Origin of the sequence: Pseudoalteromonas sp. MMG024, assembly GCF_021654175.1 — a bacterium.
Classification (GTDB): Bacteria; Pseudomonadota; Gammaproteobacteria; order Enterobacterales; family Alteromonadaceae; genus Pseudoalteromonas.
Genome location: NZ_JAKFZO010000022.1, coordinates 1 through 57,671 on the forward strand (window position 1 = coordinate 1; position 57,671 = coordinate 57,671).

At 42.3% G+C, this 57,671-nt stretch carries 53 protein-coding genes and 5 tRNA genes (1 of these 58 running past the window's edge); 7 read left to right on the plus strand and 51 right to left on the minus strand.

What is annotated here, in order from left to right; all coding sequences use genetic code 11:
• Nucleotides 1-36: 36 nt before the first annotated feature.
• Nucleotides 37-525: a GNAT family N-acetyltransferase gene (locus L1068_RS17695; RefSeq protein ID WP_237131299.1), complete on the minus strand. Its 489-nt coding sequence runs from the start codon at nucleotides 523-525 to the stop codon at nucleotides 37-39.
• A 219-nt stretch (nucleotides 526-744) separates the two neighbouring features.
• Here L1068_RS17695 and L1068_RS17700 point away from each other — a divergent pair, with 219 nt between their 5' ends.
• Nucleotides 745-1,155: a VOC family protein gene (locus L1068_RS17700; protein WP_237131300.1), complete on the plus strand. Its 411-nt coding sequence runs from the start codon at nucleotides 745-747 to the stop codon at nucleotides 1,153-1,155.
• 23 nt (nucleotides 1,156-1,178) lie between these two features.
• Here the strand turns inward: L1068_RS17700 and L1068_RS17705 are convergent, their stop codons facing one another.
• The 23 genes from L1068_RS17705 to murB all read right to left on the minus strand — a co-directional run bounded on the left by L1068_RS17705 (nucleotide 1,179) and on the right by murB (nucleotide 28,215).
• Entirely contained in the window at nucleotides 1,179-3,890 is a 2,712-nt protein-coding gene (locus L1068_RS17705; protein WP_237131301.1) for an ATP-binding protein, read from the minus strand.
• Nucleotides 3,891-4,362: 472 nt separating this feature from the next.
• On the minus strand, nucleotides 4,363-5,547 hold the full coding sequence (gene tuf / locus L1068_RS17710) for an elongation factor Tu (protein WP_138634216.1): 1,185 nt from the start codon (nucleotides 5,545-5,547) through the stop codon (nucleotides 4,363-4,365).
• 61 nt (nucleotides 5,548-5,608) lie between these two features.
• Nucleotides 5,609-7,726: an elongation factor G gene (gene fusA / locus L1068_RS17715; RefSeq protein WP_237131302.1), complete on the minus strand. Its 2,118-nt coding sequence runs from the start codon at nucleotides 7,724-7,726 to the stop codon at nucleotides 5,609-5,611.
• Between the two features lie 27 nt (nucleotides 7,727-7,753).
• On the minus strand, nucleotides 7,754-8,224 hold the full coding sequence (gene rpsG / locus L1068_RS17720) for a 30S ribosomal protein S7 (protein ID WP_010562301.1): 471 nt from the start codon (nucleotides 8,222-8,224) through the stop codon (nucleotides 7,754-7,756).
• A 100-nt stretch (nucleotides 8,225-8,324) separates the two neighbouring features.
• Nucleotides 8,325-8,699: a 30S ribosomal protein S12 gene (rpsL, locus tag L1068_RS17725; RefSeq protein WP_010562300.1), complete on the minus strand. Its 375-nt coding sequence runs from the start codon at nucleotides 8,697-8,699 to the stop codon at nucleotides 8,325-8,327.
• A 163-nt stretch (nucleotides 8,700-8,862) separates the two neighbouring features.
• A complete protein-coding gene (rpoC, locus tag L1068_RS17730) occupies nucleotides 8,863-13,038 on the minus strand; it encodes a DNA-directed RNA polymerase subunit beta' (RefSeq protein ID WP_237131303.1) in 4,176 nt (1,391 codons plus the stop codon).
• A gap of 111 nt (nucleotides 13,039-13,149) precedes the next feature.
• A complete protein-coding gene (gene rpoB, locus L1068_RS17735; protein ID WP_054981436.1) occupies nucleotides 13,150-17,175 on the minus strand; it encodes a DNA-directed RNA polymerase subunit beta in 4,026 nt (1,341 codons plus the stop codon).
• 267 nt (nucleotides 17,176-17,442) lie between these two features.
• Complete coding sequence (gene rplL, locus L1068_RS17740; protein ID WP_010562297.1) at nucleotides 17,443-17,805, minus strand: 50S ribosomal protein L7/L12; 363 nt, start codon at nucleotides 17,803-17,805, stop codon at nucleotides 17,443-17,445.
• Nucleotides 17,806-17,885: 80 nt separating this feature from the next.
• On the minus strand, nucleotides 17,886-18,380 hold the full coding sequence (rplJ, locus tag L1068_RS17745) for a 50S ribosomal protein L10 (RefSeq protein WP_054981437.1): 495 nt from the start codon (nucleotides 18,378-18,380) through the stop codon (nucleotides 17,886-17,888).
• A 337-nt stretch (nucleotides 18,381-18,717) separates the two neighbouring features.
• Nucleotides 18,718-19,422 carry a 50S ribosomal protein L1 gene (gene rplA, locus L1068_RS17750; protein ID WP_010562295.1) on the minus strand — a complete coding sequence of 235 codons (705 nt, stop codon included), beginning with the start codon at nucleotides 19,420-19,422 and terminating at the stop codon, nucleotides 18,718-18,720.
• A gap of 6 nt (nucleotides 19,423-19,428) precedes the next feature.
• The gene (gene rplK / locus L1068_RS17755) at nucleotides 19,429-19,857 is read right to left on the minus strand and encodes a 50S ribosomal protein L11 (protein WP_010387320.1); all 429 of its coding nucleotides are present in this window, start codon (nucleotides 19,855-19,857) and stop codon (nucleotides 19,429-19,431) included.
• Nucleotides 19,858-20,020: 163 nt separating this feature from the next.
• Complete coding sequence (nusG, locus tag L1068_RS17760) at nucleotides 20,021-20,578, minus strand: transcription termination/antitermination protein NusG (protein ID WP_010562294.1); 558 nt, start codon at nucleotides 20,576-20,578, stop codon at nucleotides 20,021-20,023.
• Between the two features lie 4 nt (nucleotides 20,579-20,582).
• Complete coding sequence (secE, locus tag L1068_RS17765) at nucleotides 20,583-20,960, minus strand: preprotein translocase subunit SecE (RefSeq protein ID WP_237131304.1); 378 nt, start codon at nucleotides 20,958-20,960, stop codon at nucleotides 20,583-20,585.
• A gap of 128 nt (nucleotides 20,961-21,088) precedes the next feature.
• A tRNA-Trp gene (locus tag L1068_RS17770) sits at nucleotides 21,089-21,165 on the minus strand.
• A 165-nt stretch (nucleotides 21,166-21,330) separates the two neighbouring features.
• Nucleotides 21,331-23,412: an elongation factor G gene (fusA, locus tag L1068_RS17775; protein WP_237131305.1), complete on the minus strand. Its 2,082-nt coding sequence runs from the start codon at nucleotides 23,410-23,412 to the stop codon at nucleotides 21,331-21,333.
• Between the two features lie 261 nt (nucleotides 23,413-23,673).
• Nucleotides 23,674-24,858: an elongation factor Tu gene (gene tuf / locus L1068_RS17780; RefSeq protein ID WP_138634216.1), complete on the minus strand. Its 1,185-nt coding sequence runs from the start codon at nucleotides 24,856-24,858 to the stop codon at nucleotides 23,674-23,676.
• Between the two features lie 138 nt (nucleotides 24,859-24,996).
• A tRNA-Thr gene (locus L1068_RS17785) sits at nucleotides 24,997-25,072 on the minus strand.
• 11 nt (nucleotides 25,073-25,083) lie between these two features.
• Nucleotides 25,084-25,158, minus strand: a tRNA-Gly gene (locus tag L1068_RS17790).
• Nucleotides 25,159-25,201: 43 nt separating this feature from the next.
• Nucleotides 25,202-25,286: transfer RNA gene (locus L1068_RS17795), tRNA-Tyr, on the minus strand.
• Between the two features lie 43 nt (nucleotides 25,287-25,329).
• Nucleotides 25,330-25,405: transfer RNA gene (locus L1068_RS17800), tRNA-Thr, on the minus strand.
• A gap of 139 nt (nucleotides 25,406-25,544) precedes the next feature.
• Nucleotides 25,545-26,225: a type III pantothenate kinase gene (locus L1068_RS17805; RefSeq protein WP_237131306.1), complete on the minus strand. Its 681-nt coding sequence runs from the start codon at nucleotides 26,223-26,225 to the stop codon at nucleotides 25,545-25,547.
• Between the two features lie 2 nt (nucleotides 26,226-26,227).
• On the minus strand, nucleotides 26,228-27,217 hold the full coding sequence (gene birA, locus L1068_RS17810; protein WP_237131307.1) for a bifunctional biotin--[acetyl-CoA-carboxylase] ligase/biotin operon repressor BirA: 990 nt from the start codon (nucleotides 27,215-27,217) through the stop codon (nucleotides 26,228-26,230).
• Nucleotides 27,205-28,215 (minus strand): UDP-N-acetylmuramate dehydrogenase, encoded by a 1,011-nt coding sequence (murB, locus tag L1068_RS17815; protein WP_237131308.1) that lies wholly within the window; start codon nucleotides 28,213-28,215, stop codon nucleotides 27,205-27,207. The genes birA and murB overlap by 13 nt, the downstream gene beginning before the upstream one ends.
• A 119-nt stretch (nucleotides 28,216-28,334) precedes the next feature.
• Between murB and L1068_RS17820 the strand changes: the two genes are divergently transcribed.
• Nucleotides 28,335-30,167 (plus strand): M1 family metallopeptidase, encoded by a 1,833-nt coding sequence (locus tag L1068_RS17820; protein ID WP_237131309.1) that lies wholly within the window; start codon nucleotides 28,335-28,337, stop codon nucleotides 30,165-30,167.
• A 25-nt stretch (nucleotides 30,168-30,192) separates the two neighbouring features.
• On the opposite strand, the gene L1068_RS17825 is transcribed toward L1068_RS17820, so the two are convergent.
• A complete protein-coding gene (locus tag L1068_RS17825) occupies nucleotides 30,193-30,828 on the minus strand; it encodes a DUF2057 family protein (protein WP_237131310.1) in 636 nt (211 codons plus the stop codon).
• Nucleotides 30,829-30,911: 83 nt separating this feature from the next.
• Between L1068_RS17825 and L1068_RS17830 the strand changes: the two genes are divergently transcribed.
• Complete coding sequence (locus tag L1068_RS17830; protein ID WP_010562285.1) at nucleotides 30,912-31,277, plus strand: histidine triad nucleotide-binding protein; 366 nt, start codon at nucleotides 30,912-30,914, stop codon at nucleotides 31,275-31,277.
• A gap of 102 nt (nucleotides 31,278-31,379) precedes the next feature.
• Complete coding sequence (locus tag L1068_RS17835; protein WP_010562284.1) at nucleotides 31,380-32,036, plus strand: response regulator transcription factor; 657 nt, start codon at nucleotides 31,380-31,382, stop codon at nucleotides 32,034-32,036.
• 62 nt (nucleotides 32,037-32,098) lie between these two features.
• Here the strand turns inward: L1068_RS17835 and L1068_RS17840 are convergent, their stop codons facing one another.
• The 20 genes from L1068_RS17840 to L1068_RS17935 all read right to left on the minus strand — a co-directional run bounded on the left by L1068_RS17840 (nucleotide 32,099) and on the right by L1068_RS17935 (nucleotide 45,198).
• Entirely contained in the window at nucleotides 32,099-32,704 is a 606-nt protein-coding gene (locus L1068_RS17840; protein WP_237131312.1) for a hypothetical protein, read from the minus strand.
• A gap of 219 nt (nucleotides 32,705-32,923) precedes the next feature.
• Entirely contained in the window at nucleotides 32,924-33,322 is a 399-nt protein-coding gene (rplQ, locus tag L1068_RS17845) for a 50S ribosomal protein L17 (RefSeq protein WP_010562282.1), read from the minus strand.
• A 32-nt stretch (nucleotides 33,323-33,354) separates the two neighbouring features.
• The gene (gene rpoA / locus L1068_RS17850; RefSeq protein WP_010562281.1) at nucleotides 33,355-34,341 is read right to left on the minus strand and encodes a DNA-directed RNA polymerase subunit alpha; all 987 of its coding nucleotides are present in this window, start codon (nucleotides 34,339-34,341) and stop codon (nucleotides 33,355-33,357) included.
• A 25-nt stretch (nucleotides 34,342-34,366) separates the two neighbouring features.
• Entirely contained in the window at nucleotides 34,367-34,987 is a 621-nt protein-coding gene (rpsD, locus tag L1068_RS17855; protein WP_010562280.1) for a 30S ribosomal protein S4, read from the minus strand.
• 21 nt (nucleotides 34,988-35,008) lie between these two features.
• Nucleotides 35,009-35,395: a 30S ribosomal protein S11 gene (gene rpsK, locus L1068_RS17860; RefSeq protein ID WP_010562279.1), complete on the minus strand. Its 387-nt coding sequence runs from the start codon at nucleotides 35,393-35,395 to the stop codon at nucleotides 35,009-35,011.
• Nucleotides 35,396-35,408: 13 nt separating this feature from the next.
• Entirely contained in the window at nucleotides 35,409-35,765 is a 357-nt protein-coding gene (gene rpsM / locus L1068_RS17865) for a 30S ribosomal protein S13 (protein WP_054981001.1), read from the minus strand.
• 124 nt (nucleotides 35,766-35,889) lie between these two features.
• Nucleotides 35,890-36,003: a 50S ribosomal protein L36 gene (rpmJ, locus tag L1068_RS17870; RefSeq protein WP_010562277.1), complete on the minus strand. Its 114-nt coding sequence runs from the start codon at nucleotides 36,001-36,003 to the stop codon at nucleotides 35,890-35,892.
• A 23-nt stretch (nucleotides 36,004-36,026) separates the two neighbouring features.
• The gene (gene secY / locus L1068_RS17875) at nucleotides 36,027-37,355 is read right to left on the minus strand and encodes a preprotein translocase subunit SecY (RefSeq protein WP_010562276.1); all 1,329 of its coding nucleotides are present in this window, start codon (nucleotides 37,353-37,355) and stop codon (nucleotides 36,027-36,029) included.
• Nucleotides 37,356-37,367: 12 nt separating this feature from the next.
• The gene (gene rplO, locus L1068_RS17880) at nucleotides 37,368-37,802 is read right to left on the minus strand and encodes a 50S ribosomal protein L15 (protein ID WP_010562275.1); all 435 of its coding nucleotides are present in this window, start codon (nucleotides 37,800-37,802) and stop codon (nucleotides 37,368-37,370) included.
• Between the two features lie 4 nt (nucleotides 37,803-37,806).
• A complete protein-coding gene (gene rpmD / locus L1068_RS17885; RefSeq protein WP_010562274.1) occupies nucleotides 37,807-37,986 on the minus strand; it encodes a 50S ribosomal protein L30 in 180 nt (59 codons plus the stop codon).
• Nucleotides 37,987-37,992: 6 nt separating this feature from the next.
• Nucleotides 37,993-38,493 carry a 30S ribosomal protein S5 gene (rpsE, locus tag L1068_RS17890; protein ID WP_237131313.1) on the minus strand — a complete coding sequence of 167 codons (501 nt, stop codon included), beginning with the start codon at nucleotides 38,491-38,493 and terminating at the stop codon, nucleotides 37,993-37,995.
• A 9-nt stretch (nucleotides 38,494-38,502) separates the two neighbouring features.
• Complete coding sequence (gene rplR, locus L1068_RS17895; protein WP_010562272.1) at nucleotides 38,503-38,853, minus strand: 50S ribosomal protein L18; 351 nt, start codon at nucleotides 38,851-38,853, stop codon at nucleotides 38,503-38,505.
• Nucleotides 38,854-38,862: 9 nt separating this feature from the next.
• Nucleotides 38,863-39,396 carry a 50S ribosomal protein L6 gene (gene rplF / locus L1068_RS17900; RefSeq protein WP_237131314.1) on the minus strand — a complete coding sequence of 178 codons (534 nt, stop codon included), beginning with the start codon at nucleotides 39,394-39,396 and terminating at the stop codon, nucleotides 38,863-38,865.
• Nucleotides 39,397-39,409: 13 nt separating this feature from the next.
• Nucleotides 39,410-39,802, minus strand: a complete 393-nt coding sequence (gene rpsH / locus L1068_RS17905; RefSeq protein WP_054980991.1) for a 30S ribosomal protein S8 — start codon at nucleotides 39,800-39,802, stop codon at nucleotides 39,410-39,412.
• Between the two features lie 21 nt (nucleotides 39,803-39,823).
• Nucleotides 39,824-40,129, minus strand: coding sequence for a 30S ribosomal protein S14 (gene rpsN / locus L1068_RS17910; protein ID WP_010562269.1), 306 nt, complete (start codon nucleotides 40,127-40,129; stop codon nucleotides 39,824-39,826).
• A 10-nt stretch (nucleotides 40,130-40,139) separates the two neighbouring features.
• Nucleotides 40,140-40,679 carry a 50S ribosomal protein L5 gene (gene rplE / locus L1068_RS17915; RefSeq protein WP_010562268.1) on the minus strand — a complete coding sequence of 180 codons (540 nt, stop codon included), beginning with the start codon at nucleotides 40,677-40,679 and terminating at the stop codon, nucleotides 40,140-40,142.
• Nucleotides 40,680-40,694: 15 nt separating this feature from the next.
• The gene (rplX, locus tag L1068_RS17920; RefSeq protein WP_010562267.1) at nucleotides 40,695-41,009 is read right to left on the minus strand and encodes a 50S ribosomal protein L24; all 315 of its coding nucleotides are present in this window, start codon (nucleotides 41,007-41,009) and stop codon (nucleotides 40,695-40,697) included.
• Nucleotides 41,010-41,019: 10 nt separating this feature from the next.
• Nucleotides 41,020-41,388 carry a 50S ribosomal protein L14 gene (gene rplN, locus L1068_RS17925; protein ID WP_010562266.1) on the minus strand — a complete coding sequence of 123 codons (369 nt, stop codon included), beginning with the start codon at nucleotides 41,386-41,388 and terminating at the stop codon, nucleotides 41,020-41,022.
• A 385-nt stretch (nucleotides 41,389-41,773) separates the two neighbouring features.
• The gene (locus L1068_RS17930) at nucleotides 41,774-43,717 is read right to left on the minus strand and encodes an AsmA family protein (protein ID WP_237131315.1); all 1,944 of its coding nucleotides are present in this window, start codon (nucleotides 43,715-43,717) and stop codon (nucleotides 41,774-41,776) included.
• A 59-nt stretch (nucleotides 43,718-43,776) separates the two neighbouring features.
• Nucleotides 43,777-45,198, minus strand: a complete 1,422-nt coding sequence (locus tag L1068_RS17935; protein ID WP_237131316.1) for a PLP-dependent aminotransferase family protein — start codon at nucleotides 45,196-45,198, stop codon at nucleotides 43,777-43,779.
• A gap of 87 nt (nucleotides 45,199-45,285) precedes the next feature.
• On the opposite strand from L1068_RS17935, the gene L1068_RS17940 reads away from it, so the two are divergent.
• The 3 genes from L1068_RS17940 (at nucleotide 45,286) to L1068_RS17950 (ending at nucleotide 48,461) form a co-directional block, all read left to right on the plus strand.
• The gene (locus tag L1068_RS17940) at nucleotides 45,286-46,323 is read left to right on the plus strand and encodes a GNAT family N-acetyltransferase (RefSeq protein ID WP_237131317.1); all 1,038 of its coding nucleotides are present in this window, start codon (nucleotides 45,286-45,288) and stop codon (nucleotides 46,321-46,323) included.
• Between the two features lie 105 nt (nucleotides 46,324-46,428).
• Complete coding sequence (locus L1068_RS17945) at nucleotides 46,429-47,595, plus strand: hypothetical protein (RefSeq protein ID WP_237131318.1); 1,167 nt, start codon at nucleotides 46,429-46,431, stop codon at nucleotides 47,593-47,595.
• A 191-nt stretch (nucleotides 47,596-47,786) separates the two neighbouring features.
• Nucleotides 47,787-48,461 carry a TorF family putative porin gene (locus tag L1068_RS17950; protein WP_038638906.1) on the plus strand — a complete coding sequence of 225 codons (675 nt, stop codon included), beginning with the start codon at nucleotides 47,787-47,789 and terminating at the stop codon, nucleotides 48,459-48,461.
• Between the two features lie 133 nt (nucleotides 48,462-48,594).
• On the opposite strand, the gene L1068_RS17955 is transcribed toward L1068_RS17950, so the two are convergent.
• The 6 genes from L1068_RS17955 to ahpF all read right to left on the minus strand — a co-directional run.
• Nucleotides 48,595-49,473 carry an aldo/keto reductase gene (locus L1068_RS17955; protein WP_237131319.1) on the minus strand — a complete coding sequence of 293 codons (879 nt, stop codon included), beginning with the start codon at nucleotides 49,471-49,473 and terminating at the stop codon, nucleotides 48,595-48,597.
• A gap of 112 nt (nucleotides 49,474-49,585) precedes the next feature.
• Nucleotides 49,586-50,239, minus strand: coding sequence for a fumarylacetoacetate hydrolase family protein (locus L1068_RS17960; protein ID WP_237131320.1), 654 nt, complete (start codon nucleotides 50,237-50,239; stop codon nucleotides 49,586-49,588).
• A 14-nt stretch (nucleotides 50,240-50,253) separates the two neighbouring features.
• Nucleotides 50,254-51,393 (minus strand): tetratricopeptide repeat protein, encoded by a 1,140-nt coding sequence (locus L1068_RS17965; protein WP_237131321.1) that lies wholly within the window; start codon nucleotides 51,391-51,393, stop codon nucleotides 50,254-50,256.
• 122 nt (nucleotides 51,394-51,515) lie between these two features.
• Nucleotides 51,516-55,100: a M1 family aminopeptidase gene (locus L1068_RS17970; protein WP_237131322.1), complete on the minus strand. Its 3,585-nt coding sequence runs from the start codon at nucleotides 55,098-55,100 to the stop codon at nucleotides 51,516-51,518.
• Nucleotides 55,101-55,109: 9 nt separating this feature from the next.
• The gene (locus L1068_RS17975; protein WP_237131323.1) at nucleotides 55,110-55,985 is read right to left on the minus strand and encodes an ABC transporter ATP-binding protein; all 876 of its coding nucleotides are present in this window, start codon (nucleotides 55,983-55,985) and stop codon (nucleotides 55,110-55,112) included.
• A 307-nt stretch (nucleotides 55,986-56,292) separates the two neighbouring features.
• Nucleotides 56,293-57,671 carry the 3' portion of an alkyl hydroperoxide reductase subunit F gene (ahpF, locus tag L1068_RS17980; RefSeq protein WP_237131330.1) on the minus strand. 187 nt of this gene lie beyond the right edge of the window, so only the last 1,379 of its 1,566 coding nucleotides appear in the window; its start codon lies off the right edge, out of view; the stop codon is at nucleotides 56,293-56,295.

A 57,671-nucleotide genomic window follows, 5' to 3' on the forward strand; every position in this document is an offset into this window, starting at 1 on the left:
TGCTCGTTTTTGTACGTTTTCTTCTAAAAATGCCCTTTAAAGCGAGTTTACTTGTGAATTTTGGGCCTCAGTATTAAATGATTGCTGCGTCACCTCACCCCAATATTCATCATTAATCTTTGTTTCAGAGTAATTTGCATTGAAGCTTGTGATTGCGTTTCGCCAAAATTGCGTTGCCTTGCTTGCACCCGCAATCTGTTTAATCTGCCATGCACCACCATAATGCTGCCAAATCCAACTCGCGAATCTACTTCCTAATCCTTGTTCTCTTAAACTTGGAACTATGTAAAACTCACACACCTCAAATTGTTTACTGGCAACTTGTTTGATTGCTGCAAAGCCAATTGGCTTACCTTCTAAATAACAGAGCAAACCAAAAACATTATCAACCAGCTCTGTGTCGAGATCGAACAGTCCCATATGGTTAGGTAATTTACCTGTGATTTTTGAAAACTCTGCTTCATACCCTTGCAACAAGTTTAAATACACACGCATGTTGGTTTGCTCTACTACAACTACTTCCACTGCTATCACTCATTTGACCAATAATTTTTCAATCATCACACAAAACCGCTGTTAAAAAAATATAAATAGCGCTTTACCTCAATCTAACTTGAGCTTTTATAGTCATCCTGCTTTCTCAATTTAAGGAATGATTTTATGCACTCATTTACACGCTACCTTTGTACTTTAAACAAACATTCAATCTTGGTATCAACTTCAGCATTAAAATAAGGAACGACAATGTTTTTGGAACACGTTAATTTAGTTGTTACTGATCTAAATAAGTCACTGACTTTTTATCAAGCTGCTTTTCCACACTGGCGAATTCGCTCAAAAGGAAGTGGAGAGTGGTACGGTAAGCCGCGGCAATGGCTGCACTTTGGCGACGATTTTAATTATATTGCATTAAGCGACCATGGTGAGGGAGAGATAAGAAAACTCTCTGGTCATCAAACAGGACTAGCGCACTTTGCCTATGTTGTGAAAAATTTAGATGCACTCATAATGCGTATGTGTGACGCAGGCTTTTTTGTCGATAAAGGCAGTGAGCACCCTTTTCGTAAAAATGCCTATTTTATTGACCCTGACGGATTTGAAGTAGAGTTTGTCGAGTATTTAAGTGATCTGCCTTCTGAGCGAAATAGCGATTAGCATATACTTGGCCTTCTAATGTGTTATTCGCTAGTTACAGTTAACTGGATTAAGGTCTCAATTAATTTATTAATATCGATGGGTTTTGCAAGATGAGCGTTAAACCCTTCTCTTAAATACCTTGTTACATCACTTTCAAGTACGTTTGCTGTTAACGCTACTATTGGAATGGTGCTATTTAGTTGCCGAATATATTTGCAAGCTTGTTCACCATCCATCTCTGGCATTTGAATATCCATAAAAATGATGGCTGGGTTTTCTTGTTGAAACAAGTCAATTGCTTGTTTTCCATTTTCAGCGATTAATAGTGTTGCTTTCGCTGGCGCCATAATTGCCTTAAACACAGTTTGATTTACTTTATTATCTTCAGCCAACAAAATGGTTGTGCCATTGAGTGATGGCATCGTTAACTGTGTGTCTTCTCTTGGTTTTAATACTTCACGACTTTCGTATGTCAATGGAATTGTGAGCTTAAATTGAGAACCTTTATTTAGCTCACTCGTCACTTCAATTTTACCTTTCATTAAGTGAACGAGTTGTGCAACGATTGCAAGCCCTAAACCTGTTCCCCCGAATCGACGTGTTGTCGACGTATCAGCTTGTTCAAACCGTTCAAACAAACGTGTTACTTGGGTATCACTCATACCAATACCTGAATCTGCTACTTCGACTTTAATACCTCGCTTATACTTTACAACCTTGACGTCAATTTGACCTGAATCTGTAAACTTAATTGCGTTACTAACTAGGTTAAGTAAGATCTGCTTAATACGCGTCGGGTCACCTTTCCACACACCGGTTACTGAAGACATTGAATCCAGCTTCACTACTAATTGCTTTTCATCTGCAATACTCTTTTGCTCAGTTACCGTGTCTTTAACCAGCTTTTCTAAATCAAACTCGGTAGATTCAATTTCGAGTTTTCCTGCTTCCAACTTAGATATGTCGAGAATATCATTAATTATGGTTAGCAGTGTTTTACCCGAAGAGAGCGCACTGTCAGTGAGCTCTTGTTCTTTTGCCGCTTGTTTGGATTTTCTTAGCAATTGCAATGTGGATAAAACAACATTTAACGGGGTACGAATTTCATGACTCATATTTGCAATAAATTCGTTCTTTACTTGGTCTGCTTTTTTGAGTTGTTCAATTACTGTGGCTAATTGTGCTGTTTTGTCTTTTACTTTACGCTTTAGCTGATCGTTAAAACCCGCAATAATTAAAGTAAACATCACACCAATTGCCGCAATAATAAAACCCACAATGAGTGTAAGCCAACTTAACCAATCCTTTTTGGTATTTTCAAAACTATCGGTACTCTCAAAATGAACTAGCCAATCGCGGCCAAACCACGCTAACTGATAAGATTTAGCGAAGTGTAAGCTATGACTCGTATTGTGTTGTTGTTCTAGACCTGCAACATAAGGCGAACTAGGCGATTGTTTATCTGAAATTGAAAAGTGATAATAATCTGAAGATGCATCTTCAAGCATTAGCTTTTCAAGCGACTTATCAACTTCAATAACCACTTCGGCAATACCTAATAGCTTGTCGTCACTATTTCTAAATACCGGAAAGTAAATTACATTGCCTGTTAATTTATCTGATTGTTGCTGTAAGCGAACCGGCGGTGTTGCTTTAATTGACCGTGCACTTATCGCTTCAAATACGGTATCACCTGCAACTGGGTGACTCGCTAAATCGAGACCAATAGCCAAACTATTAGTAGAGTATGGCGCTGTTAGACTGATCGGAAATATTTGTGAAAACTGTCTGCTTTCGTCGATGATTCTAAGTTTTGCCCCTTCCAATCCTCGTTCAGACTGCTTTTCATACCAAGCTTGCGAGTCTTCACGCTCTAAACAATCTAACCAAGCAATTGCACGGTAAGGAATACCGCCATTATTCAGAGACGATGCAATTAACTGGAATTCATCAATATTGGGATCAATACCATTGCGAAACAAGGTTGCCAAAGCAAACAGGTTAGTTTCGATTTGTCGTTTGAGTATTTGTAATTCGTAAACTTTCTTTTCAGTAATATCTGCGAAAGTTAGGTTTAAATTTTTACGATACACTTCTTTTGAATAAGAAAATGTAAAGCACACTGATATCAGCAATAAGGTACCTGTAACCAATACAACTTTAACGTTACTCACTGGACTAAAAAGCTTAGATGGAAGTAACATGCCAAATAATGGGAAGAAAAACAGCACGCCAACACTGTCACCAACCCACCAAGTGAACCAAACAAAATCGACAATGCTAAATGGAATAATGCCCTGTAAGTATAAAGAGCTAGTACCAATTGTTGCAGACACCATACAAGCAAACGGACTGACTAAAACTAGCGCTTTTAACAAGGGTTTTGCTGCATTTAAGCTAAGTGGAAAATCACACAATTTTTTTAGAAGCAAACAGCTAATGGCAGCCTGCAACAAAGCACCCGCAGCACGAACACTGTTCCACATAAAATCGGAAACAGAAATAGAAAAAATATCGTTTCCTGAACTATAAATATTCGCCAGTAAAGCGCCGACAAAAAGTGGTAGATATGCCTTACTGCCATAGCGTAGTACAACAATTGCTGCGTACCCTGCAGCTGGCCATACTGCGCTCGCAAAACCAGGCTCTATACGAAAGAAAGTACCGAATACACCAAAAGAATAATAACCAAGCACGATGAGTAAAAAAACAACTACATCGTTGCGAAGCAATCTTGTAAGAGTAAGCGGCATTCAGTAAGCCTTATTTTGTAGAATGAACTGTTTAAACATAGCACAAAAGTTAGTTCATAATACGATTAATCAAATGCTTAAATGTGTCACGTGCTGGTTAAGGCATCTATATAAAATTAAAGCAGGTAACAGATTGCATTACGCTTAGAAGCACTAGCGCAATACTTAACTCTTGGGATAGCAAAGTGTTAATTGTGCAACAAGCGCGATATGGAGTAATAAGTAACGTTGAATATTAATAAATAGCGAAGGACGAAGTTCCATTCATTCAACAGCTCTACAAATTAACATGCTTAAAACTTAGTACGCTGTTTCTGAACGACTGTTCAAGGCAAATTACCGCCAAGCGTTCGGCAATATAAAGTGATGTGAAACGAGAACATTAAATTAAACAAAGGATAGGTATTTTTGACATAAAAAAACCCGAGCCTAAACTCGGGTTTTTCAATGCTTATGCATTAACTATCAAGAATTAGTCTTCGATAGTTGCTACAACACCAGCACCTACTGTACGGCCACCTTCACGGATCGCGAAACGTAGACCTTCGTCCATCGCGATTGGAACGATTAGCTCAACAGTCATCTTGATGTTGTCGCCTGGCATTACCATTTCTACGCCATCTGGTAATTGGATATCACCAGTTACATCAGTTGTACGGAAGTAGAACTGTGGACGGTAGCCTTTGAAGAATGGCGTGTGACGACCACCTTCATCTTTAGATAGTACGTATACTTCTGAAGTGAACTTCGTGTGAGGCTTGATTGAACCAGGCTTACATAGAACCTGACCACGCTCAACTTCATCACGCTTAGTACCACGTAGAAGTGCACCAATGTTCTCACCCGCACGACCTTCGTCTAGAAGCTTACGGAACATTTCAACACCCGTACAAGTAGTAGTTGTAGTTTCTTTAATACCTACGATTTCTACTTCGTCGTTCACGTTGATGATACCAGCTTCAACACGGCCTGTTACTACTGTACCACGACCCTGGATTGAGAATACGTCTTCGATAGGCATGATGAATGGCTTATCGATGTCACGCTCAGGCTCTGGGATGTAAGAATCTAGTGCTTCAGCAAGCTCAACAATCTTGTCTTCCCACTCTTTCTCGCCTTCTAGTGCTTTAAGAGCTGAACCTTGGATTAGTGGTAAGTCGTCACCTGGGAAATCGTACTCAGAAAGAAGTTCACGAACTTCCATTTCTACTAGCTCTAGTAGTTCTTCGTCGTCAACCATGTCACATTTGTTCATGAATACGATGATGTAAGGTACACCAACCTGACGTGAAAGAAGGATGTGCTCACGTGTCTGTGGCATTGGGCCATCAGTCGCTGCTACTACTAGGATTGCGCCGTCCATCTGTGCAGCACCTGTGATCATGTTTTTAACATAATCCGCGTGTCCTGGACAGTCTACGTGTGCGTAGTGACGAGTTGGTGTATCGTACTCAACGTGTGAAGTTGAGATTGTGATACCACGCTCACGCTCTTCTGGAGCGTTATCGATTGCTGCGAAGTCTTTCGCTTCACCACCGTATACTTTTGCAAGTACGTTAGTGATTGCTGCTGTTAGAGTTGTTTTACCGTGGTCAACGTGGCCGATTGTACCTACGTTTACGTGCGGTTTCGAACGTTCAAACTTTTCTTTTGCCATTTTCTTAAATTCCTATAAAGAAATTAAAGTCCGATCCCACATGAATCGGACCGAACTAAAATTACTTAACAGCGCGAGCTGCAATAATTGCGTCTGCAACATTTGAAGATGCTTCTGCGTACTTGAGGAATTCCATCGAGTACGAAGCACGCCCTTGTGTTGCAGAACGAAGGTCTGTTGCATAACCGAACATCTCAGCAAGTGGCACTTGTGCGTTTACTTGCTTAAGACCACCTGGCGCTTCGTCCATGCCTTCGATCATACCGCGACGACGGTTTAGGTCGCCTACTACATCACCCATGTTTTCTTCAGGGGTGATAACTTCAACCTTCATAACCGGTTCTAATAAGGCTGGGTTCGCTTCAAGCGCACCTTTCTTGAATGCCATAGAACCTGCGATCTTAAACGCCATTTCATTCGAGTCTACATCATGGAATGAACCATCATATAGCGTCGCTTTAACGCCTAATACAGGGAAGCCAGCTAATACACCATTTTGCATTTGCTCAGCAACACCTTTTTCTACCGCAGGAATGTACTCTTTTGGAACAGCGCCACCAACGATTTCGTTAACGAATTCGAAGTTTTCAGCATCTTCTTCCGTAAAGTCCATTGGCTCAAGTTTCAGCCAAACGTGACCATATTGTCCGCGACCACCAGACTGACGTACAAACTTACCTTCAACTTCAACAGTTGAGCGGATAGCTTCACGATACGCAACCTGAGGTTTACCAACGTTACATTCAACGCTGAATTCACGTTTCATACGATCAACGATAATATCTAAGTGAAGTTCACCCATTCCTGAAATGATGGTCTGGCCTGATTCTTCATCTGTTTCGACACGGAAAGATGGATCTTCAGCCGCTAGTTTACCTAACGCGATACCCATTTTTTCTTGGTCAGCTTTGGTACGCGGTTCAACCGCCACTGAAATTACTGGCTCTGGAAATTCCATACGCTCAAGTGTAATGTGCGAATCAAGTGAACACAGAGTGTCACCTGTTGTTACATCTTTCAGACCAATTGCTGCCGCGATGTCGCCAGCGCGAACTTCTTTAATCTCTTGACGGTCATTTGAGTGCATTTGCACAATACGACCAAAACGCTCACGCTTACTTTTAACTGGGTTGTAAACTGTATCACCAGTGGCTACAACACCTGAGTAAACGCGGAAGAAAGTTAGCGTTCCAACAAATGGGTCGGTTGCAATTTTAAATGCAAGCGCCGCAAATGGTGCATTGTCATCAGCAGGACGTTCTTCTTCTGTCTCGCCGTCGTCTAAAACACCTTGGATTTGCTTAACTTCAGTTGGTGACGGCATGAATTCAATCACAGCATCAAGTACCGCTTGTACACCTTTGTTCTTAAATGCAGAACCACAGGCCATTGGAACGATTTCGTTCGCAAGCGTACGTTGACGAATTGCTGCTTTGATTTCTTCTTCCGTTAATTCACCATCTTCTAGGTACTTTTCCATTAACTCTTCGTTTGCTTCAGCGGCAGACTCAACTAAATGAGCACGCCATTCTTCAGCAAGGTCTTGAAGGTCAGCAGGAATATCTTCGTAAGTGAAGCTCATACCCTGATCTTCTTCAGACCAGTTAATCGCTTTCATCTTGATAAGATCAACGACTCCTTTGAAGTCGTCTTCAGCACCGATAGCAAGTTGGATTGGTACAGGTACAGCGCCTAAACGGCTCTTAACCTGTTCAACTACCATCAAGAAGTCAGCACCTACGCGGTCCATCTTATTAACAAAGATCATGCGTGGTACTTCATATTTATTTGCTTGTCGCCACACCGTTTCCGTTTGTGGCTGGACACCAGATGAAGCACAAAGTACTACAACCGCACCATCGAGTACGCGTAAAGAACGCTCTACTTCGATAGTGAAATCTACGTGTCCTGGCGTATCAATAATATTGATACGGTGGTCTTCGAACTGAGCGTCCATACCTTTCCAGAAACACGTAGTTGCAGCAGAAGTGATCGTGATACCACGCTCTTGCTCCTGCTCCATCCAGTCCATAGTTGCGGCACCGTCGTGAACTTCACCGATCTTATGACTAAGACCGGTGTAGAAAAGAACACGTTCTGTAGTGGTGGTTTTACCCGCATCTACGTGGGCACAAATACCGATATTGCGATAACGCTCAATTGGAGTTGTACGTGCCATAATATCCTCTTAAAACTTAAGAGCTTACTACCAACGGTAGTGAGCGAATGCCTTGTTCGCTTCAGCCATACGGTGAACGTCTTCACGTTTCTTAACCGCAGTGCCTTTGTTTTCAGCAGCATCAATCATTTCTTGTGCAAGACGTAAGCCCATTGATTTTTCACCACGCTTACGAGCTGCTTCAACTAACCAACGCATACCTAATGCGTTACGACGAACTGGGCGTACTTCTACTGGTACTTGGTATGTTGAACCACCAACACGGCGAGATTTAACCTCTACCTGTGGGCGAACATTTTCAAGTGCCGATTCGAAGATTTCTAGGTGCGACTTGCCTGATTTCTCAGCAGCCACGTCTAGCGCACCATATACGATTTTTTCAGCAGTTGACTTCTTACCGTCTAACATTACTACGTTAACGAATTTAGCAAGAAGCTCTGATCCGAACTTCGGATCTGGAAGAATTTTACGTTGACCTATTACGCGTCTTCTAGGCATTTTAATCTCTCCGATTTCTTCAGGTTCGCTTTACTTCAGCGAATCCCCAAAACAATATTAATTACAAATTTAAGTGCTTGGCCTTACTAACGGAGAACCATTAGCCCTTAGGGCGCTTAGCACCGTACTTAGAACGACCTTGACGACGGTCGTTAACGCCTGCACAGTCAAGTGCACCGCGAACAGTGTGGAAACGTACACCTGGTAAGTCTTTAACACGACCACCACGGATAAGAATTACACTGTGCTCTTGAAGGTTGTGACCTTCACCACCGATGTATGAAGTTACTTCGAAACCGTTCGTTAAACGAACACGCGCTACTTTACGTAGAGCCGAGTTTGGTTTCTTAGGTGTTGTTGTATATACACGAGTACATACGCCACGCTTTTGAGGACAAGCCTTAAGCGCAGCTGAGTTATTTGATTTAACCTTGCTGCGACGTGGCTTACGCACTAGCTGGTTGATAGTTGCCATTAAATAGCTCCTAATAAATTAAACTAAACTACTGAAAAAAATCCGCCCTTTTACTTCACTGAGCAAAAGGGTGGCGGAATTTTAATGAGCAAAGTTTAACCTGTCAACATAAACTGCACATATAGCCCGAAATTTAGGCTATATGTGCGAGTTGCGATTAAGGTTATTCTTGCTCGCCTTCGATGCCAGCATTAAGTGCATCGGTTAGTGCTTGTGATGCTTCATCTACACTAACTGTTTGCTCTTCAACACTTTCACCTTGTTTGCGACGATTGATACGGTCTTGGTGGTAGGCAAAACCAGTACCCGCCGGAATCAAGCGACCTACAATTACGTTTTCTTTAAGACCACGTAATTCATCGCTCTTACCATTTACCGCTGCATCAGTAAGAACACGAGTTGTCTCCTGGAATGATGCTGCAGAAATGAATGATTCTGTCGCAAGTGATGCTTTAGTAATACCCATTAGCTGAATTTCAAATTTAGCTGGGATCTTACCTTGCTCTTCAAGATCACGGTTTGCGATATTAACGCGCGCCACTTCAACTTGTTCACCTGCTAGGAATTCTGTATCACCACCGTCTAGGATGATGCACTTACGGATCATCTGACGAATGATAGTTTCGATGTGCTTATCGTTAATTTTTACACCTTGTAAACGGTATACTTCTTGTACTTCGTTTACGATGTAGTTAGCAACATCTGTTACACCACGTAGGCGAAGGATATCGTGTGGCGACTCTGGACCGTCGGCGATAACTTCACCTTTCGATACTGATTCACCTTCGAACACGTTAAGCTGACGCCATTTAGGAATCATCTCTTCGTATGCATCACCTTGCTCTGGTGTAATAACTAAGCGTTTCTTACCTTTAGTTTCTTTACCGAAACTAACTGTACCTGTAATTTCTGCAAGAATTGCTGGATCTTTCGGCTTACGTGCTTCAAATAAGTCAGCAACTCGAGGTAGACCACCGGTGATATCGCGTGTCTTCGAACCTTCTTGCGGGATACGTGCCAATACTGCACCAGCCGCAACCGTTGAACCATCAGTCACTTCAATTGTAGTGAATGAAGGAATACGAATTTCTTGAAGACCGCGCTCATCGTTTTCGATGATTAACTTAGGTTCTTTCGCGTTAACTTTCGCAAGGTCTTTAACAACCATACGCGTAAGACCAGTAAGCTCATCTGTTTGCGATTCTACGTTTGAGTCATCAATGTCGCTGAACTGAACTTTTGATTCGTGTTCAACAATGATTGGGTGACTATGCGGATCCCATGTCGCAACGATATCGTTACCAGCAACGTCAGCGCCATCTTGTACTGAAAGAACCGCACCGTAAGGTACTTTATAACGCTCTTTCTCACGACCGTGCTCGTCGATAACTGTGATTTCAGTTGAACGAGATGTGATTACAATCTTACCATCTGAGTTAAGAACGTATTTCGCATTGTGTAGCTTCAAGCTGCCGTTGTTCTTAACTTGTACGCTGTTCTCTGCAGACGCTCGAGATGCCGCACCACCGATGTGGAAGGTACGCATCGTAAGCTGTGTACCCGGCTCACCGATTGATTGAGCTGCGATAACACCTACTGATTCACCTGGGTTAATTAGGTGACCGCGTGCAAGGTCACGACCGTAACAGTTAGCACATACACCAAAGTCGTTATCACATGTGATAACTGAACGTACGCGTACTTCGTCCACTGAGTTCTCTTCTAAAAGGTCACACAGTTTTTCGTCAAGCATTACGTTACGCTCAACAAGTACTTCTTCAGTACCTGGCTTTAATACGTCTTCAGCAACTACACGACCTAATACACGCTCGCGTAGCGGTTCTACAACGTCACCACCTTCAATTAGCGGCTTCATTGTTAGACCATCTTCAGTACCACAGTCTTGCTCGTTGATTACTAAGTCTTGTGCAACGTCTACTAGACGACGCGTTAGGTAACCCGAGTTCGCTGTCTTAAGTGCTGTATCGGCAAGACCTTTACGCGCACCGTGCGTCGAGATGAAGTACTGGAGTACGTTTAGACCTTCACGGAAGTTCGCCGTGATTGGTGTTTCGATGATTGAACCATCTGGACGTGCCATTAGACCACGCATACCCGCTAACTGACGGATCTGAGCGGCGCTACCACGTGCACCTGAGTCGGCCATCATAAATACTGAGTTGAATGAATCTTGCTCTTCCTCAACACCTTCAGCGTTGATTACAGTATCTTTTGATAAGTTTGCCATCATTTCACGTGATAAGTTTTCATTTACACGTGACCAGATATCGATAACTTTGTTGTACTTTTCACCTGCAGTTACAAGACCAGACTGGAACTGTTGGTTAATTTCGTTAACTTCTGCTTCAGCAGCGTCGATGATTTCAGCTTTAACTGGTGGGATTTCCATATCGTTAATACCGATAGAAACACCCGACTTCATCGCGTAGTGGAAACCTGTGTACATTACTTGGTCAGCAAACACTACTGTGTCTTTTAGACCTAGACGACGGTAACACTCGTTAAGAAGACCTGAAATCTGCTTCTTACCCATTGCCTTGTTAACAAGTTCAAATGGTAAGCCTTTAGGCATGATAAGTGAGAAAATCGCACGACCTACCGTTGTTTCAACTAGGTGTGTAATTTCGCTCTTGTCGCCTTCTTCGCTGATAACCGTTTCAGTTAAACGAACTTTAACGCGTGCGTGTAAGTCAGCAACACCTGTACGGTATGCTTTCTCAGCTTCTTTCGCGTCTTTAAATACTAAACCTTCGCCGTTCGCATTAATGCGATCGCGCGTCATGTAGTAAAGACCTAATACAACATCCTGTGAAGGTACGATGATTGGCTCACCGTTCGCTGGTGAAAGAATGTTGTTGGTTGACATCATTAGTGCACGTGCTTCTAGCTGTGCTTCTAATGTTAACGGTACGTGTACCGCCATTTGGTCACCATCGAAGTCAGCGTTATATGCCGCACACACTAATGGGTGTAGGTGAATCGCTTTACCTTCGATTAAAACTGGTTCAAACGCTTGGATACCAAGACGGTGAAGTGTTGGTGCACGGTTAAGTAGAACCGGGTGCTCACGAATTACTTCATCAAGGATATCCCAAACTTCCGGTACTTCACGCTCTACCATCTTCTTCGCAGCTTTGATAGTAGTCGCCATACCGCGGCGCTCTAATTTACCGTAGATAAATGGCTTGAATAGCTCTAGTGCCATTTTCTTAGGAAGACCACACTGGTGTAGTTTCAGTGTAGGACCTACAGTGATTACAGAACGGCCTGAGTAGTCAACACGCTTACCAAGAAGGTTTTGACGGAAACGACCTTGCTTACCTTTGATCATGTCTGCAAGCGACTTAAGTGGACGCTTGTTAGAACCTGTGATCGCACGACCGCGACGACCGTTATCAAGTAGTGCATCTACCGCTTCTTGTAACATACGTTTTTCGTTGCGTACGATAATGTCTGGTGCAGCTAAGTCTAAAAGACGCTTCAGACGGTTGTTACGGTTGATTACACGACGGTATAAATCGTTCAGATCAGATGTTGCAAAGCGACCGCCATCTAGTGGTACTAGTGGACGTAGATCTGGTGGAAGAACTGGTAATACAGTCATGATCATCCACTCAGGGTTGTTACCTGATTGGTGGAATGATTCCATCAACTTAAGACGCTTAGTGATCTTCTTACGCTTAGTTTCAGAGTTAATTGTTGGTAACTCTTCGCGCATTTCTGCAATTAGCTGACCAAGGTCAAGGTCACGAAGTAGATCAAGTACAGCTTCTGCACCCATCTTCGCTTCGAACTCATCACCGTGCTCTTCTAATGCATCTAGGTATTCTTCTTCACCTAATAGCTGACCACGCTCAAGCGTTGTCATACCTGGCTCTGTTACTACGAATGATTCGAAGTAAAGTACGCGCTCGATATCACGTAATGTCATGTCTAACATTAGGCCGATACGAGACGGTAATGATTTAAGGAACCAAATGTGCGCTACAGGGCTAGCTAGCTCGATATGACCCATACGGTCACGACGAACCTTAGTTAATGTAACTTCTACGCCACACTTTTCACAAATAACACCACGGTGCTTTAAGCGTTTATATTTACCACATAAACACTCATAGTCTTTTACTGGGCCGAAAATACGAGCACAGAATAAGCCGTCGCGCTCAGGCTTGAAAGTACGGTAGTTGATTGTCTCAGGTTTCTTTACCTCACCAAATGACCATGAACGTACCATATCTGGCGAAGCTAGACCGATGCGGATCGCATCAAACTCTTCGGTCTTGTTTTGTTGCTTCAGAAACTTAAGTAAGTCTTTCACCTTAGCTCTCCTAAAGGAGGTTAATCTTGGGGGCGGTCCATTTTAGCCACCCCAGCTATTCGTTCGCGAAAGGCGCTTGACTCTGTGTCTACAGAGCAGCGCCTAATCGGCTTATTCTTCTTCCAGCTCGATGTTGATACCTAGTGAGCGGATCTCTTTCAACAATACATTGAACGATTCTGGCATACCAGGTTCCATCTTGTGGTTTCCGTCTACGATGTTCTTATACATCTTAGTACGACCGTTAACGTCATCCGACTTAACAGTAAGCATTTCTTGTAGCGTGTAAGCAGCACCGTATGCTTCTAGTGCCCATACCTCCATCTCACCGAAACGCTGACCACCGAACTGAGCTTTACCACCAAGTGGCTGCTGAGTTACTAGGCTGTAAGAACCAGTCGAACGAGCGTGCATCTTGTCATCTACTAAGTGGTTTAGTTTCAGCATGTACATGTAACCTACAGTTACTTTACGCTCAAACTCATCACCAGTACGACCGTCATAAAGTGTTACCTGACCACTTGAAGGGTATCCACCTAGCTCAAGTAGCTCTTTGATTTCACTTTCTTTTGCACCGTCAAACGCTGGAGTTGCGATTGGTAAACCGCCTTTTAGGTTTTCAGCTAAGCGACGGATTTCATCATCAGAGAAGCTTGCAATATCAACCTTCTGACGACAATCACCTAATGCGTAAGCTTTAGCGATGAATTCACGTAATTCGTGAAGTTCACGCTGTTCCTTCATCATGTCTTCTAGGCGCTCACCGATACCACGTGCAGCCAGACCCATGTGTGTTTCTAAGATCTGACCGATGTTCATACGTGATGGTACACCTAGCGGGTTAAGAACGATGTCTACGGTACGACCACGGTCATCGTAAGGCATATCTTCTACTGGTACGATTGTCGAGATAACACCTTTGTTACCGTGACGACCAGCCATCTTATCACCCGGTTGAATACGACGTTTAACAGCTAGGTAAACTTTAACAATCTTAAGAACACCTGGTGCTAAGTCGTCACCTTGTGTGATCTTACGACGCTTAGTTTCGAAGCGCTTGTCGTAATCAGCTTTTAATTCATCATACTGTTCAGCTAGTTGCTCTAACTCGCCTTGTTGTGCTTCATCAGCTAGGCTTTGCGTTAGTAGCTTGTCTGCAGCAAGACCTGCAAGTGATGCTTCATCCATACCAGCAGCGATAAGTAGCTTACGAGCACGGCTTAAGACACCTTCTTCAAGGATCTTAAATTCTTCGTTGAAGTCTTTCTTCGCTTCACGAACTTGCATCTCTTCGATTTCAAGTGCGCGCTTGTCTTTTTCAACACCATCGCGAGTAAATACTTGAACGTCGATTACCGTACCAGATACTGAGTTTGGTACACGTAATGAGCTGTCTTTAACGTCAGACGCTTTTTCACCGAAGATAGCACGTAGTAGCTTTTCTTCAGGAGTTAGCTGCGTTTCACCTTTAGGTGTTACTTTACCAACTAAGATGTCACCGCCTTTAACTTCAGCACCGATGTATACAACACCCGATTCATCAAGTTTGCCAAGTGCAGATTCACCTACGTTAGGAATATCAGCTGTAATTTCTTCTGGACCTAACTTGGTATCACGCGCGATACATTGTAGTTCTTGAATATGAATCGTAGTTAGACGATCTTCTTCAACTACACGCTCTGATAGTAAAATTGAATCCTCGAAGTTATAACCATTCCATGGCATGAATGCCACGCGAAGGTTTTGACCAAGTGCTAAATCACCTAAGTCAGTCGAAGGACCATCAGCAAGTACATCACCACGAACAACCGGCTCACCAACCATACACGTTGGTTTTTGGTTGATACAGGTGTTCTGGTTAGAACGTGTGTACTTAGTTAGGTTATAAATGTCGATACCCGCTTCGCCTGGGACGCGCTCATCTTCATTTACGTTTACAACGATACGGCTCGCATCAGCGTAATCAACTACACCGCCACGCTTAGCAACGATTGTTACACCTGAATCTTTCGCAAGTGTACGCTCGATACCTGTACCCACTAACGGCTTGTCTGCGCGTAATGTTGGTACTGCTTGACGTTGCATGTTCGATCCCATTAGTGCACGGTTCGCATCATCGTGTTCTAGGAATGGGATAAGTGCTGCTGCAACTGAGATAACCTGCTGTGGCGATACATCCATATATTGAATGCTGTCGCTAGGCATAAAGGTTGATTCACCTTTGTGACGACATGGAATTTGCTCATCAACAAAACGGTTTTCTTCAGTTAAGTTTGCGTTTGCCTGTGCAATTACAAACTGGCCTTCTTCGATTGCAGATAGGTAATCAACTTCGTCAGTTACAACGCCGTCAATTACTTTACGGTATGGAGTTTCTAGGAAACCATAGTCGTTAGTACGTGCGTATGTTGAAAGCGAGTTGATTAGACCGATGTTCGGACCTTCAGGCGTTTCGATTGGACATACACGACCATAGTGAGTTACGTGAACGTCACGTACTTCGAAGCCTGCGCGCTCACGTGTTAGACCACCTGGACCTAATGCAGAGATACGACGCTTGTGCGTTACTTCTGAAAGCGGGTTGTTTTGGTCCATAAACTGAGATAACTGCGATGAACCGAAGAATTCTTTAACCGCTGCAGAAATAGGCTTAGCATTGATTAGGTCTTGTGGCATTACAGCATCAAGATCACCTAAGCTTAAACGCTCACGTACTGCACGCTCAACACGTACTAAACCAACACGGAATTGGTTTTCTGCCATTTCACCCACAGAACGAATACGACGGTTACCTAAGTGGTCGATATCATCTACGTCACCTTTACCGTTACGAATGTCGATTAGAACCTTCATAACTGCAACGATATCTTCTTTACTTAATGTACCTGCACCGTAACCTTCTTCGTGGCCAACACGGCTGTTGAATTTCATACGACCAACTTGTGATAGGTCGTAACGCTCTTCAGAGAAGAATAAGTTATCGAATAGTGCTTCTGCTGCATCACGCGTTGGTGGCTCTCCAGGGCGCATCATGCGGTAGATTTCAACAAGCGCTTCTAAACGATCATTTGTTGGGTCAACACGTACAGTTTCTGACATGTATGCACCGCTATCAACTTCGTTGATATACAGTGTTTCAATCTTGTTAAAGCCAGCTTTAACAAGTTCAGCCATTAACTCAAGTGACAGCTCAGCATTTGCTTCAGCTACAATTTCACCTGTGTCTTCGTTGATGTAGTTTTTCGCTACAACACGATCAATGATGTACTCGTGCGGAACTTCTAGCTGAGTAACGTTGTTCTTTTCTAGTTGTTTGATGTGACGCGCCGTAATACGACGGCCTGACTCAACAATCACATCACCAGAAGGATCTTTAATATCAAAGATCGCAGTCTCACCACGTAAACGTGATGGAACAAGTTCCATTAATACTTTACCGTCTGCTACTTCGAATGTTGTTGTTTCGAAGAACATATCTAGAATTTCTTCAGTTGAATACTCTAGTGCGCGTAAAATGATAGACGCTGGTAGTTTACGACGACGGTCGATACGTACGAATAGGTTATCTTTTGGATCGAATTCGAAGTCTAACCATGAACCACGGTAAGGAATAACACGTGCATTATATAAAACTTTACCCGACGAGTGTGTTTTACCACGGTCATTATCGAAGAATACACCTGGTGAACGATGTAGCTGAGAAACGATTACACGCTCAGTACCATTGATCACAAAAGTACCAGTATCGGTCATGAGCGGAATTTCGCCCATATATACTTCTTGTTCTTTAATGTCTTTAACTGTGCCTGGTGCTTCCTTGTCCATTAGCACTAAGCGTAGCTTAACGCGCAATGGTGCAGAATAAGTCACACCGCGGATTTGACACTCTTTAACATCAAATACTGGCTCACCAATACGATAACTTACGTATTGTAGCTCAGAATTTCCCGAGTAACTTTTGATCGGGAAAACAGAACGGAATGCTGCTTCAAGGCCGTGATTGCCTTCTGCGTCCGGACTTAAGAATTTTTTAAAGGATTCTAACTGCGTAGACAGTAGAAACGGCACATCCAACACTTGTGGACGTTTACCAAAATCCTTACGGATACGTTTCTTTTCAGAATAAGAGTAAGCCATGGGGTTCCTCAGCTTGCTGACTTTTGACCCAACTGCTCATAATAATGAACAGACTAACTTGGCACTGTGGCCAATACTGCAACACCAATTTTTTAATTAGCTAAAAACATTAAAAATCAGTTGGTTGCGAAACTAATAATTAAACAACTTAGCTAATTATTGTGCGATTGCAGAGCCAGAGCTCTACAGCGCAAAAAGGCCGGTGAATAAAAATTCACCAGCCCTTGCCTGATTTTTGGTCAGGCAGCTAATCTAGCATAAGCTAGATTACTTGATCTCAACTTCAGCACCAGCTTCTTCAAGATCTTTCTTAAGTGCTTCAGCTTCTTCCTTAGATACACCTTCTTTGATTGGTGCAGGAGCAGACTCAACAAGCGCCTTAGCTTCTTTAAGGCCAAGACCAGTTGCGCCACGTACAGCTTTGATTGCAGCAACTTTGTTACCGCCAGCAGCAGCTAAGATTACGTCGAACTCAGTCTTTTCTTCAGCAGCTTCAGCAGGACCAGCAGCAACAACAGCAGCAGCTGCAGTTACGCCGAACTTCTCTTCCATAGCTTCAACTAGTTCAACAACTTCCATTACTGACATTTCAGCAATAGCGTCAAGGATTTGGTCTTTAGATACAGACATTTCAAATTTCCTAATAATTACGAACCATTAAGGGTTCAAAAAATACTTTACACCGAAAAAGAACAAAAAACAGCTTAAAATTAAGCAGCTTGCTCAGCTTTCTGTACACGTACTGCTTCAATTGTTTTACACAATTTACCAGCAGACGCTTCTTTCATAGCGCTCATTAAGCGTGCAACTGCTTCGTCGTATGTTGGTAATGTAGCAAGCATATCTGCGTCTACAACGTTACCTTCAAAAGCGGCCGTTTTAACTTCAAAGTTTTCATTCTTCTTCGCGAAATCTTTAAAGATACGCGCTGCAGCACCTGGGTGCTCAGAAGAGAAAGCGATTAAGCTAGGACCAACTAGCGACTCATTTAGACACTCATATTCAGTACCTTCAACAGCACGTTTAGCTAAAGTGTTACGAACAACCTTCATCCAAACGCCTGCTTCACGAGCTTCTTTACGAAGGGCAGTGATAGCATCTACAGTTACACCACGAGAATCTGCAACAACTGCAGAAAGAGCACCTTTGGCAGCTTCGTTAACTTCAGCAACAATTGCTTTTTTGTCTTGAAGATTTAACGCCATGGGTGTTACTCCTGGTTCTATGGGGACAAGCCCCTGTTTACTCATCTTTTAATCAAAATTAAGATTAAAAGTGCTTTTTACGGCGAGAGCCAGAAGATTAGGAAAAATCTTGCTGGGGATTCACACCGTCTACGTAGGAGATTAAGCATACCTAATGGTTTGCACCTACGGTCTTGGACGAAAGCCTAATTTATCGCTTTTGCTTGAAACAAGCGCGAAATTATAGACTCCAACCCGAATTTGGTTTTATTGCTGAATTAAAGAAAACTCCATAACTCAACAAAATGGCGCAAAATTATAGTCTAATTTTTGCGCCATGTAAACGCTATTCTCTAAATTATACTACTTGAGTATTTAGAGTAGCTTGGTCTACAGCAACACCAGCACCCATCGTAGTAGAGATGCTTACTTTCTTAAGGAAAGTACCTTTCGCTTGAGAAGGCTTAGCCTTCTTAAGAGCGATGATTAACGCTTCAAGGTTTTCTTGAAGTTGGTTTGCATCAAAGTCTACTTTACCGATAGTAGTGTGGATAATACCGTTCTTGTCGTTGCGGTAACGAACCTGACCAGCTTTAGCGTTTTTAACTGCTTCTGCAACGTTAGGTGTTACAGTACCAGTTTTAGGGTTAGGCATAAGACCACGTGGACCTAGGATTTGACCTAGTTGACCAACAACGCGCATTGCATCTGGAGAAGCAACAACAACGTCAAAGTTCATTTCGCCTTTCTTAACCTGCTCAGCAAGGTCGTCCATACCTACTAAATCAGCACCAGCTTCTTTAGCAGCATCTGCATTTGCACCTTGAGTGAATACAGCAACGCGTACTTCACGACCAGTACCGTGTGGTAGTACAGTTGCACCACGTACGTTTTGGTCTGATTTACGAGCGTCGATGCCAAGGTTTACAGCAACGTCAACACTTTCAGTGAATTTAGCAGTAGCTAGTTCTTTAAGAAGAGCAACAGCTTCGTTGATTTCGTACTCTTTAGTTACGTCAACTTTTTCGCGGATTACGCGCATACGCTTAGTTAATTTAGCCATTCTCAATTACCCTTCTACATTCAAGCCCATTGCACGTGCAGAACCTGCAATCGTGCGTACAGCTGCGTCCATATCAGCAGCAGTAAGGTCAGGACGTTTAGTCTCAACGATCTCTTCTAGTTGTGCACGTGTTACAGTACCAACTTTCTCAGTGTTAGGACGGCCAGAACCAGACTTGATACCTGCAGCCTTCTTAAGAAGGTAAGATGCAGGTGGAGTTTTCATATCAAAAGTGAATGAACGGTCGTTGTAAACAGAAATGATTACAGGAACCGGTGCACCTTTCTCGATAGACTCTGTACGTGCGTTGAACGCTTTACAGAATTCCATGATGTTAACACCATGTTGACCTAGTGCAGGACCTACTGGAGGACTAGGGTTAGCCATACCAGCAGCAACTTGTAGCTTGATTAGAGCTTCAACTTTCTTTGCCATTTTAATAACCTCATTTAATGGGTCTTAGCCTTGTGCGTGCGAGGACACGTACTCAAGCGGCTTCCCAAAATTAAAAAATTCTTAGCTTTTGCTATCATCAGATAACAAAAGGCCGCTGATTATAGATTAACCAGCGGCCTTTTTCAATATGATCATTTAAGAATTATTTGTCAGCTTCAACCTGACCAAATTCTAATTCTACTGGTGTAGAGCGACCAAAAATAAGAACAGACACTTTTACGCGGCTGCGGTCGTAGTCAACTTCTTCAACAACACCGTTAAAGTCAGCAAATGGACCATCAATAACACGTACCACTTCGCCTGGCTCAAACAATGTAGCCGGCTTAGGTGCATCTGCATTTTCTTGCAGACGGTTAAGAATACGATCAGCTTCTTTTTTGCTGATAGGCGCAGGACGGTCTGATGTACCACCAATGAAACCCATTACACGTGGTGTGCTATTTACTAAGTGCCAGCTCGCATCGTTCATATCCATTTCTACCAGTACATAACCTGGAAAGAACTTGCGCTCTGAACGACGTTTTTGGCCTGATTTCATTTCTACGACTTCTTCAGTCGGTACTAATACCTCACCGAAGCTGTCTTCTAGGCCTTGGATTTTAATGTGCTCAATAATTGTTTGAGCTACGCGTTTCTCAAAACCAGAAAATGCTTGTACTACGTACCAACGTAGTTTCTTTTCTTTGTTCTCATCCGCCATGGGATCAGATCTCCAATCCAGTTAAAAAGCCAACAATTCTAAATAATGCACCGTCTAGACCCCAAAGGATAAGCGCCATTATTACTGTTGCAATCATTACGATAAACGTTGTTTGAACCGTCTCTTGGCGTGTTGGCCACACCACTTTACGTACTTCTAGCTTCGCTTCTTTGGCAAACGCAATAAACTCACGTCCTTTACCCGTTAACGAAGCAACGCCCAAACCTGCGGCAATCGCTACTACTACACCAACTGCACGTAATAATACAGATTGATCTTCAAACATGTAATTGCCTACAACTGCGCCTGCTAGCAGTGCAATTGCTACAATCCATTTTAATGCATCCATTGAGCTTGATGGAGCTTCTACATTTGCGCTCATAATTAATTTACCTTAATACCAGACACAACAACCCCGGTGCTTAGACGAGGTTAATCCTTAAAATCCAAACTTTATAATCTACTTAATAACAAGAAAATAAACTATCAGGTTTAGACTTCGAATTAAAGTGGCAGGGGCGACAGGACTCGAACCCGTAACCGTCGGTTTTGGAGACCGCTGTTCTACCAATTGGAACTACGCCCCTGCAAAGTGGATGCCCATTATACTGACCAATTCTTTTAAAACAAGGGTAAAAGATGCCCACTAAGCAATTATCTTAACTTTGCGATTTTCAAGATCGGCAATTTTTTATTTGTGGCAATAAAAAACCCAGCAAATGCTGGGTTTTTCAGAACTTAGAAAAGTTTAATTACTTATTCTTTTCTTTTTGTTCAGCAATTACTGTCTCAGCAACGTTTGCTGGACATGCAGAGTAGTGTGAGAACTCCATAGAGAACTGACCACGACCTGAAGTAATTGTACGAAGGTGACCGATGTAACCGAACATTTCTGAAAGCGGTACTTCACCCTTGATGCGAACGCCCATTGCGCCAGCTTCTTGGTCTTTGATCATACCACGACGACGGTTAAGGTCACCAATTACGTCACCTACGTTGTCTTCCGGTGTGAACACGTCAACTTTCATGATTGGCTCAAGAAGCTGAGGACCTGCTTTTGGAATAGACTGACGGAATGCGCCTTTCGCAGCGATTTCGAACGCGATTGCTGATGAGTCAACTGCGTGGAAAGCACCGTCGAATAGTTCAACTTCAACGTCTAGTACTGGGAAGCCTGCAAGAACACCTTCTTCCATCATAGATGCGAAGCCTTTCTCAACTGCTGGCCAGAATTCCTTAGGAACGTTACCACCAACTACTGATGAAGAGAAAGTGAAGCCTGAGTTTTGCTCACCTGGCTTGATACGGAAATCAATCTTACCGAACTGACCAGAACCACCTGACTGCTTCTTGTGTGTGTAGCTGTCTTCGATTTCTTGCGTGATAGTTTCACGGTAAGCAACCTGAGGCTGACCAACAACTAGGTCTACACCGTAAGTACGCTTAAGGATATCAACCTTGATGTCTAGGTGTAATTCACCCATACCTTTAAGGATTGTCTCACCTGAATCTTCGTCAGTTTCAACCTGGAATGAAGGATCTTCTGCAACCATCTTACCGATAGCGATACCCATCTTCTCGTTACCACCTTTATCTTTAGGTGCAACAGCGATTGAGATTACCGGATCAGGGAAGATCATCGCTTCAAGAGTACATTCGTGCTTAGGATCACATAGCGTGTGACCTGTTTGAACGTTCTTCATACCTACAACAGCAATGATGTCACCCGCTTGCGCTTCAGTGATTTCGTTACGGTCGTCAGCTTGCATCTCAACCATACGGCCGATACGCTCTGTTTTACCAGTTGCTGAGTTAAGAACTGTATCACCTTTCTTCATGCGACCTGAGTAGATACGGATGAACGTAAGTGCACCGAAACGGTCGTCCATGATTTTGAACGCTAACGCTTTTAGTGGCTCGTCTGCAGAAACAGTTGCAACTTCACCAGTTGGCTCACCAGTTTCTTTATCAGTTAACGGCTGAGGATCAACTTCAGTTGGTGCTGGTAGGTAATCTACAACAGCATCTAGTATTAACTGCATACCTTTGTTCTTGAACGCAGAACCACAGTAAGTTGGGAAGAATGCTAGCTCACGAGTACCTTTACGGATACACGCTTTGATTTGCTCTAGTGAAGGGATTTCACCTTCCATGTACGCTTCCATTAGGTCGTCGTCTTGCTCAACAGCAGACTCGATTAGCATCTCATGATATTCTTCAACTTTGTCTACCATGTCAGCTGGAACGTCTTGTACTTCATAGTTTTCAGGAAGACCAGTCTCATCCCAAACGTATGCTTTTTTCTCTAGAACGTCTACAACACCACAGAATTCGTCTTCGATACCAATTGGTAGTGTCATAACTAGTGGGTTTGCACCAAGTACTTTCTCAACTTGACCTACAACGCGGTAGAAGTCAGCACCCATACGGTCTAGTTTGTTTACGAAGATACAACGAGCAACTTCTGATTCGTTAGCGTAACGCCAGTTAGTTTCTGACTGAGGCTCAACACCACCAGAACCACAGAATACACCGATACCACCGTCAAGAACTTTAAGTGAACGATATACTTCAACTGTGAAGTCAACGTGTCCAGGAGTATCGATTACGTTTAAACGGTGATCTTTCCACTCACACGTTACAGCTGCTGACTGGATTGTAATACCACGCTCAGCTTCCTGTTCCATGAAGTCAGTTGTTGATTCACCATCGTGAACCTCACCAGTTTTGTGGATTTTACCAGTTAACTTAAGGATACGTTCTGTTGTAGTCGTTTTACCCGCATCTACGTGGGCAAAAATACCGATATTTCTGTACTTAGATAAATCAGCCATTTCTTTACTCTAATTAATTAAAATTTTTCGCGCGGAGTATAACACTAGTTGATGACAACATCATCTAATAGTGGCTTATTTACAGCAATAAAATGTACATTTTTTAGCTTATTTAAGCTTTGAATTTCACATTTAGCTGTTTACAGCTTGAACAATCAACGTTCAAAAAAAGCACAACACCACTGCGAATGTTAAAAATGAAAAAAACCCGCGTAACAATTTACGCGGGTTTTTCAATGCTTATGCATTAACTATCAAGAATTAGTCTTCGATAGTTGCTACAACACCAGCACCTACTGTACGGCCACCTTCACGGATCGCGAAACGTAGACCTTCGTCCATCGCGATTGGAACGATTAGCTCAACAGTCATCTTGATGTTGTCGCCTGGCATTACCATTTCTACGCCATCTGGTAATTGGATATCACCAGTTACGTCAGTTGTACGGAAGTAGAACTGTGGACGGTAGCCTTTGAAGAATGGCGTGTGACGACCACCTTCATCTTTAGATAGTACGTATACTTCTGAAGTGAACTTCGTGTGAGGCTTGATTGAACCAGGCTTACATAGAACCTGACCACGCTCAACTTCATCACGCTTAGTACCACGTAGAAGTGCACCAATGTTCTCACCCGCACGACCTTCGTCTAGAAGCTTACGGAACATTTCAACACCCGTACAAGTAGTAGTTGTAGTTTCTTTAATACCTACGATTTCTACTTCGTCGTTCACGTTGATGATACCAGCTTCAACACGGCCTGTTACTACTGTACCACGACCCTGGATTGAGAATACGTCTTCGATAGGCATGATGAATGGCTTATCGATGTCACGCTCAGGCTCTGGGATGTAAGAATCTAGTGCTTCAGCAAGCTCAACAATCTTGTCTTCCCACTCTTTCTCGCCTTCTAGTGCTTTAAGAGCTGAACCTTGGATTAGTGGTAAGTCGTCACCTGGGAAATCGTACTCAGAAAGAAGTTCACGAACTTCCATTTCTACTAGCTCTAGTAGTTCTTCGTCGTCAACCATGTCACATTTGTTCATGAATACGATGATGTAAGGTACACCAACCTGACGTGAAAGAAGGATGTGCTCACGTGTCTGTGGCATTGGGCCATCAGTCGCTGCTACTACTAGGATTGCGCCGTCCATCTGTGCAGCACCTGTGATCATGTTTTTAACATAATCCGCGTGTCCTGGACAGTCTACGTGTGCGTAGTGACGAGTTGGTGTATCGTACTCAACGTGTGAAGTTGAGATTGTGATACCACGCTCACGCTCTTCTGGAGCGTTATCGATTGCTGCGAAGTCTTTCGCTTCACCACCGTATACTTTTGCAAGTACGTTAGTGATTGCTGCTGTTAGAGTTGTTTTACCGTGGTCAACGTGGCCGATTGTACCTACGTTTACGTGCGGTTTCGAACGTTCAAACTTTTCTTTTGCCATGACGGAACCTATAAAGTTATATAACTAAAATTACATGTAAAAGTGTCTACAACAAGCGCAGACGTATTCAAATAATTGAATAAGTTTATGACAAATTAAAGGAAGTTGAAAATATTTAAGAAAGGTTGAACTCGATACTGGTGCTGATAGGCAGATTTGAACTGCCGACCTCACCCTTACCAAGGGTGCGCTCTACCGACTGAGCTATATCAGCACACCAGAAACTGGAGCGGGCAGCGGGAATCGAACCCGCATCATCAGCTTGGAAGGCTGAGGTAATAGCCATTATACGATGCCCGCTTTCGGAACCTGTTCTTAACTACCTCTAACCGTCAAGAGTAAGTGGTGGAGGGGGACGGATTCGAACCATCGAAGGCAATGCCGTCAGATTTACAGTCTGATCCCTTTGGCCGCTCGGGAACCCCTCCACAAATTCTTTTAAAGCTAGACTTTCATATAGTGAAAGTAAAATGGTGCCGACTATCCGAGTCGAACGGATGACCTACTGATTACAAGTCAGTTGCTCTACCAGCTGAGCTAAGTCGGCACGTATACTGCTTAAGTACGGGGCGAGATTCTAAGGCAAGGTTTTACGATATGCAACCATTTATTTTAAAAAAAGTTAAAGATATCGTTCAAACGTTGAAGATTTAGTCAAATCGCTGCAGTTTTATGCGGTTACCCTGCTATTTCGCATACGCAACTAACCCGCGCAACACCAAATCTTCAATGAATTCGCTATTTTCAAGATGATCTGTCAGTAGCTTGCCATAACCACCAGTACACAATACGCGAGTATTATCACCAAATAAGCGCCTTGCTTGCGCAACCAAACCTAAGCTAGCTGCTAAACAACCATAACTTAGTGCTTCTGGCGTATTAATACCAACCGTGTTTTCAAACAACACCTGCTCGTTGGCAAATACTTTTTCCGCGCGCGATGTGATTGATTCCATCATCAAATCTATTCCTGGAATAATCCAACCACCCTGATGTGTTTTACCTTCGACTAATACGTCAACTGTCGTTGCTGTACCTGCATCTACAATAATTACTGATTGGCCCGCATAGAGGTGGGCCGCTGCAAGCACCACAAGCCAGCGGTCAATGCCGAGATTATGAAACTGTTGATAAGCACAACTAACTCCATTGTGCTCGGCTGACACTTTTGCAGTAATCACTTCAACCCCGCGCTCATTCGCATCGCTAATTAGACTATCAAGTTGCTGATTACTGCGAACACTGGCGATAAGCACTTGGTTAATGTCCTGCCAATTAACCTCGTGTTGGCTAATAAACGTAATTTCATCATTTTTGTATAGCGCTAATTTAAGTGCGGTATTACCTACATCAACTAACAGCTTCATTGTTACATAACCTTACGCACAGAAATTTCACCGCCATAATAGGTTTTTTCATTGCCGTCTTGACGTAAAATTAAACCACCCTGTGGATCAATGCCAACACATATTCCTTGCCAAGTTTTTTGACCCGTGTTTAACGTGACAAGTTGCTCTGCAAAAGCGTTAACTTTATTCCACTCTTGATACATATCACTTAACCCTGATACTTGATACTGGGCTAACCGTTGCTCTAAACAATAAGTAAGCTGAGCGATTAACACATTTTTATCCACTTGCAAGCCAAGTCGTTTCAGGTCAATCCAAGCTTGATCAATATGCTCACTGGCGTTTTCTGGCATCGCGATATTTAATCCAATACCAATAACTAAATGACATGGCCCTTCTGGTTGACCATCTAGCTCAACCAATACCCCTGCTAACTTTTGGTTATTCACTAAAATATCATTTGGCCACTTTAAACTAACTTGCAAGCCGTAAAGCGTATGTAAGCAGTCAAATACAGCTAAACCAACCGCAACACTGACCCCCATTGCTGCTTGTAAACCATCCTCAAGTAGCCAGTAATAGCTATAATAAAGGTTAGCGCCAAATGGGGATTGCCAAACACGGCCACGTCTTCCACGCCCTGCGTTTTGCATTTCAGCTACAACCACAGTTCCTGATGTAACCACTTGCTTACTTGTAAGACGTTGCATTAGTTCGGCATTCGTAGAGTCGATACTTGCAAACGTTTCGAAGTTACCAATCTGCCCTGATAATTTTTGATATTCGTTTTCAACTACTGCTTTCGCAATTAAACCGATATCTTGTTTAAGACAATACCCTTTGTTATTCACTTTATAGATATCAAGGCCGAGCTCACATAGTGACTTAATATGCTTTGCTACCGCCGCACGGCTTATGCCAAGTTGCTCACCAAGATGTTGACCAGAGATAAACTTGCCACCTTGCAGCGCTTGCAATACCGCAAGTTTAGTGCCTTTTATTTGTGACATGCTGCAACCTCAACTTTGGTTTCACCAGTTGTAGCAACAAGGCGAACTTCATGTTCAAGTACAACACCGAATTGTGAAAACACTTTATTTTGAATGTGCGCTACCATCGCCAATAGATCATCACTCGTTGCAGTGCCAGTGTTAATCAACACTAAAGCCTGCTTATTACTTACCTGCACACCGCCCATCTTAAACCCTTTTAGCCCTGCTTTTTCTATTAACCAACCGGCGGCTAATTTTGTCGTATTTGTGCAAACAGGGTAAGTAGGCATATTTTCATATTGCGTATGTAAGCTTTCGATTAATGTATTTGGCACAATAGGGTTTTTAAAAAAGCTACCACTATTTGCCTCAACCGCAGGATCAGGTAGTTTGCTTGAACGAATTGCAATAACTGCTTGCATTACTTGTAGCGCACTTGGCGCATTCAGTTCTTGCAACGGTCCATAAGTTAACTGAGGTTGCCACGCTTTTGTCAGCGTAAATTCAACCGATGTAATCACAAACTTGCCTAGCAAAGCATGCTTGAAAATTGAATCACGATACGCAAATTGGCACTCTGCAGCGGTTAATGTTTGATACTCACCCAGCTCAATATTGTAGCCTGATACACTTGTGATTAAGTCTTTTACTTCTACACCGTACGCACCAATGTTTTGTACGGGTGCAGCACCAACTGTGCCCGGAATAAGCGCCAAATTTTCAAAACCATAAATACCCTGCTCAGTACAATCGATGACTAATTTATGCCAATTTTCACCGGCGGCAACGTTTAAGATATACGCGTCGGTGCTTTCTGAAATCTCTATCCCTTTATTTGCGATTTGAATTATCACCCCTTGGTAATCGTCAACAAATACCGTATTGCTCCCCTCACCGAGTACAATAAATGGCGCTTGCCAGTCTATTGTTTGTGGCTCAGTGGCGTCTTCAATGCGTATTAAGCGCTTTGCATATGCCGGTAACGCGAAAGTATGGAGTTGAGATAGTGAAATCAAAAGTAATTCTCAAGGTAATAACAATGAAAGTATGCACATATTAACGCATTCTTTTACTCGACGTATAGAAATGCGTATTATTGACGTCAATTGTATACAACCCGTTTTAGGAAAAGCACATGAAGCTAACCACTATTGCTAGCTTAGTAGCAATGACATTATCTGGCATCTCTCACGCCGCATATGACGAGCATACATTTGGTAATTTAAACGATGTTCTTTCTACGCACATTCATTTAGACCTTGAAATCGACTTTGATAATAAACAACTACAAGGCTTTGCTGAGCATACGTTAGATTGGCAGCAAAAGAATGCAAACCAGTTAGTGTTAGATACGCGCGATTTAGAAATTGATAAGGTGCTATACAAAGACAGCGCAGGAAAATGGCGTCAAGCAAGTTGGCAGCTGGCGAAGGATGATGGCGTTAGAGGCTCAAAGCTGACTATTAACTTTGCTAATCAAGCCGAGAAAGTACGCGTTTACTACAACAGCTTGCCACAAGCGTCTGGCTTACAGTGGTTAACACCTGAGCAAACCGCAACTAAAACACAGCCATTTATGTACAGCCAATCACAAGCAATTCATGCGCGTAGTTGGATCCCGGTACAAGATACACCTGCGATGCGTGTAACATACACTGCACGCATTCAAACGCCAAAAGATGTTCGTGCGGTAATGAGTGCTGATAACACCGACGCATTTATTAAAGACGGTGATTATCAGTTCACCATGCCACAAGCCATTCCTCCTTACTTAATTGCGATAGGCGCAGGTAATTTAGAATATAAAGAGATGTCGCACCAAACCGCGATTTTTGCAGAGCCAACAATTCTTGATGCATCGGTTGCTGAGTTCAATGATACGCAAACCATGATTGAGAAAACCAATGCTATCTACGGTGAGTATGCATGGGGTCGTTACGACTTATTAATGTTGCCGCCAAGCTTCCCATTTGGTGGTATGGAAAATCCGCGCCTTTCATTTATTACCCCAACCGTTGTTGCTGGTGATAAAAGTCTTGTAAACCTGATTGCGCATGAACTTGCTCACTCATGGTCGGGTAACCTTGTTACAAACGCCACTTGGGAAGATCTATGGCTAAATGAAGGTTTCACTTCATACGTAGAAAACCGCATTATGGAAGAAGTGTTTGGTCGCGACCGCGCAGTGATGGAACAGGCACTCGATACCGCAGCGCTAAAAGGCCAAATGCCGAACTTAGAACAAGGTGATACGCGATTAAACCTAAAGTTAAATGGCCGCGATCCGGATGATGCTTTCAGCAAAGTACCTTACATTAAGGGTATGCTATTTTTGATTTACCTAGAAGAAAAATTTGGCCGCGATCGTTTTGATGAGTTTGTACGTTCATACTTTAACGAATATTCTTTTAAATCGCTTACCACAGCTGAATTTGAGAAGTATCTCGCTGAAAATCTACTAAACAAATACCCTGGTATTGTATCGATTGAAAAAGCAAAAGAATGGATCCACCAACCAGGTTTACCTGCTGATGCACCAAATCCAACATCAAATGCCTTTATCAACGTAGATGCTGCTGCAAAAGTATGGCTAGAGAATGGTGACGTACAAGCATTGCCGACAAACAACTGGACCGTGCATGAATGGCTTCACTTTATCAATAATCTACCGCGCGATTTATCAATTGATAAAATGACCCAATTAGATAAAGCCTATGACTTAACACATTCAACTAACGACGAATTAAGCTTTGCTTGGTATATGCTTGCTGTTGGTAATGGTTACCAGCCAATCTATGGCCCACTGGAAGAGCACCTTGTTGGTATTGGGCGTCGTAAGTTAATTGTCCCGCTATATAAAGCGCTTATTGCCAATGGCAAAAAAGAGTGGGCACTTGCGGTTTACCAAAAAGCAAAGCCTGGTTATCACCCACTTGCTCAGGGTACTGTAGAAAACTTATTTAAATAAGTTTTTTGATTTTAAAAGGCAGCGCTTAGCTGCCTTTTTTATTTGCTAAAAATGCTGCTTTTTCTTGCTCACTGGCTTGTGACCACCAAAACTCAAGCATACTTAGCGCACTAGGTTGTTGACTAACAGGTGCGTTAGGTGATTTTTCAGCATCCACATGAATTTTAGATGATGACTTTGGCGCAGCGCTATTAGATGGCGCGCTTGCAGTTGTAGCAGGCAAATATGCCTTATTTTTCTGTTCCGTAGAGAGTACTACTTGCGCTTTTACAGGCTCTAAGCGAAGTGCTTGGCTGTTAGCTCCCTGCTCTTTAAAGGTTGCAAACGGGCTTTTAATATACTGCTTTGCACCATCAATATCGTCAGCACGTGGCATTGAAAGCTGATAAGTTGCTTCGTTGTTTTCAATATTGACCACAAGCCAAAATGGCTCTGACTCAATGACTTCATGCTCATCATAATCAATTTCGTAAAGGTCTTTGTACTTCACTCTGATTTTATGCTGGCCTTGTGACACTGTCACTTCATCAACACTTGAAAAGAGTGAATGCTCTACTTTATTCTCATTCACTTGTAGCGGGATTAACTCTTCTGAAAACTTTACTGTAGCGGCATACGCTAAACTTGGTAATAACAAACTGAGTGCTAATAGATTTTTCATACTCGTTTAAATAACCCCTTGCAGATATATTCCATCAATCTAAACTGGCATAATTCGAACAGAATTACTACTAGGATGTTGGTATGAGTCAAGAAACCCTTTTCACCAAAATTATTAATCGCGAAATTCCAGCCGATATTGTCTATGAAGATGAGCTAAGTCTTGCATTTAAGGACATAAACCCACAAGCACCTTTCCACGTACTTATTATTCCAAAAAAGCCAATCGCTACAATTAACGACATTGCATTAGACGATCGAGAGCTTGTAGGGCATCTGTATTATGTTGCTAAACAGCTAGCTACTGAGCATGGCTTTAGTGATGAAGGCTACCGTGTGGTTATGAATTGTAACGAAAATGCAGGGCAAACAGTTTTTCATATTCACCTACACATGCTAGCAGGTAAAATGCTAGGTTGGCCGCCGTATACGGACAACGCAAAGACCTAGATAAAAGTATTAATTAGTTTAAAAAAACAATACAAAAGTCTAAATATTATGTTAAGCTTCTGCTATTAATTTAAGTAGAAGCTTTATTTTTTGAGTTAAACAATGAATAACACAGCGTTTATCATTTTGAACACTAATCCTACTAATAATTCTGGATTAGAAGTTTTGAAACCATTACTAACCACCCAAGGTCTAAACGTTCTACACGGGTTTGATGGTAAAGATGTACCAAGCAACACGCGCTTATTATTTATCGAATCTAACGGTGATAATGTTTGGCAACGTTTACAAACACATATTTCTGAACTGAACACTGACTGTGACATTATTTTGTTTAACATCAGCGATAATACTGAGCTTGCTAATCGCGCTCTTTTATCAGGTATTCGTGGTGTATTCTATGAAACAGATAATGCTGATGTATTAATGAAAGGCATTCGCTTACTGCTTGATAATCAATTATGGTTCCGTCGTGATGTAATGTGTAGCGCATTGAACCGCTTATTACAGTTTAATAAAGAAGCCATTAATCAGATCACAGACGCTGAATTAGAGCCTGTGAAATTAACAAAGCGTGAGCGCGCTATTATTAGCTTAATGAGTAAAGGTGCTAAGAATAAAGAAATCGCCGACGAGCTAAATATCAGCCCACACACCGTAAAGACACACTTATACAGTGCATTTAGAAAAACCAACTGTCGTAACCGCATTGAGCTTCTGTCATGGGCACAATATAATATGCCTAATGAGTTACGATAATACTCGTTGAAGATTACATAAAAACGCCAAGCAAATGCTTGGCGTTTTTTTATGGTTTTTCACTAAAACATATAGTGGTAGTAAACACCTATGTGTTTAGCATCTACAGTGTAATCTTGTATTACGTTAAAGCCGCCTACTTTTTCAAGCGTGTACTCTTGCGATACAAAGCGAAGTTCGAATTCACTGTTTGTATTTGCTAACGCATACTTACCCGATAACACCACACCCGCTGCAGACTCGAAAGTCGCATCTTCAGTAAAGTCACTATCAAGCTCTACATTCGAATGCAGCGTAAGACCCAAACCAAGCGACACAGATTCATTTAAACGATAATAAGGGATTGCTTCGAATACAATACGCGAGAATGTCATATCGCCGTTAGAAGCGCTTGCTGAATCGGCATGATAACCAAGATTTACTTGCACATCGACTTGCTGCCAAACATTAGCTGATAAAGATGCACCAACTGTATATAACCCACCGGCTTTAACACGTTCTGTCGAATCATCTTCGTAGTAAAGCTTGCCTACTTCATCACCACCATAGGTAAGACCTGCGTACAAGCCAAACTTAATTGGACTTGGAGAAGGCTGCTTAGCTTCTTCGGCTGCATTAGTAAACTGAGATAATCCGGCTAAGGTAAGGAATAGAATAGTTTTTTTCATCATAATCCATTGAAACATTGAGAAGAGGCGCGGATTATACGGATGCGGAATTAATTTCTCAAGCTCTAAACAACTAAATTGGAGTAGTAAGCTTTGCTTGCCTGATTGTGTGAAAGTGCTAAAACAACATACATAGCGGTAACGCAATAGAAAGTTGAATTGTTAAATTTTAGACGTAAAAAAGCCGAGCAATTGCTCGGCTTTTTAATTCTTTAAATCTTACTCTGCAGACTGCGCGTCTTCTTGAACTTCTTCAGTCGCTGGGCGATCTAGTAGTTCAATGTAAGCCATTGGCGCGTTGTCACCTGCACGGAAGCCACACTTAAGAATACGAGTGTAACCACCTGGACGATCCGCAAAACGAGGACCAATCTCAGTGAACAATTTACCAACTACTTCTTTATCACGCGTGCGAGCAAACGCTAAACGACGGTTTGCAACGCTATCAGTCTTAGCCAGTGTGATTAAAGGTTCAATTACACGACGTAACTCTTTCGCTTTTGGCACAGTAGTTTTGATGATTTCGTGCTTCACCAAAGAACTTGCCATGTTGCTGAACATCGCTTTACGATGACTGCTGTTACGGTTTAATTGACGACCACTCTTACGATGGCGCATGACCCTATCCTTCTAACTAAACTTATCGTTGATTATTCAGCTAAGCTTGCTGGCGGCCAGTTTTCTAGGCGCATACCTAGAGATAGACCACGTGATGCAAGCACGTCTTTAATTTCTGTAAGTGACTTCTTACCAAGGTTTGGTGTTTTAAGAAGCTCAACTTCAGTACGCTGAACAAGATCACCGATATATTGAATTTGCTCGGCTTTCAGACAGTTCGCAGAACGTACAGTAAGCTCTAAATCATCAACTGGACGAAGTAGAATCGGATCAAACTCCGGCTTCTCTTCCTTCTCTTCTGGCTCAGCCACATCGCGTAAATCTACGAATGCGTCTAATTGCTCAGCTAGAATAGTAGATGCACGACGGATTGCCTCTTCAGGATCAATCGTACCATTTGTTTCCATATCGATAATAAGCTTATCTAAATCTGTACGTTGCTCAACACGTGCTGATTCAACCGAGTACGCAATACGCTCAACCGGGCTAAATGATGCATCTAGCAACAAACGACCGATTGGGCGCTCATCGTCTTCAGAGGAAATACGGCTCGACGCTGGAACGTAGCCACGGCCACGTTGAACGCGAATACGCATGCTGATTTCACTGCTATCAGTTGTCAGGTGACAAATCACGTGATCTGGGTTAGCAATTTCAACACTATCATCGTGTTGAATATCAGCAGCGGTTACAGGGCCAACGCCTGATTTAGTCAGCGTTAGAAATACTTCATCTTTCTCGTGTAAAGAAACTGCTAAACCTTTAAGGTTTAGTAGAATTTCGATGATGTCTTCTTGAACACCTTCCTTCGCACTGTATTCGTGTAGTACGCCGTCGATTTCAACTTCAGTCACTGCACAACCTGGCATTGATGAAAGTAAAATACGACGAAGTGCATTACCTAAAGTGTGACCAAAGCCACGCTCTAGCGGCTCTAAAATTACTTTAGAACGCGATGTACTTACAGCGTCGATATCGACTAATTTTGGCTTTAGGAATTCGGTAACAGAACCCTGCATGTGTATCCTCTCTTATCTTTTAACTTTACTTCGAGTAAAGTTCGACGATTAGCTGTTCATTAATTTCTGCAGACAGATCAGAACGCTCAGGTAAACGCTTAAATGTACCTTCTAGCTTCTTAGTGTCTACTTCAACCCAAGTTGGCTTCTCGCGTTGCTCAGCTAGTTCTACAGCTGCAGTAATACGAGCTTGCTTCTTAGCCTTCTCACGGATTTCAACTACATCTTCAGCTGAAACTGTGAATGAAGGAATGTTTACAACTTGACCATTAACAACGATTGCTTTGTGGCTTACTAGCTGACGAGCTTCAGCACGTGTGCTAGCGAAACCCATGCGGTAAACTACATTGTCTAAACGTTGTTCTAGAAGCTGAAGTAGGTTTTCACCTGTGTTGCCTTTAAGACGAGCAGCTTCTTTATAGTAGTTACGGAATTGCTTTTCTAGTACACCGTAGATACGACGAACTTTTTGCTTTTCACGTAATTGTAAACCGTAGTCAGATAGGCGACCTTTACGAGCGCCGTGTTGACCTGGTGCTGTTTCAAGCTTACATTTAGAGTCGATTGCTCTAACGCCGCTCTTAAGGAACAGGTCAGTACCTTCACGACGACTTAGCTTGAGCTTAGGGCCCAAATATCTTGCCATGTTATTTCTCCTAACCTATTGTTATACGCGACGTTTCTTCGGTGGACGACAACCATTGTGTGGAATTGGCGTCACGTCAGTAATGTTTGTAATACGGTAACCTAGTGCATTTAATGCACGAACTGAAGATTCACGACCTGGACCTGGGCCCTTGATGAATACTTCTAGGTTCTTTAAACCATATTCCTGAGCAGCAGTACCTGCACGCTCAGCAGCAACCTGTGCAGCGAATGGCGTAGATTTACGTGAACCACGGAAACCTGAACCACCTGCAGTTGCCCAAGATAACGCATTACCTTGACGGTCTGTAATAGTAACAATAGTGTTGTTGAAAGAAGCATGAACATGAGCCATACCATCAGCAACTTGCTTTTTAACCTTCTTACGACGGATTGGTGCTTTAGCCATAACTTACCCCACCTTATTTCTTGATAGGCTTGCGAGGACCCTTACGAGTACGCGCGTTAGTCTTAGTACGCTGACCACGTAGTGGAAGCGAACGACGGTGACGTAGGCCACGGAAACAACCAAGGTCCATAAGACGCTTGATATTTAGAGTAACTTCACGACGAAGATCACCTTCAACAGTGTACTTACCAACTTCTTCACGTAATTGGTCAAGAACTTCATCATTTAGTTCACCGATTTTTGTGGTCTCGGCGATACCAGTCGCTGCTAAGATAGCCTTAGAGCGAGTCTTACCTACACCATAGATGCTTGTTAAAGCGATAACAGCATGCTTATGGTCAGGAACGTTAATGCCTGCGATACGGGCCACTAACATATCTCCTATAAATGAATCTGATTATCATCCTGTTGGAAAGCCCGTATAGGATACCCAACCGATATCAGATTTCTACCAATGAAACAGGCCGAGCTTATGCTCAGCCTGCATGACTTAATTAGCCTTGCCTTTGCTTATGCTTAGGGTCGCTGCAAATTACACGTACAACACCTGCACGCTTAATAACTTTACAGCTACGGCAAATTTTCTTAACGGAAGCACGTACTTTCATAACTTAACTCCGTAGTCAAAGCCTTATCGGCCATAGCCTTTAAGGTTTGCTTTTTTCAGCACAGACTCATACTGATGAGACATCAGATGCGTTTGTACTTGTGCCATAAAGTCCATGATAACAACAACGATAATCAAAATTGATGTACCGCCGAAATAGAATGGCGTTTGCCATGCCATTGTCATGAACTCGGGCACTAGACAAATAAAGGTAATGTACAATGCGCCAGCTAAAGTTAGGCGTGTCATTACTTTATCAATGTATTTAGATGTCTGCTCACCTGGGCGAATGCCTGGGATAAATGCCCCTGATTTTTTCAGGTTGTCTGCTGTTTCACGCGGGTTAAATACCAACGCAGTGTAAAAGAAGCAGAAAAAGATGATTGCAGCTGCTAAAACCATCGCATATAGCGGCTGTCCAGGAGACAATGCTAAAGAGATAGTTTGTAATGTATCAGCAACCGGGCCTTCACCTTGACCGAACCAGCTCGCAATTGTACCAGGGAACAGAATAATACTACTAGCAAAGATTGGTGGAATAACCCCTGCCATATTAACTTTCAATGGTAAGTGTGAACTTTGCGCTGCAAATACCTGACGGCCTTGCTGACGTTTAGCATAGTTAACAACGATGCGACGTTGTCCACGCTCAAAGAACACTACCAAATAAGTTACAGCAAAAACAATTACCGCAATCAATAGTAGTACTAACGGTTGTAAATCACCTTGGCGCGCCATTTCGGCAGTCGAACCAATAGCAGACGGCAAGTTAGCTACAATACCCACAAAAATTAGAACTGAGATACCGTTACCGATACCGCGCTCTGTAATTTGCTCACCCAACCACATTAGGAACATTGTACCAGTTACCAAGCTCACTACAGCAGTGAAATAGAACGCAAGACCAGGGTTAACCACTAGGCCTGACATCATATTTGGTAAACTAGTTGCAATACCAATAGATTGGAATGTAGCTAGCACGAGCGTTGCATAACGAGTGTGTTGGCTGATCTTCTTACGACCTTGCTCACCTTCTTTCTTCAATTCCATATAAGTTGGATGCATATGTGTCATCAACTGCATGATAATTGAAGCGGTGATGTAAGGCATAATACCTAACGCCAACACCGATGCACGCTCAAGTGCACCACCACTGAACATGTTGAACATCTCAACAATGGTGCCCTTTTGTTGCTCGAAGAACTGGGCCAATACTGCGGCGTCAATACCAGGGATCGGCACGAACGAGCCTAAACGGTAAATAATGATAGCACCCAATACAAATAGTAATCGGCGCTTCAGCTCCGCTAAGCCGCTTTGTGCACTTTGCATATCTAGACCTGGTTTAGCCATAGTACTTCCTTATTATTCTTCTATCTTGCCTCCGGCAGCTTCAATCGCTTCACGAGCACCTTTAGTCACTTTAAGACCTTTAACGGTAACCGCGCGAGAAACTTCGCCAGATTTAACTACTTTAACGAACTGAATGTTCTTTTTAACAATACCAGCTGCTTGTAGTGTGCTTAGTTCTACCACATCGCCTTCAACTTTAGCGATTTCGAACAGGTTTACTTCTGCAGATACTAGTGATTTGCGTGAAGTGAAACCGAACTTAGGTAGGCGACGTTGCATAGGCATTTGACCGCCTTCAAAACCAACGCGTACTTTACCGCCTGAGCGAGATTTTTGACCTTTGTGACCACGACCACCAGTCTTACCAAGACCAGAACCGATACCACGACCAACACGCTTACCAGGCTTCTTTGCACCTACTGCTGGAGAAAGTGTATTCAATTGCATCGAATTAACCCTCAACCTTAACCATGTAAGACACTTGGTTGATCATACCACGTACACAAGGAGTATCTTCTAACTCCACTGTGTGGTTGATACGACGTAAACCAAGACCACGTAAAGTTGCTTTATGCTTCGGTAAACGACCGATAGAGCTCTTTACTTGAGTTACTTTTACTGTATTTGCCATCGTGTCTTACCCCAGGATGTTATCAACGCTTAAACCACGTTTAGCAGCAACTGACTCAGGCGACTTCATATTGTCTAGAGCTTTAACTGTTGCGCGTACAACGTTGATTGGGTTAGTAGAACCATATGCTTTAGAAAGTACGTTATGTACACCTACTACTTCTAGTACTGCACGCATCGCACCACCGGCGATAATACCTGTACCTTCAGCAGCTGGCTGCATATATACTTTAGAACCAGCGTGACGACCCTTAACTGGGTGCTGTAACGTGTTTCCGTTTAATTCTACGTTTACCATGTTACGACGTGCTTTTTCCATTGCTTTTTGAATAGCAGCTGGAACTTCACGTGCTTTACCGTAACCAAAACCTACTTTACCTGCGCCGTCACCAACAACTGTTAGTGCAGTGAAGCTAAAGATACGACCACCTTTAACTACTTTTGACACGCGGTTTACTGCAACTAGCTTTTCAGCTAATTCAGGTTGCTTTACTTCTACGTTAGCCATTCTCTGCTCCTAGAATTGTAAACCGGCTTCACGCGCTGCATCAGCAAGCGCCTTAACACGGCCGTGATATTTAAAACCACTGCGATCAAAAGATAATTTAGCGATACCTTTCTCAACTGCACGTTCAGCAACTGCTTTACCAACTGCTTGCGCAGCTGCAACATTGCTAGTGCCTTCGATTGAACCACTAATCGCTTTTTCTACAGTAGAAGCAGCAGCTACCACAACACCCTCAGGATTTACAACTTGCGCGTAAATATGACGTGGAGTGCGGTGGATAACTAGGCGAGTTGCGCCTTGTTCAATAAAGTTTCTACGAGTGCGTTTCGCACGACGTAGACGAGCTGTTTTCTTATCCATCGTTCTACCTTACTTCTTCTTGGCTTCTTTGCGACGCACGTGTTCATCAGCATAACGTACACCTTTACCTTTATACGGCTCTGGCTCACGGTATGCGCGAATGTTAGCAGCAACTTGGCCAACTAACTGCTTATCTGCGCCTTTAACCACAATTTCAGTTTGGCTAGGTGTTTCAACAGTGATACCTTCTGGAACTGGGAAGTTCACAGGGTGTGAGAAACCAAGAGTTAGGTCTAATACTTTACCCTTAGCTGCTGCACGGTAACCAACACCAACTAGCTGAAGTTTTTTCTCGTAACCTTCGCCTGCACCAACAACCATGTTGTTGATTAGTGCACGAGCAGTACCTGCTTGTGCCCAGCCGTCAGCAAAACCTTCACGAGGAAGAGTTTTGATTACGTTTTCTTCAAGCGTTACTTCAACAGCTGCGTTGATAGTGCGAGTTAACTCACCGCTTTTACCTTTAACTTTGATATCCTGACCAGCTAGTGTAACTTCTACACCGGCAGGAACATTGATAGGTGCCTTTGCTACGCGAGACATAGTTCCCCTCCGATTAAGCTACAAAGCCGATGATTTCACCACCGATACCAGCACCACGTGCAGCACGGTCAGTCATCAAGCCTTTAGAAGTTGAAACGATAGCAATGCCTAAACCGCCCATTACCTTTGGTAAGTCGCCACGTTTCTTGTAGATACGTAGACCAGGACGGCTAACGCGCTGTAGAGACTCGATTACAGCTTTGCCTTCGAAATATTTTAATTCTACAGAAAGCTCAGGTTTAACGTCGCCAGCTACTGCGTAGTCTGTGATGTAACCTTCTTCTTTAAGTAGTTTTGCAACGGCAATTTTTAGCTTTGAAGAAGGCATAGATACTGAAACCTTCTTAGCCTGTTGGCCGTTACGAACACGTGTAAACATATCCGCGATTGGATCTTGCAAGCTCATTGTCTTACTCCCGTGATTCTATTACCAAGAAGCCTTTTTAAGGCCAGGAACTTCACCGCGCATAGCAGCTTCGCGTAATTTGATACGGCTTAAGCCGAACTTACGAAGGTAACCATGTGGGCGGCCCGTGATGTTACAACGATTACGTTGACGTGCAGGGCTTGAATCACGCGGAAGGCTTTGAAGCTTTAATACCGCGTCCCAACGATCATCTTCAGACGCGTTTACGTCAGAGATGATTGCTTTTAGTGCTGCGCGCTTTTCAGCGTACTGAGCAACTAGTTTAGTGCGCTTTGCTTCGCGCGCTTTCATTGAATTCTTTGCCATAACCCTACCCTTATTTCTTGAATGGGAAGTTAAACGCTGTTAACAACGCACGGCCTTCCTCATCACTTTTCGCAGAAGTAGTGATTGTGATATCCATACCGCGAACGCGGTCTACTTTATCATAATCGATTTCTGGGAAGATGATTTGCTCACGTACGCCCATAGAATAGTTACCGCGACCGTCAAAAGACTTTGCGCTAACACCGCGGAAGTCACGAATACGTGGCATCGCAATAGAGACTAAACGCTCTAGGAAATCCCACATACGCTCACCGCGTAGGGTTACTTTACAACCGATCGGATAGCCTTCACGAATCTTAAAACCAGCAACTGATTTGCGTGCTTTAGTGATTAGTGGCTTCTGACCAGAGATAGCTTCTAGGTCGCTTACAGCGTTCTCTAGAATCTTTTTGTCCGCTAGGGCTTCGCCCACACCCATGTTAAGGGTGATTTTCTCAATTCGAGGGACTTGCATGACAGAGCTGTAGTTGAACTCTTTTACTAGTTCAGCTACTACTTTGTCTTTATATACTTCATGCAGTTTCGCCATCGTATACTCCGACTATTAGATAGTTTTACCGGTAGATTTGAAGATACGTACTTTCTTACCATCTTCAATCTTGAAACCTACACGATCCGCTTTACCAGTTTCCTGGTTAAAGATCGCTACGTTTGATACGTCTACTGACGCTTCTTTCTCAACAATACCGCCTGGCTGGTTCAACTGAGGAACTGGCTTCTGGTGCTTCTTGATTAAGTTAACGCCTTCAACAAATACTCGACTAGATTCAGTTACAACTGAAAGCACTTTGCCGCGCTTACCTTTGTCTTTACCTGCAAGTACGATTACTTCGTCATCACGACGGATTTTTGCTGCCATGATCGACTCCTTATAGTACTTCTGGGGCTAGTGAAACGATCTTCATGAACTTATCGTTACGAAGTTCACGAGTCACAGGGCCAAAGATACGAGTACCAATTGGCTGTAAGCTATCATTTAAGATTACTGCCGCATTGCTATCGAAACGGATTAAAGAGCCGTCTGGACGACGAACGCCTTTTTTAGTACGCACAACTACTGCGTTTTTAACATCACCTTTCTTCACTTTACCGCGAGGAATAGCTTCTTTAACAGAAACTTTGATGATATCGCCAATCGCTGCGTAGCGACGGTGCGAACCGCCAAGGACTTTAATACACTGCACTTTGCGAGCGCCGCTGTTATCAGCAACGTCCAGCTGAGTTTGCATTTGGATCATTTTATATGCTCCGGTGTAGTTAAAAATTGCCGCAAATTCATACAAATTCACGACCTAAACGTTTATTTGTTCACCATTAAGCGTGTCATCGACAGCTCAAGGGCGGGCAATTGTACCAGCAAACACTAATAAGTGGTAGGTTATTTTTTAATTAATTTAGTCGTTAAACTAATGATAAAAAAAGCCTTGCAATAACAAAGAGTTCAAAAAACGTACAGTGCTATTTATATTTACTGAGAAAGATTAATGGGGGTATGTGAAGGCGATTTCAAGCGCTAGCGGGAATGCATAATAAACATTTTACAAACCCGCTAATCAAAGCATGCGAGAGACAATCTGTCTTTGTTAATATTTTCGGTAAACCGAATGATTAAACAAAGGACGGCTACTCCTTGTTAAATAAATCTTTTAGCTTATCTTTGATCTTATCTTTCGCTTTGTCTTTTGCCGCTTCGCCAATATCAGGCTTTACTTGCACATCATGCAATGGGCCTTTTAAACGAATTGGAATTTTAAAGCCGGTACTTTTATCTCGCGTGCCTTGTCCTTCAATTGAATCAACTATGCCGGTTACCAGACGATAGTTAATTTTTGTCGCCGGTAGATCAATATCACCATTGCCAGTAACGCGAATCAATGGGCTTTTTAAGGTCAATTCGTTTTGTTTACTCACGCCTTCGTTAAACTGAAAGTTACCCGCAAGCTCTGAAAAATCCGTTTTTTCAGCGTTATCAAAGCCCTTTTCAAGTCCTTTTGCATCAAGGCCACCGCCTTTAATAAGTTGCTCTGCGCTACGTACCATAGCAGCAATATTAGCGCCTTTAACGGCACCATCATTAAAACCAAACCCAACGCTGCCATGCAGTGATTCAATAAACTGCTTCTGTGATTGCCCTTGGCTATTAAGCGCAATGGTTAATAACCCTTTGCCCATTAATTTATCAAAACCAACCGCGTCGGTTAATAAAGGCTCTGCTTGAATACCATCAAATGAAAACGATGTATTTAATTTATATGGTGCACGTTTGGCCACTAATACTACTTGTCCCGTACCGTCGCCTTCGTACGCTTTAAACTTGTCTAAACCTAGCTGTGCCGTACCATTGTTAAGTTTGAGCGATAACTTAGTTTCACCCAGTTTGATTTCTTTAAACTGAAAGCCCGTAGCAGCGATTTTGATATCAGCATTTACACTGTTAAGCACCGACAAATCGATTTCACTGTCATCCCACACAATTGGTTGTGACTTGCTTGGTGTGTCGGTGTTTTGTTCTGTTGGCTCGTCTGGCACATCAATTGATTCAGGTAAGTAAGGGTTCACATTTAACATACCTAAATCAACATTGGCAGTAATCTTAGGCACCTTTGTTAACGCCACCTTTGCCGAACCTTTAATTGCTAGGTCATCTAAGCTGGCATCGAGTTTAGATAAATTAAATTCTTGTCCGGCAAAACGCATTTCTGACGCAATTGAAAATTTATTAAATGCATTTTCTTTCGCTGCAAGCGCTTGGTTTTGCCAATTAGCAAGCGCTTTAACCGAGTCGCCCGTCAGATCTAACTTACCACTAAAATCAGTCATCTGTTTTGCAACTAGTCCATCAAAGGTAAGTGCAACCAAGCGAGAATCAAATGCGGTTTTTAACGTAAAATCTTGGCCTAACAATAGTTTTTCTGGAGTGTTAAGTGTTACATCTAATTCGAATTTCTCGGCCATGTAAGTAACGGCACCTTCTACTTTCAGGTCCTTTTTAAGCGAAGGTAATTGAATTGCTAAATCTAAGTCTGTTACTTTTTGCGATGTATTATTTTGATGATCGATAAAAGTAAAGCTACCGCCATAAATCGCGACTTCGCCTAATTGAATATCAACGCCTTCGGGTAAACTTTTTGCTTTACCTTGCTGTTCTGGTCCCTTGCTTTGTTCTGTCGCACCCGACGCATTAACTAGCTGCCAGTTAACTTCGCCATTAGGCATTTTCTCAAGCAATATTTCTGGATTTTTAATGACAAACTTTTCAAGTTTAATATCACCAGATAAAACCGACAGGTAAGGAATGTGAATCGCAAGCTGCTCCATAGCTGCCATATTCGGCTTTGAACCCTGCTCAAAGTTAGCAAATGTCACATCATTAAGTTCCAGTTTTAGCGCAGGGAATACAGACAGGCTTTTATCGCCTTTAATCTCGAGCGTGCGCCCTGTTGTTTGCTCAACCGATTGCGTAACTTGCTTGAAAATAAAATCGACCGGAATAATAAATGGCAAAGCCACAATTAACGCGATTAAACCAAGTAGTAGAAATCCAATAACTTTTACGAGAGTTTTCATTGTGTGTCCCTTAAATCACATCTAACGCTACTATAGCTAACGCGCATTAAAGTTAAAACCTAACTCTCTAAAAATCGCAAGGTTTCTTGAACCAATGTATTAAGCCCTTTAACCATTCTTGGCTGCCATGGCAAGGCAAAGGTAATGCGAAAATAATTATCAAATTCTGCATTTGTTAAAAACATTTTGCCGGGCGCAATCGCCACATTGTGTTTTATTAATCGTTTAAAGAGCATTTCTGAACTTTTGCTATGAGGTAGCTTTAACCATAAACAAGGGCCCCCGGAAATTGTTGGTATATCTAAGTAACCCACTAGTGGCTGCAAAATAGACAAGGTTTCAGTGTACTGCTGCCACATTGCTTTTCTTAATCGCGTAAGTAATTTTCGGTATTCTAATGAGCTAATCATCTCGTTTAGCATCATTTGGCTTGCCATATCAGGCTTTTCTACCGTGATATGTTTTGTAAAAAGGCATAATTCAATACATTGATGGCAAACCATATAACCAAGCGAGAAACTAAAGCTTATCGTATCAGAGAAATCGCCAATGCTAATTGCAGGTGTTTTATCTTGCGGTGTTAAAAAATGCATGATCGATTTAGGCCGCAATCCAGAAAAGTAAAGCTCCCCTCGATCATATTCAATTAACACAACATCACGTGCTTGCGCCCATGCGACCAATGCCTTTTTGTCTTGGTCATGCAACAAGCGTCCAGTTGGGTCATTAAAATTTGGATTAAACACATATGCACTGAAAGGCTCGGCTTGATACACCTTATCGAGCAAAGCTATTTCATCGGCGTAATTAGCTTGCATTGGAATAGCGACAGTGTCGATTTGCAATTGCGCCATATTAGCGTTTATGAAAAATGAGCATGGCGCTTCAATAGCAACCCGCTTTTGCAATAACCCCAAAGAGGTTATAGCCAGGCTCAGCGCATCGCTGCGCCCATGCGTGATTAAGATATTTTCACTGGCATAAGAAAAGTCATTGCAACTTAAGTGTTGCGCAAGCGTACTTCGTAGCTTTGGTAAACCTGCTTCAAAATTATCCTGCTTTAAACGATAAGGTCGTTGCGTTAATACTTTACGGTGCAACTTGTTGAGCAGTGCTTCATTATCTAACACGGTCGAAGGGCCCGTGCAGGACAGCGGCAAAATAGATTCATCATTAAACGAGTACTGTACCGACTGCGCTAGTGGTAAAGCATGTAAGTCACGCTTATAAATTACATCACTGCCATAGCTATGCGCTTTAAATTTACTCTCGCCATTTACAAAATAGCCCGATTTAGGTTTTGCATGTATAAGTGTCACCTTTTCAAGCTCAGACAAAACCTTAGTAGCCGTGCTAATAGAAACGTCGTGACGCTTGCTCAATGCCCTAACCGAGGGCAATTTATCGCCGGGTAGCAATTCGCCATTACTAATGAGCTGTTGATAGTAAGAAAATAACTGACGGTATTTGAACTCAGCCATCTGTACCCTAAAAATATTCTGCAACTGTGTCTGTATCGCATTTTTGATCGGTATTAAAGTTTTTACCAGTACAGATAAGGAGAAAATATGAATACACTTATTGAAACACCGCGTTTATTAATGCGCGAATTTACGCTTGAAGATGCTGATCACGTATTCAAATTTAGCAGTAATGAAGATGTTACCCGTTATACTGGAGACGCAGGCTGGGTAAACACCCTAAACGATGCCGAAAATATTATTCACAATATTTGGTTAAAAGAATATAACGAGGTTGGCTATGCGCGCTTTGCCTTGGTCCTTAAAGAAAACAACCAAGTTATTGGGTTTTGTGGCTTAAAATATGAACCCGAATTAAATGCACCTGATATCGGCTACCGCATGCTGCCAGAATATTGGGGTAAAGGACTGGGCATGGAAGCAAGCCGTGCCGCACTCGAATATGCATTTAACCAACTTGGCCTTTCTTATATTGTTGGCGAAGTAGATGTTGCTAATACTGCATCACATAAAATACTTACGAACCTTGGTCTGGTAGAGCAAAAACGCTATGAAAAGTGGGGTCATCATCTGATTCATCTAAGTATTGATAACTTTCCTGAAATCACAACCGACAAGTTCACCTTAGTTCAACAAACGCAAGAGCATGCCAAAGTTGTTTTCCAGCTTTTTTCAAACTTTAAGGTATGTGAATTTTACGAGTTACCAGTTATGAGCGACTTAGCAGAAGCTAAAAAGCTTATTGATCAAGATGAGCTAATACGCAGACAAGGTAACGGGCATCGTTGGCTAATAAAGTGCAACACGCGCAAACAAATTATTGGTAGTTGTGGGTACACATATGATTTTTGCACACGCACAGCGAAAATTAGTATCGAGATCCATCCTGATTTCTGGCAACAAGGTTTCGCATCAAATGCAATTAACACGATGACAAAATGGATGTTTACCCATATAGCCTCTTTAAATCGTATTGAAGCGGAAGTACTACCAGAAAACGCTGCTTCGACTATGTTGTTTACCAAACTTGGTTTTCATTTAGATGGTGTAATGCGTGAAAAAGGCGTTTGGAAAAATAAAACCCATGACCTTCAAGTTTTTAGTTTACTCAGACGTGAAATTTAAGAAGTCAATATTGCATCAAAATTAGATCTCAGTATGATCCACAGCCCGCTTAGCGTAACGCTTTGAAGGACATTATTAATATTATATTGGGGTCACTTACTAATTATGAAAAAATTGCTTACGTCGCCATCGAAAATGCCACTTTCTGAAGTGGAAGCAAACATCTACCAAAACATTTTAAAACTTATTCCAGATGTTAGCCTTAACTTAATGGCCGTAAAAGTAAGTAACCATCCAGAAGACTTTGCCGGCTGGTGTTATGAATTAATTGATGTCGTAAGCAAACGCATTAATTTTGATTTGCTTGAACCAAACCAGCTGCCAATTTTAAAGAAAATTCAGCAACAGCTAGAGGCGGGTATTGGCATTAGCCAAATTAAAACGCTACGTATTGCGCCTTGGCCAGTTGTATTTGATTCAATTCAGCACAACAAAGAACGCATTGTGCTAGATGAGCAACTCGCACTGCTTAAGCATATTGAAAGCATTCGTGAAACCTCGCTGGTTGAGATGATTGAAGAAGATAAGCTGGCGTTCGCAGGCAAACATACTGCAAAACATGACCCCAGCATCTACCAGTTTGATGTTGAATGGCTAGCATCAACTAAAACCGCTAAAGCACTGCATAATGTAATCGCCACCAGCTGTACTGACTTAAATGAAGCGCTTAATCATATTCCACTTGAAGGCGATATCACGTTAGAAAACTACATGGACTTTGTGCGTGGTTATATTGCTGCGTTTGCAGCCGTTGATAATGAAAAAGCGACTCTTGCACCAGCCACACGTTTACTTGCAATGCGTCGACCTGACTTTTTCACCCCAGTAACAGCAGCAAGCCTTGATATTTTATGCCAAGCGTTTGGCCTTGTAAGATTAAACAACCAAGACTTTGACCGTTACTGGCATGACATAGTTATGGCGATTCATAAACAACCTTGGTTTATTGCTGCAACACCAGAGGCCGAAGAAGAACAGGCACTTTGGCAGTACAAGGCATTAGTACCGTGTTGGTTTGCTTATTACAGTGACGATGCCAAAGAAAATTCCAACTACTACAAAGCACTTCATAAACCGAAACGCGCAAGCTCAGAAAGATCGAGTGGCCGTAAACGCGGGAAAGAATCAGCTGAAGCATTGGTTGATCGTGCGTTGGCAGCAGAAGATATGCCACAACATATTAAGAATATGCGCGATTCTATTGTAAAAGAAGTTGCTGCTGGTCGAAGCGTTGATGAAACCATCACTTTGATGCGTACTATTTTCGGCTAATCACAAAACAAGGTGCGCAGTTTTTGTGCACCTTGTGATTTTCACGCACCGAGTTAGTGCATTATTTTCATATACTCATCTAGCCAAATTCATAATTCCCTACTAGTACTTTGATATTCTTGAACTTTTCAGTTTAGGCATAAACTTTGTTAATGGATGGTTAACTCAGCGCTACAATTTTAGGAATTATTATGAAAAAACAATTACTCACAACTCTCACTGCTACGAGTATCGCCTTTTTCTCAGCAGCAAGTTATGCAGAAGTAACCGCTAATGCTGCAGCTTCATCAAACTACTTATGGCGTGGTGTAACGCAAACCAGCGACAACGCTCAAGTATCGGGTGGTATCGATTACAGCCATGAATCAGGGTTTTATGCGGGCACATGGGCGTCAAATGTGGACTTTGGTGGTGATAAGCCAGGTTATGAACTTGATTTATACGCAGGCTTTGCTGGCGAAATGGGTGAGTTTGGTTACGACGTGGGCTATGTGTATTACGCATACCCTGATGCGGTTGACTCAATTGACTTTGGTGAACTTTATGGTGCGTTAAGCTGGAACTGGCTCGAAGGTAAAGTAAGTTATCTTAGCAATGCACAATCTGGTGCAACTTCAGAAGAAGATATGATTTACCTAGAGCTAAACGCAACTTTTGAAGTATTAAATGAAACCGAGCTTACATTCCACATTGGTAATTCGATGGGTGATACCGTTGCAGAGTGGTATGGCGAAGACGACAGCTATATTGACTACGGTGTGAGCATTGCAAAAGGCGGCTTCACTTTCGGTGTTGCGCAAACAGATTTAGATGCAGATGACGACTTAAAAGTTTATGTGGGCTTTGCCATGGACTTTGAACTCTAGCAATCAGTATTAATGCTTTAAACTAAAATTACTCCAACTTGCTACAACTAAGGGTGCCTTTCAGCACCTTTATTTCGTTTCGTAAGAGTATGCTGACTACTAACAATCAGCACACAATATTCAAAGCTAATTGTTATGGCACACTGTGACCTGTTGATGCTTGCCAAACGCAATACCATTGCTCACGACTCAAACGCACTTTACTTGCCGCAACTGCTGATTGAATACGCGCTAATTTTCCGGTACCTAAGATTACGCTCGGTTGACATGGTAACGTTAACAACCACGCATAAGCAGCTTGATCGACACTGACTAACCCGGTTTCTTCGGCAACACTGTGTAATGCAGTTCTCACTCGTTGTGCTTGCTCTGTCTCAGCGAATAATCCGCCACCAGCAAGAGGCGACCAGAGCATAGGTGATATTTGATGCTGTTGGCATAAGTTAAGCGTATCATCTTCGAGTGCCCCCATTTGTAACGGCGACATTTCAATTTGATTGGTTACTAACTTAAAGTCTAAACGCGACTGCAATAACTCAAACTGTGAAACCGTGAAATTAGATACACCGAAGTTAAGCACTTTACCTTGCGCTTTTAGCTCACAAAAGGCATCTGCAACTTCATCCGCATGCATTAAGTAATCAGGACGGTGGATTAATAACACATCAAGGCGATCGGTTTTGAAATTACGCAGTGATTGTTCTGCCGAGGCAATAATGTTTGCTTTGCTTGAGTCATAGTGTGCAGTTTTGCCAGCAAAGCTATTTTCAGGCCACGCGGGCTTAATACCACACTTAGTAATAATCTTAAGCTGATCTCTTAAATGAGGTGTTAATGCCTCACCGAAGAGTTTCTCACATTGGTATTGACCATAAATATCAGCATGGTCAACTGTATCTATACCAAGCGCGAGCAGTTGCTCAATGAATTGCGTTAGAGAAGATCCGCGTTGTTGCCACTCATCTAAACGCCAAAAGCCAGCCACAAACGACGGTAATTTAAATTCGTGCATATAATTCCCTTGATTTAGATACGCTTATTGTAAAGTGTGGCCAAACTTAGCGCATTGCTTCACATACGTTTTCAGGAAAAAATAATCTTTTTGCATGAAATAAAACCGCTTTCTAAGCGATTGTGCAATTTGCTAACGTTTCGCCATTAAGAGATACACTCAACGTATCTTGAATATTAAGCTTACCTACCCCTTCAGGTGTGCCCGTTAAAACAATATCGCCCGGCTGTAATGAGAAATACCTGACAATTTCAGAAAGTAGTTGTTCTATTTTAAATATCATCAAATTAGTATCACCAGATTGGCGAAGCTCATTATTAATCGAGAGCGAAAATTCACTGTGCGTTAAATCATTTTCTGCTAGCGGTACAAAGCGCGACACTAAACAGCTTTTGTCGTAGGCTTTTGCACGCTCCCACGGATGCCCTTTTGCTTTCAGTTTTGCTTGCTCATCGCGTAACGTAAGATCAAGCCCTACACCTAAACCGGCGACACAAGACTTATAGTCTGCAATATTGTCCTTATTGAGTGGTTTACCAATTAACAGCATCAACTCCGCTTCATAATGGTGCTCACCTAAGCTATGGTCTAACGCCACTTCCCCTGCCGCATTTACAATACTGCTTGTTGGTTTTAAAAAGAGTAACGGCTCAGTAGGTACCTCATTACCGAGTTCTGCTGCATGGGCAACATAATTGCGCCCCACACACACTGCTTTGCCAATAGGAAGCCCGATAGCCTCACCGTTATTCCATAAATACGTCATTTAAAATTACCTTTTTATAGTGTTTGCGCCAGTGCCTTAAGTTCAGCCAAATAGCTTGCTTGTCGCTTTTTATGCCAAGTGAGCATATTCGCGGCAAGACTCACCGCCTTTTCTTGCAACTCAATGGCTTTTGCCAATTTATTACTTTGCGCATAAGCCTTGGCTAAATGGTGATAAGCGTATGCATCTTGCGGATAAAGCGCTAATGCTTGGTTAAATACCTTTATCGCTTGCTCTGGCGATGTTTCTAACAAGTGAAATCCTAGTGCATTAATTGACGATTTTGGTGATACTTCAAAACCAAACTTTTCAGTTGATAGACGCTTATAATGCGCGACAATCGCATCTACACCTTGCTTAGCTATTTTTGATTCAGGTGCCAAGCCGTTATGAATCTCATCAAAGATCTGCTCTATGCTATACGCAGTAGATAACACCGGCAACGACATAAAATAATGTTCTTTATAATTTTGATATTGCCATTGTAATGATGCAGGCGCGTTTGCACTAATTTCTTCTTTTAATTGTGAATATCTATGCTGTTGATGATCTTCTTTTATGGTTTCGCCATGGGTAAACAGTAAATAACGTGGTTTATCATTTAGCTTGGCTATTTTCTTACCATAACCCTTTAAAATATTGACACGCTCTAGTGTGATTTCTGGGCTAATTACAATATGTGCATTAAACAAGTTTGGTTTATTCACTAAGCTTGAAAGCACCACCGAACCATTCACCCTAAAGCCACTAAAAATGCGAAAGCAGTTAGTACGGTATTGTTTATCAATTTCTGGCACTAATTGGGCTTCAAAAAAATCGAGTAAAGGCGTTGTTTTGCCTGTAGCATCAAATAACCGCCCTACCGGATTACCATATGCAGGCGTCACAATAATGGTTTCTAACCAAGGCCATTCACCATTATGACTCATCCAATCATGCATACCCGCTAAGTAACTTTTGGCATTAGGGTGAAAGTCAAACATCAGCACATAGCGTTTGTTTTGTTTTTGCGAATAGCTTTTTGGCAACTGCACATTAAATTCCAATGGTTGCTCAAACCGCTGGTCTACAATTGTCAGTACTACTTGTTCAGCTTTAAGGGATGTACTTAGAAATGAAAAGCCAAACATTAGATAACATATTAAAAAGCGCATAATTTCCCTTTATGTTCAAAGTAAAAGTTAATCAAAACTACGGGATAACGTTATTCAAGTAAACAAAAAAGCCTTATCAGCAAAACTGATAAGGCTTGGTAAGTACATATGAATTATAAGTATTAAAGCTTCTTAATATTATCCCCGCTATCGCGGTCAATAAGCTTCACAAATGGGTCAACACCGGCGAACTTAGGTAACTCTTTTACTTTCAGTTCGATAATATTTTCACCTGATTTGATATTGTGCTTTTGTAAGTAAAGTACGGTGTTATCCGCTGATAAATCCTCAGGGTCTGCGCTGAATAAACCAATATCGACTTTATCGCTAAACTCTACTTCGGTTTCTTTACCTTTGCTGTCAGCGCGGTTAAGTTTGGCATCAATGGTTAGCGTTACTGTGTATAAGCCATTTTCATCTTGCTGTTCAGCAACTGCAACTTCCGTAGTTTTTAAATCGTACAAGCTAATGTGCTCAAACAAGTTACTTACAAACTGCTTTTCGCTGTCAGTTGCGTCTTGTGAAATGTATGCCATTAAATCAAGCGTTGTTGGGTAAGGCGTACTCTGATACTTAAACTCTGCTAAGAAATCTTTCAAAGCTTTGTTTAAACGCTCTTCGCCTAGACGGTCTTTTAACGACATCATTACCACAGAGCCTTTACGATAGTGAATGTACTGCTGGTTTTCACTGCGCATAAATGGCATTTCTTCCAGTGCTTCGGTAGTACGGCCACGTAAGTAGCGGTCTAGCTCGTATTTTAAGAACTTACGGATTTTCTCAGGACCATATTTCTTTTCCATTACCATTAACGCGCTGTATTGCGATAATGCTTCAGAGATAATTGCGCTACCTTGTACATTGGCCGCACCCACTTGGTGCCCCCACCATTGGTGAGCCACTTCGTGTGCTGTGACATAGTAAACAGGGTCAATGTTTTCAGGATCACGTAAGTCAGTAATAAAACCAATTTCTTCTGAATACGGCACTGTATTGGCAAAGCTCTGTGCAAATGAGCGGTAACCTGGGAACTCAATAATGCGCATTTGTTTATGCTGGTAAGGGCCAAACGCTTCGGTGAAGTAATCAATCGAGTCTTTCACCGATTCAATCATACGATCCACATTCATATCATGGGATTTATGGTAGTAGATCTCGATATCAATCCCGTTATAGTTTTCCTTTTTCGCCTCTAAACGCGCAGACATAATTGAGTAGAAGTTCACCATAGGCGCATCCATTTGGTAATGGAAAATACGGCGGCCATTCTCTACTCGTTCTTCAGTTAAATAACCCGGTGCAATTGCAAACTGATCTTCCGACGTTGAAATAGTCGCCTCGAAATCGATAAAGCCTGTACCTTTACCAAAGAAGCTTTCATTGTAGTAACGGTCGTCTTCTAATTTATTGGCACGCTCTAATGGCTCTAAACCATGTTTGCGACGTTTATGGCGGTCAACGATTTGGTAGCCTTCGTAGTAACCGAAGTGAGGTAATAAATCACCGTTGTTAATAAAGGTACCATTATTCAATAACGTAAAGTCCTCATTGCCTGCTCTAAAGCCTTTATGTTCACGCACTACACTTAACTTACCGCTGCGCGTTTCACCTGGCTGAAGTGGTTTATCAAAAGTAAACCATGCAAGGCTGTAGGTTTTATCTAATTCACCTAATGTGCCACCAGCTAACTCTACTGAGTACTGTTCGGTATATCGCGGTTTATGCACCATAAACTTCTCAATAGCCATATCGCCCACATTAGTAAATTCAATATTGGCGGTCGCTTCGATTTTGCGTTCAGATGGGAAAATATCAGCGTTGATATTTACCTTAGTAATTACCGGAATATTGTCTTCTTTGTGCTGAACATAGGTTTTTTCGTAATTAGCTTGTTCAAGCTCAAAATCATCCTGCTCTTGATACACATGCAATACGCGGGTGTTCTGATAAATATAACTACCACTTGCAATAAAAATAATTAAACCAGCTGCAACAGTCGCTTTACCATAAGTACCTAAATAGTATGGCACCAGCTTGATACGCGCTTTTAATGGTTGCTCAGGGCCACGATGCCAAAGTGCATAGCTCAATGCACCTAAAACTAAACTTGCACCTAACCAATACAACATAAACCAGTTATGTGCCGTTAAGAAGTGACCATATTGGTTAATGTCTGAATAAGGCACACTTGGTGCTTCAGCAAATTGCCACATTGGGTGACTAAAGCCAAAATTAGAAAGTACCAATGTTCCAATGATGTACACCATAAACAAAAGCATACCAACATATTTGTTAGGGCTAATTACTTGAAGGAAGAATGCCATCACCACTGTCATCATCAATGGCACAAGGTTGATATAACCTAAGCGGAAAGCATACTGAGACAACTCAAAGTTGGTGTAACCTTTAAGTGCTTGGTTAGCGACTGTAACAAACGTACCAAAGCTATAAAGCAGTACAAAAACAAGTGCTATTGCAATGAACTTAGATAACCAAAAGGTAATGTTGTTTACAGGCATACTATCAATAATATCGCCCATACCTGAGTTTCGTTCGCGCCAAACAACTTCTGCACTGTAGTAAGCTAATATCACCAGCATTAATAAACCGGTAGAGCCAGCCACTAATTGCACCATAGTTTGAGTAAGTGGCCAATTAGGCGTGCCAAACATGCCTTGTGGGTCGAACAGAGGCGCCATTAACATAAAGCAGGTAATTAGACCTAAAATCAAAAATGGCGCGCTGAATATCACTTGTTTCACTTCAAATAGCGTACGTGTTTTAAGGTGAGCAAGCGTATTAATACGCGGGCTATTTTTAATGTTAATACGGTTTTCAAGTGCTGCTGTGTAACTGTCATTTACAGCTGATTTTTCAGCTTTTTTTGCTTTTACTTTAGTTAATGTTAAACCGCGTTTAAAGCCGCCAAACAATGCCAAAATAGCAATCGCTGCCACCAGCCAAATTGCACGATTTTGCAGTAGTACACCGCTTAACTCAATTGCAGAATTATTCTTCTCATGCATTGTCCAGTAACGGGTTACTTCAGCAAAAGCACTGTAACCAAACGGGTCAATTAATGCAGCTAGTTCGCGATATGCAGGCTCACCGGCAAATTGCACTGCCACGTTATAACCAATAAAGAGTGCTACAGCACTTAAATACACACCCATCATTGAGCGGAAGCGAATCGCGATTGCGTAAAAAATACAGGCGAGCACTAATAATGTAGGTACTGATAAGTAGAAGAATGCCGTGAAGTAATGGCTTAATACCGTTGGCCCTAGTCGCTCAACATCAACCCATCCAGCAGCAGCACCGAGTGTGGTACCTAGAAAGATACCCAGCGGTACAAACGCAAATACAGTTAATACCACAGCAAATGAGCCGAAAAAGCGCCCTAGTTGATAACTAACAGGGTTTATTGGCTTGGAATATAAAATCTCCGCCATTTTAGAACTTTCATTACGGGTTGCCGTACTTGCAACAAAGTTCACCACCAAAAAGATGGCAAAAAAGCCCAATATTAGCAGTGTTTGTGCAATAGAGAATGGGCCGTTATAAACCACATTACCGCCACCGCCAATTTGCACATTTTCAGATACAGTCGCAAAAAACGTCAGCAGAAAGAAAATACTGCTCGTAACAATAAACGAAGGTTGTCGAGTAAAGTAGCGCCACTCGAAGGCGAGCATTTTTAAAAACATAACGCCTCCTTACGCCGCACTTCGGTGTTGTAGTAGCGTTGAGAAATAAACATCTTCTAAGTTAGCTGGCGCTGCATCAAAGCCTTCTGGTTGGTTTTCAGCCATTACGTGCACAATGGTTTTACCTGCAAATAAGCGCTTAGAAATAAGTGGCATAGACGATTCAATTTCTTGTGCTTCATCAAGCGATACCGATTTTTTCCAAATCTGACCGTTTAGCTGATCGGTAAGCGCTATAGGGTTCCCTTCTAGTAAAATTTGACCCGATGCTAACACTGCCATATTCGGGCAAAGCTCAGATACATCCTCAACTATGTGAGTTGATAAAATAATGGCTTTTTCTTCACCTAGGCTTACTAATAAGTTGTGAAAACGGTTTCGCTCTTCAGGGTCAAGACCCGCTGTTGGCTCATCCACAATAATTAAATCAGGATCGCCTAACAATGCTTGTGCAATACCAAAGCGCTGGCGCATACCACCAGAAAAACCGCTTACCGCTTTTTTGCGATGCTGAAATAAATTAGTGTGTGCCAGTAAACCCTCAACAGCTTCCTTACGTTCACCTTTACTTTCTAGGCCTTTTAAAATCGCCATATGGTCAAGTAATTCATACGCGCTAATACGCGGATACACACCAAAATCTTGTGGTAGATAACCTAGGCGTTTACGTAAACTTTGCGGATCATTGAATACATCAATACCATCAAAGGTAATTTGACCAGCATCTGCCGTTTGAAGTGTAGCGATGGTGCGCATGAGTGATGATTTACCTGCACCATTTGGTCCTAATAAACCAAACATGCCTTTTGGCACTTCGAGATTTACATTATTCAGTGCTTTTACACCGTTGTCGTACGTTTTTGATAACCCTGTTATTGATAACATTTGCGTTCTCTTTTTTGTTTATTGCCAATATTTCATCGGTCAGTCTAAGGAAAGTGAACGCAATATAACCATGTAAAAATGATTAAAGGTTAAATTCGGTGATTAACGGTTTATTAACAAAACACCGCCATTCAAACTAATTAGCGTCGGTACGCTTAATAACGATCGTATTGTGTAAAGGGAAAAACTTATGCAATTTACAGTTACAGTGCAGCCCATAGTGATAGTGATTAACAAAAAAGCCGCCAATCTAAATGATCAGCGGCTTTGCACATAATAGTGGGCGTATTATGTATAAGGGATAAACCTATGCAACTTGCTGTGTGCCATCAGCATGGCGAATTAAATAATCAAATGCGCCTAAACTTGCTGTTGCACCACTGCCCATTGCAATAATAATTTGTTTAAATGGTGTGGTTGTCGCATCACCAGCAGCATATACACCTGGCATTGATGTAGCGCCTTTGTCATCAATAACAATCTCGCCAAAAGGAGTTAATTCGATACTGCCTTTTAAAAACTCAGTATTTGGAATTAAGCCTATTTGCACAAAAATACCGGCAAGGGAAAGGCTATTCGCGTCACCAGAGACACGATCAGTATAATTTAGGCCAGTTACTCGTGTACCGTCACCGATAACTTCAGTGGTTTGTGCACTTTTAATAATTTCAATATTACCTAGGCTGTTGGCCTTTTTGATCAACACTTCATCCGCACGTAACGTATCAGCAAACTCCAATACGGTAACATGCTCAACAATATTAGCTAAATCGATCGCGGCCTCGATGCCTGAGTTACCACCACCAATCACTGCCACTTTTTTGCCTTTAAATAACGGACCATCACAGTGCGGGCAGTAAGCAACACCTTTACCACGATATTCTTGTTCGCCCGGTACATTCATTTCACGCCAGCGTGCTCCTGTTGACAAAATCACACTTTTACTCGACAGTGTTGCACCGCTTTCCAGTGCGACTTCTACGTTGCCAGACTTACCTAAGGTAACGGCTTTTTGTTGCGTAATAATATCAACATCATAGTCTTTAACATGCTCTTCAAGCTGTGCCACCAGCTTAGGCCCTTCTGTTTTTTGCACCGAAATAAAGTTTTCAATGCCAACAGTATCTGCCACTTGGCCACCAAAGCGCTCAGCCACAATACCCGTTTTTAAACCTTTACGCGCCGCGTAAATTGCTGCTGAAGCACCTGCAGGCCCGCCACCGACTACAAGTACATCAAATTCATCTTTTTGTGACAGTAGCTCGGCTGTTTTTTCTGCTGCGCCATCATCTAGCTTATTGATAATGTCACTGAGTGTAAGTGCACCTTGGCTAAATAGCTCACCATTTAAATACACGCTTGGTACGGCCAAAATGTTGCGCTCAGACACTTCACCTTGGAACAGTGCACCATCGATCATTGTAACCGTAACATTCGAATTTAAAGCCGCAATTGTATTAAGCGCTTGCACGACTCCTGGGCATGTTTGGCAACTCAGTGAAATATACACTTCGAAATTAAGTGTACTTTGCAAACCCTTAATTTGTTCAACTTCCAGCTCACTTGCTTTTGTAGCAACGCCCCCTGTATGCAACAGTGCCAAAATTAAGCTTGTAAATTCGTGGCCCATTGGCACACCTGCAAAATTAATTTCGGTGCCTCTTTTCGGTGAACGAATTGAAAGCA

Bases quoted from the DNA above. Each gene is read 5' to 3' on its own strand.
- L1068_RS17835 (WP_010562284.1), top strand. From the start codon at position 31,380: ATGAATAACACAGCGTTTATCATTTTGAACACTAATCCTACTAATAAT.
- L1068_RS17970 (WP_237131322.1), bottom strand. From the start codon at position 55,100: ATGTTTTTAAAAATGCTCGCCTTCGAGTGGCGCTACTTTACTCGACAA.
- L1068_RS17820 (WP_237131309.1), top strand. From the start codon at position 28,335: ATGAAGCTAACCACTATTGCTAGCTTAGTAGCAATGACATTATCTGGC.
- rpmJ (WP_010562277.1), bottom strand. From the start codon at position 36,003: ATGAAAGTACGTGCTTCCGTTAAGAAAATTTGCCGTAGCTGTAAAGTT.
- tuf (WP_138634216.1), bottom strand. From the start codon at position 24,858: ATGGCAAAAGAAAAGTTTGAACGTTCGAAACCGCACGTAAACGTAGGT.
- L1068_RS17840 (WP_237131312.1), bottom strand. From the start codon at position 32,704: ATGAAAAAAACTATTCTATTCCTTACCTTAGCCGGATTATCTCAGTTT.
- L1068_RS17705 (WP_237131301.1), bottom strand. From the start codon at position 3,890: ATGCCGCTTACTCTTACAAGATTGCTTCGCAACGATGTAGTTGTTTTT.
- tuf (WP_138634216.1), bottom strand. From the start codon at position 5,547: ATGGCAAAAGAAAAGTTTGAACGTTCGAAACCGCACGTAAACGTAGGT.
- rplQ (WP_010562282.1), bottom strand. From the start codon at position 33,322: ATGCGCCATCGTAAGAGTGGTCGTCAATTAAACCGTAACAGCAGTCAT.
- L1068_RS17950 (WP_038638906.1), top strand. From the start codon at position 47,787: ATGAAAAAACAATTACTCACAACTCTCACTGCTACGAGTATCGCCTTT.
- L1068_RS17960 (WP_237131320.1), bottom strand. From the start codon at position 50,239: ATGACGTATTTATGGAATAACGGTGAGGCTATCGGGCTTCCTATTGGC.
- L1068_RS17940 (WP_237131317.1), top strand. From the start codon at position 45,286: ATGAATACACTTATTGAAACACCGCGTTTATTAATGCGCGAATTTACG.
- secY (WP_010562276.1), bottom strand. From the start codon at position 37,355: ATGGCTAAACCAGGTCTAGATATGCAAAGTGCACAAAGCGGCTTAGCG.
- L1068_RS17805 (WP_237131306.1), bottom strand. From the start codon at position 26,225: ATGAAGCTGTTAGTTGATGTAGGTAATACCGCACTTAAATTAGCGCTA.
- nusG (WP_010562294.1), bottom strand. From the start codon at position 20,578: ATGGCGGATGAGAACAAAGAAAAGAAACTACGTTGGTACGTAGTACAA.
- L1068_RS17825 (WP_237131310.1), bottom strand. From the start codon at position 30,828: ATGAAAAATCTATTAGCACTCAGTTTGTTATTACCAAGTTTAGCGTAT.
- rpoA (WP_010562281.1), bottom strand. From the start codon at position 34,341: ATGCAGGGTTCTGTTACCGAATTCCTAAAGCCAAAATTAGTCGATATC.
- rplR (WP_010562272.1), bottom strand. From the start codon at position 38,853: ATGGATAAGAAAACAGCTCGTCTACGTCGTGCGAAACGCACTCGTAGA.
- rplL (WP_010562297.1), bottom strand. From the start codon at position 17,805: ATGTCTGTATCTAAAGACCAAATCCTTGACGCTATTGCTGAAATGTCA.
- birA (WP_237131307.1), bottom strand. From the start codon at position 27,217: ATGTCACAAATAAAAGGCACTAAACTTGCGGTATTGCAAGCGCTGCAA.
- L1068_RS17930 (WP_237131315.1), bottom strand. From the start codon at position 43,717: ATGAAAACTCTCGTAAAAGTTATTGGATTTCTACTACTTGGTTTAATC.
- rplE (WP_010562268.1), bottom strand. From the start codon at position 40,679: ATGGCGAAACTGCATGAAGTATATAAAGACAAAGTAGTAGCTGAACTA.
- fusA (WP_237131302.1), bottom strand. From the start codon at position 7,726: ATGGCACGTACAACTCCAATTGAGCGTTATCGCAATATCGGTATTTGT.
- rpsD (WP_010562280.1), bottom strand. From the start codon at position 34,987: ATGGCAAGATATTTGGGCCCTAAGCTCAAGCTAAGTCGTCGTGAAGGT.
- L1068_RS17700 (WP_237131300.1), top strand. From the start codon at position 745: ATGTTTTTGGAACACGTTAATTTAGTTGTTACTGATCTAAATAAGTCA.
- secE (WP_237131304.1), bottom strand. From the start codon at position 20,960: ATGAGCGCAAATGTAGAAGCTCCATCAAGCTCAATGGATGCATTAAAA.
- rpoB (WP_054981436.1), bottom strand. From the start codon at position 17,175: ATGGCTTACTCTTATTCTGAAAAGAAACGTATCCGTAAGGATTTTGGT.
- rplK (WP_010387320.1), bottom strand. From the start codon at position 19,857: ATGGCAAAGAAAGTTGAAGCTCTAATCAAGCTACAAGTTGCTGCTGGT.
- rplO (WP_010562275.1), bottom strand. From the start codon at position 37,802: ATGCAATTGAATACACTTTCTCCAGCAGTAGGTGCAAAGAAGCCTGGT.
- rplN (WP_010562266.1), bottom strand. From the start codon at position 41,388: ATGATCCAAATGCAAACTCAGCTGGACGTTGCTGATAACAGCGGCGCT.
- rpsN (WP_010562269.1), bottom strand. From the start codon at position 40,129: ATGGCAAAGAATTCAATGAAAGCGCGCGAAGCAAAGCGCACTAAACTA.
- rplJ (WP_054981437.1), bottom strand. From the start codon at position 18,380: ATGGCGTTAAATCTTCAAGACAAAAAAGCAATTGTTGCTGAAGTTAAC.
- L1068_RS17955 (WP_237131319.1), bottom strand. From the start codon at position 49,473: ATGCACGAATTTAAATTACCGTCGTTTGTGGCTGGCTTTTGGCGTTTA.
- rpsH (WP_054980991.1), bottom strand. From the start codon at position 39,802: ATGAGCTTGCAAGATCCAATCGCGGATATGTTTACACGTGTTCGTAAC.
- rplX (WP_010562267.1), bottom strand. From the start codon at position 41,009: ATGGCAGCAAAAATCCGTCGTGATGACGAAGTAATCGTACTTGCAGGT.
- rpsG (WP_010562301.1), bottom strand. From the start codon at position 8,224: ATGCCTAGAAGACGCGTAATAGGTCAACGTAAAATTCTTCCAGATCCG.
- L1068_RS17945 (WP_237131318.1), top strand. From the start codon at position 46,429: ATGAAAAAATTGCTTACGTCGCCATCGAAAATGCCACTTTCTGAAGTG.
- rpsL (WP_010562300.1), bottom strand. From the start codon at position 8,699: ATGGCAACTATCAACCAGCTAGTGCGTAAGCCACGTCGCAGCAAGGTT.
- fusA (WP_237131305.1), bottom strand. From the start codon at position 23,412: ATGGCTGATTTATCTAAGTACAGAAATATCGGTATTTTTGCCCACGTA.
- L1068_RS17965 (WP_237131321.1), bottom strand. From the start codon at position 51,393: ATGCGCTTTTTAATATGTTATCTAATGTTTGGCTTTTCATTTCTAAGT.
- rpsK (WP_010562279.1), bottom strand. From the start codon at position 35,395: ATGGCTAAAGCACCAATCCGTCGTAAGAAGGTTAAAAAGCAAGTTGCT.
- rplF (WP_237131314.1), bottom strand. From the start codon at position 39,396: ATGTCTCGCGTAGCAAAGGCACCTATCAATGTTCCTGCCGGTGTAGAA.
- L1068_RS17830 (WP_010562285.1), top strand. From the start codon at position 30,912: ATGAGTCAAGAAACCCTTTTCACCAAAATTATTAATCGCGAAATTCCA.
- L1068_RS17975 (WP_237131323.1), bottom strand. From the start codon at position 55,985: ATGTTATCAATAACAGGGTTATCAAAAACGTACGACAACGGTGTAAAA.
- rplA (WP_010562295.1), bottom strand. From the start codon at position 19,422: ATGGCTAAATTAACTAAGCGTATGCGCGTAATCCGCGAAAAAGTTGAC.
- rpsE (WP_237131313.1), bottom strand. From the start codon at position 38,493: ATGGCTAACGTAGAAGTAAAGCAACCTGAATTAGCTGAAAAGCTAGTT.
- rpmD (WP_010562274.1), bottom strand. From the start codon at position 37,986: ATGGCAAATACAGTAAAAGTAACTCAAGTAAAGAGCTCTATCGGTCGT.
- L1068_RS17935 (WP_237131316.1), bottom strand. From the start codon at position 45,198: ATGGCTGAGTTCAAATACCGTCAGTTATTTTCTTACTATCAACAGCTC.